The sequence below is a fragment of the Streptomyces sp. NPDC087428 genome (assembly GCF_044744085.1).
Classification (GTDB): domain Bacteria; phylum Actinomycetota; class Actinomycetes; order Streptomycetales; family Streptomycetaceae; genus Streptomyces.
On record NZ_JBIUXR010000002.1, the window covers coordinates 737,597 to 790,943 of the forward strand.

Consider the following 53,347-nt stretch of genomic DNA (forward strand, 5'->3'; position numbering starts at 1 on the left):
CGGACGCGGGGGTCGCGGAGCTGACGCGGGTGTTCGTGCGTCCCGAGGCGCGCGGCACGGGCGGCGGCGGGCGGCTGCTCGCGGCGGTCGAGGGCCGGGCGCGGGACCTCGGCGTACGGACGCTCCGGCTCGACACCCGTGACGACCTGGTCGAGGCCCGCGGGCTGTACGCGAAACACGGCTACCGGGAGGTCCCGGCGTTCCACCGCCGCAACCAGTACGCCGAGCACTGGTTCGCCAAGGAGCTCCGCACCACCGGGTGACCGGCCCCGCCGGCGGGAGCGTCAGGGGGCGTGGTGGTCCCGCTTCGGCTCCGGGCTGTGCGGCCGTTCCCTGCTCGATCCGCTCGTCTCGGCCGTCAGCTCCGACACCAGGGCGACCAGGTCCGTCGGCCGGTCCGGACCCCACCAGTCGCCCAGCAGCTCCGCCAGGGACTCCTCGCGGGCGTGCGAGAGCTTCACCACCGCCTCCGCGCCGGGTTCGGTGAGCACCAGCTGCACGCCCACCCGGCGGGCCAGCCCGAGTTCCTCCAGCTGCCGGCCCGCCTCGCTGATCACCCGCAGCGGCACCGGGGCGATCTCGGCGAGCCGGGCGGGCTCGACGGTCCCGTGCCGTTTGATGCGCAGCAGCATCCAGCTCGCGGCGGGCAGCAGGTCGAGCCCGGCCTTCTCGGTGATCTTCACGTAGACCTCGCGGCGTCCCTCCCGGGTGGCGAGGACCGAGAGGGCGCGGGCGCATTCGTCGTACGAGGACCGCTCGACCGGGTTCGACGCCAGGGTCTCGCTGGGGTCGGGTGCGGTCACCGAGCCGCGCAGCTTGTCCTCCTTGAGCAGCCAGGCGAAGACGAAGGCGATCAGGACGACGGGGGCCGCGTACAGGAACACATCGGTGATCGACGTCGAGTACGCGCTGAGCACCGGCTGCCGGAGTGCGGGCGGCAGCCCGCTGACGGCGCGCGGGTCGGAGGCCAGTCCGTTCGCGCTGATCCCGGGCGGCAGCGCCCGGCCGGAGAGCGCCGCACCGAGCTTGTCGGTGAGCCGGTTGGTGAAGATGGTGCCGAAGATGGCGACACCGAACGAGGCACCGATGGAACGGAAGAAGGTCGCCCCCGAGGTGGCGACGCCGAGGTCCTGGTAGCTCACGGCGTTCTGCACGATCAGGACGAGGACCTGCATCACCAGACCGAGTCCCGCGCCGAAGACGAAGAAGTAGAGGCTCATCTCCAGGGTGCTGCTGTTCTCGGTGAGCCGGTGCAGGAGCAGCAGGCCGGCCGCCGTGATGCCGGTCCCGAGGATCGGGAAGATCTTCCAGCGGCCCGTACGGCTGACGATCTGGCCGGACCCGGTCGAGGTGATGAGCAGGCCGAACACCATCGGGAGCATGTGGACGCCGGACATCGTCGGCGTGATGCCGTGCACCACCTGGAGGAAGGTCGGCAGATAGGTCATCGCGCCGAACATCGCGAAGCCGATGACGAAGCTGATCACGGCGACGAGGCTGAAGGTCCTGATCCGGAACAGCTTCAGCGGCAGTACGGGTTCGGCGGCGCGCCGCTCCACGTACACGAAGGCGATCAGCAGCAGCACGCTGACGGCGGCGAGGCCGATGATCTGCGTCGAGCCCCAGGCCCAGGTGGTGCCGCCGAGCGAGGCGACCAGGACCAGGCAGGTGGCGACCGAGGCGATGAGGAAGGTGCCCAGGTAGTCGATGGTGTGCTTCGTGCGGCGGACCGGGATGTGCAGCACGGCGGCGATCACGGCGAGGGCGACGACCCCGATGGGGAGGTTGATGTAGAAGACCCAGCGCCAGCTGAGCTGTTCGGTGAAGAAGCCGCCGAGGAGCGGTCCCAGGACGCTCGTCGCGCCGAACACCGCTCCGAACAGGCCCTGGTACTTGCCTCGTTCGCGCGGCGGGACGATATCGCCGACGATCGCCATCGACAGCACGATCAGGCCGCCGCCGCCGAGCCCCTGGAGGGCGCGGAAGCCGATCAGCTGCGGCATGTTCTGGGCGATGCCGCAGAGCGCGGAGCCGATCAGGAAGATGACGATGGCGATCTGGAAGAGCCGCTTGCGCCCGTACTGGTCGCCGAGCTTGCCCCAGAGCGGGGTCGCGGCGGTCGATGCCAGCAGATAGGCCGTGACCACCCACGACAGGTGCTCCAGACCGCCGAGGTCGCTGACGATGGTCGGCAGTGCGGTGGAGACGATGGTCTGGTCGAGTGCGGCGAGCAGCATGCCGAGGAGCAGCGCGCCGATCGCCACCAGGACCGACCGCGTGGAGCGGTTTTCGCCGGGGGCCGGGGCCGGAGGGCTCAACTGCTGGGCCATGAAACATCTCCTCGGATCCGCTACTCCCCCATCCTGTCTGTTCTGCACCGTTATGGCCTGCCGAGGGGCCGGATGATTGGGCTTCCCGGCGGCGGGCTGCATAATCGCAGGCAGTTCAAGGGGAGGGGACCCACAATGGCCGGACATATATGCCCGGAGTGCGGTACGGACGGCAGACCCGGTGCCGGTCCGGGCTGCGGCTGCGCGGCTCGGCACGGCGCCGGGCGGCGGGAGCCCGCCGGACACCAGCACGTCACCGAGGGCCAGCGGGCCGCCGAGCAGCAGCGCATCGTCGAGGAGCACCACGCCGGACGGTCGGCCGAGTTCGCGGCCGCGGAGGACTTCGACCCGCTGCGCATCCGGCCGTACGTGACGCTGGGGGGCGAGGAGACGGCGGTCGGCGGGGACGGGCCGGCGGGTGAGGTGACGGACGGCCATGCGGGGGACGCGGCCACCACGATGCAGCTGTTCCTGGACCCGGCGGGGCCGCCGGCCCCGCTGCCGGCCGCCGCCGGTCCGGACGCGCGGGACGACCAGCCGGTCGTCCCGGTCCTGATGACCGGCCCCGACCCCGTGCAGCCGCGTCGCCGCGGGCCCTTCGCCGCGCTGGCCGTGGGGGCGGCCGTGGTCGCGGTGGTGGGCACGGCGGCCTTCGTGGGCGGGCTGTTCAACGGGGACGGCGACGGGGACACCACCCTGGATCCGGTCCTGCCCTCCGCGGTGACCAGCCTCCCCGAGGAGAGCGCCGCGCCCTCGGCCTCCACGACGGCGTCCGCCTCCGTGTCACCGTCCCGGCCGGCCGCGGTGTCACCGTCGGCCTCCGCGACCGCTTCCGCATCCGCATCCGCGACCGCGTCGCCGTCGGCGAGCGCCTCGGCGTCCCGTTCCGCGTCCGGCGGGCCCTCCGGCCCGTCCGCCGCGTCCTCCCCGGCGGCCACGGCGGACGCCGAGGGGCCGCAGAAGCCGGTGGCCCCGGTCGCCCCGCCGCAGGACGGTTCCACGCTGCGGCGCGGCGACCACGGCCCGGAGGTGGCCGAGCTGCAGCGCCGGCTCCAGGAGATCGGGCTGTTCATGAGCCCCGCCGACGCCGACTACACGGACCGCGTCGAGGACGCCGTGCACCGCTACCAGACGTACATGTACATCAAGGGCGACGACGACGGGGTCTACGGACCGCACACCCGGCGGGCACTGGAGGCGATCACGACGGGCCGCGGACGCTACTGACCCGCCGGGCACACCCGCTCCGGCCAGGGATTGGCTTTCCCGGACAGGTTTTTGTATCGTGATGGAACAAAGTGGCCCCCAAACGCACTCCCTGACCGGCGGGCGGGGGCCGCTTGATCTCTTTCCGGGGTCCCACGTGTCCCCGCGCCGTCACCCCGCCCTGGAGCCCGCCCATGCCGGCCACCGTTCTCACCGCCCGCGCCCTCCTGCTCGACATGGACGGGACCCTGGTGAACTCCGACGCCGTCGTGGAGCGCTGCTGGCGGCGCTGGGCGCTGCGGCAGGGCCTGGACCCGGAGGCCGCGCTCAAGGTGGTCCACGGCCGCCAGGGGTACGCCACCATGGCGGTGCTCCTCCCGGACCGTCCGATGGAACAGAACCACGCGGACAACCGGGTGATGCTCGCCGAGGAGACGGCCGACACCGACGGCGTCGTCCCGATCGGCGGCGCCGGCGCCTTCATGGACGCGATCGCCGCGCTCCCGCACGCCCTGGTCACCTCGGCCGACCTGGCCCTGGCCCGCGCCCGGATGACCGCGGCCGGACTGCGGATGCCCGAACTCCGGGTCACCGCGGAGAGCGTGGGCGCCAGCAAGCCGGACCCGGAGGGCTTCCTCAAGGGCGCCGCGGGGCTGGGCTTCGATCCGGCGGACTGCGTCGTCTTCGAGGACTCGGAGGCGGGCATCGCGGCGGGCCGGGCGGCGGGGATGCGCGTCGTGGGCGTGGGCCCGCGCGCCGCGGCACTCTCCCCGGACGCGCACGTCGAGGACCTGACGCGGATCCGGGTGGAGTCGGCGGCCGACGGCTCGGTCCTGCTGCACATCAGCGCCCGATAGCAGAGGCCCCTTCCCCGGTACGGCGGAGCCGGCCCCGCGCCACCAGTTCCAGCACGGTCGCGACGGCCGCCGCCTGTACGGCCATCAGCGCCACCAGCACGAACAGCTGTACGGCGCCCGCCTGTACCGGTGAGGCGCCGCCCAGCAGCATGCCGACGAAAGCGCCGGGCAGCGTGACGAGCCCCACCGTCCGGGTCTGGTCGAGCCCCGGCAGCAGCGCGTCCGACGCCGCGGGCCGGGCGATCTCCAGCCGCGCGTCGCGGTCCGAGAAGCCGAGCGCCATCGCCGCCTCCACCTCCCCGTGCCGGGTCGCGAGTTCGTCGAGCGCCCGCCGTCCGCCGAGCACGGTCGCGGTCAGGGCGCCCCCGATGAGGATGCCGGTCACCGGGATCAGCGCGATGCCCCGGACCGGCACCAGCCCGGTGAGCAGCAGCACCGCGACCACCGGCACGACCCCCGCCCCGATCGGCACGGCCGCCCACCGCCAGGTGCGGTTGTCGGTGACCCGGTGCCCCGCGGTCCACACCGCCACGCCGAACATCAACGCGATGAACGCCAAGGTCGGCGCGGCGGCGTGGACCACCCAGCCGATGAGCGAGGAGACCGCGGCGAGCTGGACCGCCGCCCGCAGCCCCGCCAGGACGATCTGGCGCGACCGGCCGAGCGAAGCGAGAGCGGCGATGCCCGCGGCCGCCGCGAGCAGCAGGGCGAGGACGACCCCGAGTGTGATGGTGACCGGTAGCAGCACCCGGCCACCCTAGGTCTTGTACCGGGTTGTCCCGCGGCCGGTCCGGCGCCGCCGACCGGAGTCCCGGCGCCGGTCGCGACCGGATCCGGCCCCCCTTTCCCCAGCGTGGAACCGCCGCCTCATCAGTTCCGTACGCCCGCGCACACCCATGCGCACGCCCCCGCACACCGACCCTCTTCGTCAGACCCCTTGATGTGACGTGCCCATGTCGCCACTCTGTTACCTGGCGCCCACCCCACGGAAACCTCGCGCCGCCACGATGGCCGGGCCGTTTCGCACGACCCGCCCAAGGTCCCCCCACATCAAGGGAGTTCGCATGTCAGGTGTCTACGCGCGTCGCATCGCCGTCCTCGCCGCATCAGCCGCCCTCGCCGCGACCACCGGGCTGCTCAACGCTCCCGGCGCCCAGGCCGCCATGCCCACCCCGGTGGCCGCGTCCACCGCCCGTACCTATCTGAGCCAGCTGACCGTGCAGGCGGAGGGCTCGTCGAGCGGATACAGCAGGGACAAGTTCCCGCACTGGATCACCCAGTCGGGCGCCTGCAACACCCGCGAGGTGGTGCTGGAGCGGGACGGCACGAACGTCACGCAGGACTCCAGCTGCGCCGCCGTGAGCGGCAGTTGGTACTCGGAGTACGACGGGGCCACCTGGACCGCCGCATCCGATCTGGACATCGACCACATGGTCCCGCTCGCCGAGGCCTGGCGGTCCGGCGCGTCGAGCTGGACCACCGCCCAACGGCAGGCGTACGCCAACGACCTGACGCGGCCCCAGCTCATCGCGGTCACCGACAACGTCAACCAGTCCAAGGGCGACAAGGACCCGGCGAAGTGGCTCCCGTCGCGCACCGCGTACCAGTGCACGTACGCGCGCGCCTGGGTGCACGTGAAGCACTACTACGACCTCACGGTCGACTCGGCCGAGAAGGCCGCACTGCAGACCGTGCTCAACGGCTGCTGAACGATCACTGAACGGCGGCCGTCCCGCTGACCGCCGCCCCGGAACCGCCCCGGAACCGCCCCGCGCTCCCCCGTCGTTCCGTACGGTACGAACCCGCCGTACGAACAACGCGTACGGCACCGTCCGTACGGAACGACGCGAGGAGCACCACATGGCCGGGCTGCGCCTGGGACCACTACTGCGGTACGTCGACTGGGAGACCGCCTCCACCGCGACCGTCTGGGTCGAGGCGGACCGGCCGTGCACGGCCGTGGTCCGCTGCGCGGACGGGGCCTCCGGCTCGTCCCGGACCTTCGCGGTCGCCGGGCACCACTACGCCCTGGTGGTGGTGACCGGTCTGACCCCCGGCTCCACCACGGCGTACGAGGTCCTGCTCGACGAGCGCCGGGTGTGGCCGCCCGAGAACCACCGCTTCCCGGCGAGCACGATCACCACCCCGCCGATATCCGCCGGCGGCGACGAAGGCCGCGAGGAGAGGGAGGAGGGGAACGGCGAGGCCGGCGGGCCGGGGACGGTCCGGATCGCGTTCGGCTCCTGCCGCTGGGCGGCTCCCCCCGCCGGCGGACACGCGTCCCTCCGGTCCGATCCCGTCGGGCCGGACGCCCTGGACACCCTCGCCGCCCGGCTCGCCGCCGACCCCGACGCCGTACGCCCCGACGTCCTGCTCCTCCTGGGCGACCAGGTGTACGCGGACGAGACCTCGCAGGCGACCCGGCGCAGGCTCGCGGCACGGCGCGATCTGGACGAGCCGCCGGGGGCGGAGGTCGCGGACTACGACGAGTACACCTGCCTGTACGACGAGTCGTGGCGCGACCCCGAGGTGCGCTGGCTGCTCTCGACGGTCCCCAGCTGCATGATCTTCGACGATCACGATGTCATCGACGACTGGAACACCAGCGCCGCCTGGCTCACCGAGATCCGCTCCACGCCCTGGTGGCACGAGCGGATCGTCAGCGGACTGATGTCGTACTGGGTCTACCAGCACCTGGGCAATCTCTCCCCCGCCGAACTCGCGGCGGACCCGCTCTACGCGGCCGTGCACGCGACCCCGGACGGCACCGAACAGGTGCGCCGGTTCGCGGCCGGGGCCGACGCGGACCCCACCGGTACCCGCTGGAGCTACCGACGCGTTTTCGGCCGAGTACGGCTGCTCATGGTGGACAGCCGCGCGGCCCGGGTGCTCGACGAACAGCAGCGGGCGATGCTCCACCCGCAGGAGGCGCGCTGGCTGCGCGAGGAGGCACTGTCCGGGCCCGGTTCTTTCGACCATCTCCTGATCGGCACCTCGCTCCCGTGGCTGCTGCCGCCACTGGTACACGACGGGGAGCAGTGGAGCGCCGCGCTGTGCCGGGGCGAGCGAGGCGGGCCGGACGGCCGCTGGGCGCGCGTCGGCGAGTACCTGCGGCAGCGCTCCGACCTGGAGCATTGGGCCGCGTTCCCCGATTCGTTCGGGCAGCTGACGGAGCTGATCCGGGAGGTGGGCAGCGGCCCGGACGCACCGGCGACGGTATGCGTGCTGTCGGGCGATGTGCACCATGCGTACATCGCGGAACCCACCTGGCCGGCCGGGGTCCCCGGCGGTGCGCCGGACGCCCGCGTCCTGCAACTGACCTGCTCTCCCGTGCACAACTCGATCCCCGGCCCGCTCAAGGCCGCCTTCCGTTTCGGCTGGAGCCGGGCCGGACGGCGGCTCGGCCGGCTGCTGGCGCGACACGGGCGCACTGGTACACCCCCGGTCCGGTGGCACAAGACGGACGGGCCGTGGTTCGGCAATCAGCTGATGACACTCACACTGCATGGCCGGAAAGCTGCGCTGTCATTGGTTCAGGCCAAGTCAAGGAGGACAGGGGCCCAGCTCCAGACGGTATTCGATCGCTCGTTGACCAATGACGGGCCGTCTACTTTCAGCCAGTCAACTAAACGTTGAACTTGCAAGTATTGGTGAGGTTTGCCTAACCTGTAGCGCTCAGTCGGTTCACGTCCCCACTAGACCGAAGGAGCCTCCCCCCATGTACACACGCCTGAATCGGGCCCAGCCCTACGCCCTCGCGCTCTTCCGAATCGTCGTAGGCCTGCTCTTCGCCTGCCACGGTGCCGCCTCGATCTTCGGTGTCCTGGGCGGCGCCATGGGCGGCGGATCGATACCCGCCGGCACCTGGCCGGGCTGGTACGCGGCGGTCATCCAGCTCGTCGGCGGCAGCCTCGTGGTACTGGGCCTCGGCACCCGCATCGCCGCCCTGGTCTCGTCCGGCTCCATGGCGTACGCGTACTTCAAGGTCCACCAGCCCGGGGCGCTCTTCCCGCTGCAGAACGGCGGCGAGCCCTCAGCCGTCTACAGCTGGGTGTTCCTGCTGCTCGTCTTCACCGGTCCCGGCGCCCTGGCCCTGGACCGGCTGTTCACGTCCCGCTCCGCCGCACAGCGCGCCGAGGAGCGCGCGCCCGAACCGGCCGCACCGGCTGAACCGGCCGCACCGATAGCCGCCTGACCCGTACGAACCACCGGGTCCGCGCCGACCGGGCCCGCCGCACCGGCTCGGGGGTACGCCGGGAATGCCGCTTCCCCGCGTACCCCCGAGGCACCGCTTCCCCGACCCACCCCCGAGGCACACACGAGTGACGCACAGGGCTCATGTGACACACCCGTGAGGTGCCCAACATCACGCATATATATGGATCTCCAGGTGAACGGCAGGCGTACGCTGTACAGCTGGCCCTGCCGCTCCTGCCGCTCCCCTGCGACGTCGCGGCGTTGTCACTGAAACGGGGAGTAGAAGTGCTTGAGAGTGTGGGTGCGCTGACCGGCAGCCCATGGATCTACGTTGTGGTCGCCCTCTCGGTGCTTCTGGACGTCTTCCTCCCCGTACTGCCCAGCGGTGTCCTCGTGATCACGGCAGCCACGGCCGCCGCCGCGGGCACCACCACGGTGGCCGCCGACGCCGCGGGCGCCGCCCGTCACGTCACCGAGGTCCCCTCGCTCCTGGTCCTGATCCTCTGTGCGGCCAGCGCCTCGGTGCTCGGCGACCTCGTCGCGTACCGGCTGGCCTGGCGCGGTGGCGCACGCCTGGACCGCGCCATCGCCCGCTCCCGCCGCCTCACCTCGGCGCAGGAACGCCTCGGCGCGGCGCTGAGCCGCGGCGGCGGCGCCCTCGTCGTGATCGCCCGCTTCGCCCCGGCCGGACGCTCGGTCGTCTCACTGGGCGCGGGCGCCTCGCACCGCAAGGTGAAGGAATTCCTGCCGTGGTCCGCGGTGGCGGGTGTGGCCTGGGCCGGTTACAGCGTGGGCCTCGGCTACTTCGGCGCCCAGTGGCTCGGCGCGAGCTGGCTGGGCACGGCGGTCTCGGTCCTCGCGCTGTTCGTCGCGGGCGCGTTCGCCGCGCTGCTGATGCGGCGCCCTGCGGCGGCCGCGGCCGCCGCGGCCGCTGCCACCGTCGCCCCGGCCCCGGTCCCTACGGGGTCCTGACACCTCCCCGCACTTCCAGACCGTCCAGCAGCCTGGCGGTCGACGCGGCGATCTCGTCGACGGCACGGTCGAAGACTTCCCTGTTGTGCGCGGCCGGCGCGCGGAAGCCGGACACCTTGCGCACGAACTGCAGGGCGGCGGCGCGGATGTCCTCCTCGGTGGCCTCTTCGGGGAGGACGGGCGGGCGGAGGGTCTTGATACTGCGGCACATGCCTCAAGTGTGGACCGCGCCACTGACAACGTCCCGGGCAGCGGCGCGCGGCAGGTGGGAGATCGGGTCGGGGCACACCAGGAGTCGCCGGCATGCGGGCCGGTCAGGCACTCCGGCCCCGCACGCCGACGTCGTCCCGTGAAGCTTCAGGAGCCGCTGTCAGCCGTTCTCAGCCGCTCTCAGATGAGCGACTTCGAGCGATCCGTGCACAGGGCCCAGATCACGAAGGTGTCGATGGCGAGGGAGACCACGGCCCAGATCGGCTGGTAGGGCAGCCACATGAAGTTCGCGATCATGTTGAGCGCCGCGAGCGCGACCCCGATCCCGCGGGCCCAGCCGAAGCCCCTGAGGATTCCCCAGCCGACCACGACGAGGAGGATGCCGAGAGCCACGTGGATCCAGCCCCAGGCCGTCACGTTGAACTTGAAGACGTAGTCGTTGATCCGGGCGTAGACCGTGTTGGACGCGATTCCGGCGATGCCCTTGATGGCCCCCAGAACGCCGTCGACCATGAGCAGGACCCCGGCGAACATGACCCCGCCGGCCGCCCAGGGGTTGACGCCCCCCGGATCGGCGGTGTGCGAGTGAGACGTACCCGGTGTGGGCGCTGACTGTGCCATGGGAACTCCTCGGCCGGTGGAACTGCACGTCAGACCGACCCTGGTGGGCACTGACGGAGGCGGCCACGTGGGCGCGGCCGAACGGGTGAGGGCGGCCCGGAACCGGGGGCGCCCGGCCCCGGCCCGCCCCGGGAAATCCGCTTGGCAGGGGCCTCTCCGGAGGGAATCCTTTCCGGTCGGAGGTGGTGGCGATGACCGACGTCGTACTGAGGCTCTCGGCCCGCGATCTGGTTCCCGGCGATCTGGAGTCCTGCGGGTGGTCGGGCTCGGCGCTCCACGTGGAGAACATCGCAGGACAGCTGGCACGGGCCCGGCGCGGCGAGGTGGACTACCTGGCGGTGTGTCCGCCGTCGGGCATCCCGGTGGCGATCGGCGGGGTCGACTACGGCGCCCGGAAGGGCGCGGGCAGGCTGTGGCAACTGGCGGTCCATCCCGCGCTCCAGTCCTGCGGGATCGGCACGTTCCTGATCACCGCGGCCGAACGTCGGATCGCCTCCCGCGGCCTGCGGCGGGCCGAACTCGACGTGGAGGACAACAACCCGCGTGCCCGCGCGCTGTACGAGCGCCTGGGGTACGTGGCGTACGGCCGACAGCCCGACTCCTGGGACGAGTTGGCCCCGGACGGCTCGGTTCGCCGTTACGAGACGATGTGTACGCAGATGGCCCGGGACCTCGACGGGACCCCGCCGGCCGGATAGGGACAGCCGGACGAGCCCTGCCGCGCCCCGCCCACCGGCACTTGCTCACCGGCACTCGCTCAGCGGCACCCGGCACCTTTCAGCTTTCGGACACCACGCGTTCGTAGGCCAGGGTGAGCTCGGCGAGGACACCGTCGGCACGCTGCGGACGGCCTTCGAGGTGCAGGGCGCGGAGCTCGTCCATGAACCTCTCCCCCATTTCGGGGCCGCCGCGGGCGAGGAGCTGGGCACGGATCGACAGCTCGGGTGTGGTCGGGAGCCATCGGGAGCCCCAGTCGCCCAGCTGCGTCATGAGCGGGACGAGCTGGATCGATGCCTCGGTGAGCCGGTACTCGATCTTCTGCCGGTGACTCGGGTCGTCGTGCCGGGTGAGCAGACCGGCGCCCACGAGCTTCGACAGCCGGGCGGCCAGGATGTTCGACGCGATGCCCTCGACCGAATGCGCGAGGAGCTCACGGAAGTGCCGGTAGCCACCGAACATGACGTCCCGCAGCACGACCAGGCTCCACCGGTCGCCCAGCAGCTCGACGGTCAGGTTGATCGGGCAGCCGGATTTCCCTTCCGGCACGGGCAGGCGGCCCGTCTGTTCTGGTTGCGGCATACCCCCAGCGTAGTACGCTGCAACCGGTTGCTGATTGCAACCGGATGATGTCGGACGACGCCTGTCGGTGCCCAGAGGGGGATGCATGTCACAGCTGTTGCGGGTGCAGTGCTTCAACGTGTCGCGGGACGGTTTCGGGGCCGGTGAGGGCCAGAGCCTGGAGCGGCCCTTCGGCCACGGGGACCCCACCGCCCTGTTCTCCTGGGCGGGTGCCACCGCCAGCTGGGTGAACCGCACCGAACCCGGCGGCACGCGAGGCCTGGACGACTACCTGACCCGCGACCACACCCGGAACATCGGCGCGGAGATCATGGGCCGCAACAAGTTCGGCCCCCAGCGGGGCCCGTGGGAGGACCACGAGTGGCAGGGCTGGTGGGGAGACAACCCGCCGTTCCACACGCCGGTCTTCGTGCTCACCCATCACGAGCGCCCCTCCTTCACCCTGGCCGACACCACCTTCCACTTCCTCGACGCGAAACCGGCCGAGGCGCTGGCACGCGCGAAGGAGGCCGCCGACGGCCGGGACGTGCGCCTCGGTGGCGGGGTTGCCACCGTCCGCGAGTTCCTCGATGCCGACCTGGTCGACACGCTGCACATCGCCGTGGCGCCCGTCGACCTGGGCCGGGGCGAACGGCTGTGGGAGAGCCACACCGAACTGCTCGACCGCTTCCACGTCGAGTCGGTGCCGAGCCCCAGCGGAATCACCCACCTCCTGTTCTGGAGGCGATGACCACGATCGATCCCGGCGATCCGGTTGACCGGTAGCGGCGGGGGCGGGGGCTGCCTCGACCACCGGGCCGTGAACGGCCCGGTGGCGACAGAACCTCCGACCAACCCCACCCCGCCCCTCCTTGCTCCCCCGGCTCCGCCGAGTCCGTGGCGGGATGCCGACTTCCGCCGGCTGTGGGTGGGGCAGACCGCCTCCCGGTTCGGGGCGCAGGCCGGTCAGGCGGTCCTGCCGCTCGTCGCCGTGGTGTCGCTCGACGCGGGAGCCGGGCAACTCGGCGCCCTGCGCGCGGTGGAGCAGGCGCCGATCCTGCTGCTCTCGCTCTTCGTCGGCGGCAACAGCTCCCTGCGGGCCGTGGGCCTGGCCTCGGCGCTCTATCAGTTCTCCTTCGCCGCTCTGATCGCCGTCTATCTGTTCCACCTCCCCCGCGGACTGCGTCCGCCGGGCACGGCCGACGGCCTGGCGCTCGCGGCGACGGGCCCCGGCGCGGTCGTGGGCTCACTGCCGGCGGTGTGACTGCCGGGGAGATTCGGGTTCGGCCCGGTGCTGGTGGCGTCGGCGGTACTGGCCGACGCTGTGATGCTCTGCGTACCGGCGCTGCGCGGCTCCCCTGCCGTGACACTTCCGGCGCTCATGGGGATCAACTTCCTTTTCGGTACGTTCAGTCAGCTGGTCAACGTCACGACGACGGCCGTACGGCAGGCCGTCACGCCCCTCCGGATCCAGGGCCGGGTCGTGGCGACGATCAACTTCGCCGGCCTGGGCCTGACGCCACTGGGTTCGTTGCTGGGCGGCCTTCTGACCGTTCAGTGGGGGCTGCGTACGAGCCTGCTCCTCACCGCCGCCGCCGTGGCGCTGTCCCCGCTGTTCATGGCCCTGTCCCCGCCGGCCCGCCTGGGCACGTCACTCCCGGACCAGCACCGACCGACAGGCGGACGGAGGGGATTGGACCGGATGGACCGGGCAGCACGTGGCCGACCAGACCAGGCAGAACACACGTGACCGACCCGACCAGGCAGAACAGCAGTACCGAGCCGACCCCTTCCCCCTTCCGATATATGCCGGTGAGTGACTTATCATGCGGGCATGAGTGATCGTGCGATGCAGGAACCGACCCTGCTGCTTTTGACCGCGCTCGCGGACGAGCCCCGCCACGGCTACGCGATCGCCCGTGAGGTCGAGAAGATCTCGGGCGGCCGGGTCACGATGCGGACCGGCACGCTGTACGGAGGCCTGGAGCGCCTCCTGAACGAGGGGCTGATCGAGGTGCACGCGGAGGAGGTCGTGGACAGCCGGCTGCGCCGCACCTACACCCTCACCCCGGCCGGCCGGGAGGGCCTGGCCGCCGAGGTGCGACGGATCGCCGCCACCGCGCGTGAGGCCACCCGGCGCCTGGGCGTCGCGGGGAAGCCGGCCACCGCATGAGCGCCCCGCTGCTGCGCCTGTACCCGGTCGGCTTCCGGCACGCCTTCGGGGACGAAATAGCCGAGGCCTACCGCGAGGCGACCGAAGGGGCAGGCAGGATCGCCCGGTTCCGGGAAGCCTGCGACATCGCGGCGCACGCGCTCCGCCTCCGCCTGGGCCTGGGGTCCACCCAGCGCGGCGGACGCCTCTTCGCGGCCGCGGCCCCCTTCGCGCTGGCGGCCACGGCCACGTACTCCGCCTTCGCGCTCCTCTCGGTGATCGGCGACCGGATCGCCAGCGGCGACCCGGACTTCCTGGTTCCGCTCAGCTACGTCCTGGGCGGCTGCAACCTGCTGGCCCTCATCGGGGCGGTCGTCGCGCTGGGCGGGCGCTTCCTGGCCGGTGCGCGGTGCGCGTTCGCGGGTGTGCTGGCCACGGCCGTGGTCCTGCTCGCGCTTCTTCTGCCGGCCGGTGCGTCCATGCCCCTGGAGTTCACGGCGTACCTGCTGACGCCCGTGGTCGCGGCCGTCGTCCCGCTGATCTGCCCGCCGGACCTGCGCCCGCCCGACCGGATCCGGAGTGCGGCGGGGATCGTGGCGCTCGCGATCTGGGCCCCGCTCTCCCTGGTCGTCCTCGCCATGGCCGATGCGCACGGACTGGGGTCCGTCATCCTGTGGCGCCTCGGCGCCCCGATGGTCGCCGCCCTGGCCCTGACGGGCCGCCGGGCACCGGCCGGCATCCGTACCACCGGCCAGTTCGCCCTGGCCTGCGCGCCCTTCGTCGCCATGGGGTACTGCACCGGGGTGGTAGACCGGGACACGCTGCTTCCGGTCGCCGGCCTGCTCGCCGGCGCGGCCGTGGTCATGCGCCTGTGGCGGATGCGCGACAGGGACTCCGGCACGGCGGGCACGCGTTGAGGCTGCCGGGGCTGGGGCCGGGGCCGGGAGCCGGTCACGTCATCCGGCGCTGACCCGGATCTTGGACTGCCCGTGGCCGAGCTTCTCCCAGTCCTCCATGAACCGCGCGGCAAGTCCGTGCCGGGCGGCGAGGTCGACGAGGGTCTGGGTCCGGTAGTAGAAGTCCTCGCGCAGGACCTGGTGTTCGGCGCCGGTGGTGCGGTCGAAGGTGAAGTCGAAGTGGCCACCGGGGGCCAGCACCCGGCCGACGTGGGCGAGACACTCGTCGATGATCTCGATCGGCGAGTGCGAGAACACGCTGTGGGCGTGGACGACGTCGAAGTGCGCGTCGGGCAGGAAGTCCAGCGTCAGGTCCTTGGTGATGGTCAGATGCGGGACCTTGGCCTGAAGCCCCTGCGCCGTAAGCGTCTGCTTCGCGGCGATCAGGATGTCGGGCGAGATGTCGATGCCGTAGTAGTGCCCGGCTTCGAGGTGGTCGATGAAGCGCCAGCCCGCCCGGAGGTTGCCGCAGCCGATGTCGAGCATCCGGGCCCCGGGGGCGAGTCCGTGCCCCAGGAGGTAGTCGAACTGCATCTGCCCCAGCGCGAGCCAGCGCTCGTGCGTCTGACTGCCCACGGCGGCCTCGGGGTTGCGGCGGGTGTCCGAGGCCATCACGGCCCGGTAGTAGTTCACGTGGTCGGGGTGCTTGAAGGCCAGCCAGCGGTCACGAGCGGCCCGCTTCAGATACGGGGCTATGCGGTCCGGGCGGCTCGCGGCGTATCGGGCCTTGTGGACGAGAGATTCACGGTTGGCGACGAGGTTCTTCTTGCTGGCCATGGCTACTCCATCTCCGTTGCGGGGCTGCGCGCCGCCCCCGGGTGAGTCGCAGCTTCGACCGACCCCGGGGGTCGGAGCTTCACGGGGGCAACTATAGGTCGGTCACCGACATATACAAACCAGCGGGGTATGCAGGGATTCACGCAGCCGGGCACCGGACACACGCGCCCCCTCACCGGCGGCTCACGCCCGCTCGATCCGGTACACATCGCGTACGCACGCATTGGCCAGGGTGGCGGCGAGGATCACTCCCGCGCACACCAACAGAATGTGCCGGCTGGTCCAGTGCTTCGAGGCCACCGCCACCAGCAGGTACGCGATCGGGACGGCGAGGCGTTCACCCACGGCGTTGAACGCGCCGAGGCGCCCCAACTCCTCGTCACGTAACTGCTGTTGCATGACCGTGGACCAGGAGACGATCGCGACGTCCAGCCCGATACCGGCGAGAACGGCGGCCATGAGCACGCAGGCGAGGGGCAGTTCCAGCCCCAGCGCGGCCAGGGGAAGCATGATCCCCGCGCTGGTCACCACGCAGACCAGCATCAGCCGTCGCGGCTTCCAGGCCAGGCAGAGGAACGTACCCGCGAGCAGTCCGGCGGCGAAGGCGCCCTGCACCAGCCCCCACGAACGGGCACCCGCGTAGCTGTCGGCCGCCACGAGGGGCCCGAGCAACTGGTACCCGGCCAGCCAGGCCGCCACGACCGCGGTTCCGGCCACGGTGTAGGTCCACAACCAGCTCCGCGAACGGAACCCGGCCCAGCCCGCACGGAGATCGCCCACGACCCCGCGCCCGGTGGGGACGGAGCCGACGAGCCGGAGCCCGAGCAGGAGAAGGGCGGCGGCCACGAACGTACCCGCGTCCCACCCGAGCGCCCAGGCGGGACCCGCGAACGCCACGACGAATCCGCCGGCGACCGGCCCGATGACCTTGACGGCGTTCCCGGGAACCCGGACCAGCGCGTTGGCCTGTTGCAGTTGCTCCTTCGCCACGAGCCGAGTCGCGATCCCCTGGGCGGCGGGCGCGACGAAGGCGGCCGACACCCCGGAGAAGCAGGCGCAGACGCTGATCGCGAGTGTCGTCGCCGCACCTGTCGCCACCAGAATGCCGACTGCGGCCTGCGCCAGCCCGGCACCGAGATTCCCGAGGAAGAGGATCCGGCTGCGGGACATCCGGTCCGCCAGCACGCCGCCCAGAAGAAGGAGGACCAGGGTCGGCACGGTGTTCGCGGCGAGCACGATCCCGAGCGACCGCGCGCCCCCGCCCTGGTCGATCACGGCGAACGCGAGCGCCACGGGCGCCATCGCCGAACCCGTCGCGGATACGAGGTGGGCGAGCAGGAACCGGCGAAAGGCCGGTAACCGCAGCGGGGACACGGCACGCGCCCCCTGCTCATGCTCCTGTCGGGCGGTGGTGGTCATGGCCCTCCTGCCGGGTGGCACCGCAACCCGGCGCCGGGAGAACGACGGAGCGGCGTATCGACAGAATGGCCCAGCGAAAGCCACGGAGGAGGTGAAAGGCGTGGAGAACGCGGAATACGCAGAAGACGCGCGAGGTGCGGGAGGTTGGATCGTCGACCGCCAGGCCCGCAACACCGACTGGTGGCGCGCGCACCGCGGCACGTCGGCAGCCGGGATGGCCACGGAGGGCCGGATCACCGAGCGAATCGCCTGGTCACACCGCGAACACGCCTTCACGACCGCCACCGCGCCGCGAACACGCCTTCACGAGCGCCCACCGCGCCGCGTTCACGTCAGCACCGCGCTGAGACGTCCGCCCCCGGGCGAAGCAGGCTCTGCTCCGCCCAGCGGACCGCCGGGCCCCGGGGCCCTCTCACGCGCAGCTTCCCCGGGCCATCCGGCTTGCCGGCCCGTCGAGAGCCGTCAGGCGCTCTCGACGAAGCGCACGCACCAGGCGTAACCGCTCAGGTTGTCGTGCGAGACCCGCTGCACCTCTCTGACCTGGCAGCCGTCGTGCGCGTACTTATGGGCGAACCGGTCGAGGCGCTGTGCGTCGGTGAGATCTTCCATGGACAGCGGTGCTCCGACAACAAGGTCTTCGTGAAGGACTGAGTCCGGCGTGGCACCGTCCACGCAGGCCGAGCAATGGTGCGTTCTAGGTAGGGCCATACGCCCAGTGTGCCCCTACCTGGGCTGTTCCGACTCCCACAGCCAGATCGGCCGCTCGACTGAGCGCCCCGGACCGGCCCGGCGGACCGGCCCGGCGGACCATTCAGCGGGGGTCCTGGCCCGGCTCCGTCAGCGCCTTGAGCCGCGCCAGGTCGGCGGCAACCATGTCGGCGTCGCGCCGGAGGTCGGAGTCGCTCATTCCTGGCCGTCGACGAAGGGTGAACACCGGGCCGGAAACGTCGATCACCCGACCCGCGGCTGACTTCGGCATCCCGAACAGCGGAGCAGTTGCCGCATCGTCAAGTTGGTCCGCCCGTACCTGGCACCAGTAACACTCGGTCCTTCAGCGACAGCTTCCACGGCCGTCCCGCCCCGGGGAGTTGGCACCCTCACGACGTAGCGCGGTCACCAACTTGGCGAAGACGCGCGGGCTCAGCCCGGTGAACGGGCTGTCCAGGTCGGCTCGGACGCCGTGATCACACCTGACATGATCAAGTTCATCGCGGAGCAAGATCACTTACGGGACAGCCTTTGACGGCCGCCCGTTCCGACACGCGCCTCGCGGTTCGGGAACGCCGACCGGGCAGGCGAGGTGAGCGCGGATGTCCCTGACCCCCGGCGGAGGCGGTGGGGTTCCCCAGGGCCGGCGAAGGTCCACGGCGAGCGGGCGAGCGGGCGAGCGAGCGGGCGAGCGGGAGCTGGGTGTGAGCGACGATCAGGATCCAGGTCCAGCGGTCCGCCACCTCGGGAGCACGAAGTTGCCCTCACGGCCTTCGTCGTGACCACGTGAACCTTGGTCGGAGCACGTGATCAGACGAAGGCCGCCCCCACGTACGGCGAATCCCCAGGTGAGCAACCCCGTACGAGACACCGTTCGAGGCCGGAAGAACCGGTCGGCCTACAGGTACTCGAGCAGCCAGCCGACGGGGGCGTTGTCGACCATGTCACCGGCGCTCTTCTTCACCCGCCCGATGCTGACCTTCTGGATTCCCGCGGGGAGCTTCTCCGCGAGCCGGCCGTCGCCCGCGATGATGTCCCAGTTCTTGACGACGGACCAGGTCGTGCCGTTATGCAGGGCCACCCGCAGGCGCACGTCGGCCCAGTCGGAACCGAAACTGAGGTAACCGTCGCCCCAGACGGTGCTGTTGCCCTGGTTGGGGTTCGGCACCGCCAGCACGATGGCGTGCTTGTAGTGAATGAGTCCGCCCGACTCGTTGATCGCGAAGCCGTGCGGAACCTCACCGGTCTGGAAGTGGGACTGGGTAGCCACTGGCACTCCTTGTCTGTCCGGCGAACGGGCCCGATACAGATGGCCCACAACAGTCGGACCGTCAGATGCTGCGCTTGCGATCAGCGCACCCTCACTATGCGAGCGGCGCCACCACTATGGAAGTCTTTATGGCATTCAAGGCAAATACATGACTTATAACCGATGAGCGATTTTATGTACGAATTAGTCACTCTGGAGCAGTACCTCGCGATCGCCCCTTCCTGGGTTATTGAGGACGGGGGCCCGCCTCACGGCGGCGGTATCACCGCAAGGCGGTTCGAGTTCGCCAGGCCCACGACATGCAACCGCCCCGGTACGAGCACTGAGCGGCTCATGCCGGGGCGATGACGTGCGATTGTCACCCAGAACGAACCCACGCGAGGCACGGAGATCATCGCCCCCCCTTGCCAGCCCGGAAGGGGCGCGCCATCCGCCGGCGCCACAGAGGTCGCCTGGTATGTGGCTCGGGGCCTCCCCGACCCATCAACGACCGCCAGCCCCGCCGGGGCGAACTTTCCGCCGCTGACGACGATCACGGGCCGGCCGTAGCGGTACTCGATCGCCAATGCCCCGATGTCCTCGGGCTTGACGTCTTCGGCCGGGATGAGCTGGGGCGCTTCAGAGGTCGGAGCCGCGTCGGCCAGGGATTGGTGCAGCCATGCCGGCACCTGGGCCGGGGCCGTTCTTTGTCTTCGGCCGTCTCGGCTCATACACCCTCAATCTCCCTCGCGTGGTGCGTCGCTAGCTCGCAGGCCGGGGACGAGGTCACGTGAGGCCGCGGTGAACGCTGTGCTATCCAAGGGCAGTGACGACTACCAAGATCGCCAGTAGGCCCTTCGACGCGGTGCTGTGCGACCTCGACAACGTGATCCGCTTCTACGACACGACGCAACTGTCAATCCTGGAGCGTGGTGCGGGGCTGGCAGAGGGCACAACCGAGAGGGTGGCGTTTGCGCCGGAGACAGACCTGCCGCTGCTCCTCGGGACGATCACCAAGCAGCAGTGGGTGGAGTCCATAGTGATCGGCCTCACAGGTCAGGTGCCGGAGGCCCAAGCGCACGAGCTGGGTGCCGCACTGGCCAAGGCGCCGTTCTGGGCCGACGAAGTGGTGGTGGCCATGCTCCGTCAGGTGCGGGCACACGTGCCTCTGGTTCTGGTGACCAATGCGACCGTGGAGCTGGAGGACGACCTGGCCTCGCTGGGTCTGTCGGATTTCGCCGACCACGTCGTCAGCAGCGCACGGGTGGGGGTGGCCAAGCCGGACCGGAAGATCTACGAGATCGCGGCCGGGCAAGCGGGTGTCGACATGAGCCGGTGCCTATTCGTGGATGACCGGCTTGAGAACGTCGAGGCTGCGGTCGGGCTCGGGATGACCGGCGTGCACTACCGCGGACCGGCCGACCTCCGTGGGCCGTTGGGCTTCATGCTGGAGAGCTGAAACCGCCGTGAGCACTCGCTGGGCCGTACCAGGTGAGGCAACACGGCGAGAACGCCGCTACGCCCTTCCGGATCACCGTGTTGGGACCCGACAAGACCGAGTGATCCGGGGGTACCTGGCTCCAGGAGAAATCACCGGGCACCCCGCTTCTTCTAGCCTCGGCCACTGTCCTGTCTTCTAGCCTCGGCCACTGTCCTGCTCGCAGAGGACGGCCGGTCGTCCGGTGGCTTTCCCCACGTCGTCGAGGTTGCTACTGGTCTCTGGACTCGCTGTGCGTCGACGCGAGCTCGACGCCGCGAATTCTGCGGAGCCAGCCGACGAACAGCCGGAGCGCGATCCCGCACCCGGCACACCACCCCCAGCCCTCGGTGACGAGTGCGTGCACACCGTCCTCGTGCTGGATGTACAAGATCTGCGCACCCACGGCCAGCGCGATGAACCCGTGCGTACGCGACTCCACCGACAGCAGCCAGTCCACCGGCGTCCACAGTGGAGCAGCGAGATCACTGATCCGCATCCGGAGCGCCGCCCAGAGGAAGCCGAGGGCATAGCGCATCCTGCGGCGTGAAGAGAGGACGACGCCGTTCCCGGGGTCGCCGCCAAGGATTGCGGCCCACTCCTCCCGGAGGTGTGCCCTACGGTCTCCGGCGACATAGGAAGCGAAGCCCACAGTCCGAAGGCCGGCCCTGCTGTCCGGGGCATCCGTGGCAGCAGGGGCGGTCTCAGGCTCCCCCTCCACCGCCTGCGGGCCCTCGCGCAGAGCGGCGAACAGGAGACCGACCGCGGCGACCAGGAGCGCTACCGCCGATACCCCGCCGAACACCCAGCCCCCGGCGAGCACGGTCCGGGCGATCGCAGGCTCTGGGTCGAGCGTCTTCAGGATGTAGCCGACGAGCAGCAAGGCGATGGCCAGCGCGCCGGACAACACCGGTGCCAGCACGGCGACAACAGTCACCACGCCGGCGCCGACGACCTCGGCCGGGCGCTCGTCGGTACTCACGACGCGCCCCCTTCGGCTGCTGTGCGCAGCCCGAAGAGTCGAGGCTGCCGCTCCCTGGCCTGCTGGGCCGCACGCTGACCGGTGGCGGTGAGTTCGTAGTAGTACCGCTTCGGCCGCCCCGGGTGCTCAGCCGTCCCCTCATACCGGGTGGCCCATCCCGCGCCGACCAGACGCTCAAGGATGGGATACACGGTCCCGGACCCGAGGACGGCCTCCTCACAGATCTTCAGCCCCCACGCCGGATCATCGGCAGTGGACGCCAGCAGCACCTTGATCACCTCAAGTGTGGTGCGGGTAAGACGAATTGATGCCATGTCACGAGCGAAGCACCACACCCAGCATGTGTCGAGTACGACATTCGATCGCTCGGGCCCCGTGTGGCTGCGGCAGAATTGGAGTGCGTGCCGGCAGCACGTTGGCCAGACTCGCAGGCATGACTGAGAAGATCACCCGCATCAACCCCGAGCAGTTGCACCCAACGCCTGGCTACCACCACGTCACCGTGGTGGAGTCCGGCCGCACCGCCTACCTCGCAGGACAGTGTCCGCTTGATGGAAACGGCGACCTCGTCGGTTCCGGCTCTCTTGAGAAACAGGTCGACCAGGTCGCGGCGAACGCGTTCGCCGCACTCGCGGCCGTGAGCGCTCAGCCGCGGCACGTGGTCCGGTCAGTGATCTACGTGCGGAGCGACGACAGGGACGATCTGGGAGCCGTGTGGCAGCAGCTCACCGAGTCGTCCATCGGCCAGGCGTTCACAACCGCCAGCACACTCCTGGGCGTTGCTCAATTGGGCTTTACCGGACAACTCGTCGAGGTGGATCTCACCGTGGCGCTGCCCGACTGAGGCGGCTCGCCGCCCGCCCCCGAACAGGGTCTCGAACCCGGGGCCATGCCGGGTATGCGCAGGACGCCGAGGCGGCCTCCGTCCGGTCACACGGTGCACATGACCACGACGAATGCGCCGCGGAAGGGATGAGTCGGCTGCCTGACGCTGCCCGGAGGGGTGCGCTCGCCGAAGCGTCACAACTGTTCGGGGAAGCGTCACGGCTGTTCGGGGAAGCGTCACGGCTGTTCGGGGAAGCGTCACAACTGTTCGGGTGCACCTTCCCGAACGGGCTCCGCGGACTCCGGGTGGCCCGGCCCGCCGACAGCGGCCGCGCCACGCAGCGCCGCCTCGACCCGACGGTTGCCGGTCATGCTCGCCGTGACGGCGGTCATGGTGAGGAGGAGGCCGGCGGCGGCGTAGAGCGGGGTGCGTATGTCGTACGTGGTGGCCAGCCAGCCGCCGAGGAAGGCGCCGAACGGGGCGGCGCACATGGCGAGCATGCGGGAGGTGGAGGCGACCCGGCCCATCAGGTGGGCCGGGACGATCGCCTGCCGGAGGGAGGGCCCGAGCACCATCGTCGCGCCCATGCCCGCACCGCAGACGGCGAGCGCGAGCCCGGCCACGTACGGATTCGGGGCGGCGGCAAGCCCCAGGACGGCAAGCCCCTCGACCGCGGCCGTACAGGTCAGCGCCGTGCCGGTGCCGAGCCGTCGGCCGAGGAAGGAGGCGATGCCCGCGCCGAGCAGGCCGCCGGTGGCCTCCGCCGTGAGGAGCAGGCCGAAGCCGAAGGTGTCGATGCCGAGACGGTCGTGCGCGAAGAGGGCGAGTACGGTCTCCACGGCGAGGAAGGCCACGTTCCCGACCGCCGGACGGAGCGCGAGCCCGAGCAGCAACCGGTCCCGGAAGACGTACGAGGCCCCGTCCCGCGCCTGTCCAAGCAGCGACTCGCGCGCCTCCGGTCCGGGCCGGGGCGCGGCGGGCAGCGACCGTACGAGCACGGCGGAGAGCGCGAACGACACCGCGTCCGCGAGCAGCGGAACCGCCCGCCCGAGCGCGAGCAGCGCACTGCCCGCAGGCGGCCCCGCGAAGCCGGACGCGGCGGTCTGGGCGCCGCGCAGACGGGAGTTGGCGCGCGCCAGGAGTGCGGGGTCGCGGCCGAGCAGATGCGGCAGATAGGCCGTGGCGGCCGTGTCGAAGAAGAGTCCGCCGAGGCCGAGCAGGAAGGCGACGGCCGCGAGCAGCGGAATGCTCAGCACATCGAGCGCGGCGGCCGCCGCCGGTATCGCGAGCAGCGCCGCACGTGCCGCGTCCGCGACCCACATCGTGCGCCGGCGGTCCCAACGGTCCACCAGCGCACCCCCGAGCACCCCGAAGAGCAGCCACGGCAGCGTCCCGGCGGCCGTGACGACGGCGAGCGCCATCGGATCCCGGGTCAACGTCAACGCCAGCAGCGGCAGCGCGGCGTGCGTCACCCCGTCGCCGAGCGAGGACACCGTCTGCGCGGTCCACAGCCGCCCGAACCCGGTCGGCAACTTCCTTATATCTGCCGTCACTTGGCGTCCCCCTCGACGCGCTCGCCCGGCGCCGGCCGGAACAGCGCGAAGGCGAGCGACACGTCCGGCAGCGACGGATCGGACACGTCCCGGTACTCGTCCGCCAGTGCCTCCATCCGCTCCCCCAGCTCCGTGAACTGCTCCTCGGTGAGCCGCAGATGCGCCATCCTCACGTACCGCTCGCCATCCACCGGCGCCGCCTCCAGGTCCGCCACCGCATGCCGCATCAGCACATCCGGCCCGCCCGCCCCCGGATCCGGCAGCACGATCGCCCGCGCGGCCATCGCGTAGTACCGCTCGGTGACGCCTCGCACCTTCCGCGTCCGCACCACCTTCACCAGGCCGGCCCGCTCAAGCAGCCGCACGTGATAGCTGGAACTCCCCTTCGCGAGGCCCACCCGCCCGGCGATCTGCGTGATCGTCGCCGGCTCGAAGCGGAGCACGGCCATGATCCGGTGACGCGTGAGATTGGAGACGGCGCGTAGCTGCTCGTCAGTGGTGACATGAATCGTCTCGGGAAGATCATCGGCAGACATGCACTCAATGGTCAACGATCGTTGACCATTGAGCAAGCAGGTTTCGCACGACCGTCCGAAATCCGCTGCCCGGTGCGGGTCGCCATCGCTCCCGCATGGCCGCCCAGAGCTGCTGAACGACACCCGTCCACCTCACCCGGAACCGCCAACGCAGCGCAGTACGGGCGACGTTGATGGCAACTCACGCTTCTACGGGCGGGAATGCGAGAGCCCCCGAGGACAGCGAGGGCCCGTGGCGGCCGACCCATCGCGGCTTACGGCGCGATCGCCCACATGCGGGCGGCGGCGCACCGGGCGCACCACTCGCTCTCCGCACCGAGGCCACTGCTCCGACGGGGCCGTCGCGGTGAGCACCGAACTCGTCGTGAAAACGGGTTGCCCCCTGCAGAAGCGGCTGTTGTTCGCCTTGGACGGGCGGATGCGCTTCCTCATCCGCTGCCCCCGAGCCTTGCGCCCAACTGTCCTGGCTTCGTCCGGGGTCAGACGTTGAAGTCGGCCTCGTGCGCAACCAGGGTGCGTTCGCCGGTGAGACTGGCACCGTGGGCCTGTTGCTGCATCACCATGATGCGCGCCTTCGGCACGAGGCGGTCGGAGTCGTCGAGCACGGTCTTGCGCCGGTCGACGAAAGGCTGTCCGCCGCCGAGGTCGGTGGGCTCACACCTGCTGTTTCCTACTGCGGGCGCGGGGCGGGATCGAACCGCCGGCATCTGCCCTGTAAGTCTGACAACGACATCTGGGCCATCACCACAGCTCAGTCTGTCTGTCCGTCTGTGGGCTGCGATGGCCGCACCGGCTGCGGACTCCGTGACGTTCCCCAAACGACAGCGGCTGACCGCTTGAACCCCCGGCCCGGGCATCTGAGCGAGCACACTCGAAGGAACACCCGATTTGTAAGTTCGACCGGCGACGGTCAAGCAGCCTGGCGCGCACCGCCGCGGCTGCCGTCCAGGGCCCTCCAGAGCTGCCGTTGTGCGCCGTCGTTGATGTCGGCAGTAGATGTCAGCTCACGGCTTCGGCATCTGCTCGTCGGCTGCCCTCCGCGGTCGTGTCAGAGCTGCCGCAGCACGCCTGTCATCTGCATGCTTCTGCTCTATTGAGGCTCGCAGCTCCCCAGGGGTCGGCCATGGCGCCCGCCGGTGGATCATGCGGTGACAGTTGGCGCAGATGAGGGCGAGATCGCTGAGCTTGGTCCGCCCCTCCCCCGCTACGTGGAGCGGTAGGACGTGATGACACTCGATGTACCCGGCACCACGGCCCCCGTAGACCTTTTCGAAGTCGAAGCCACACGACTCACAAGCGAGCCGTCCGCCGCGCTGAAGAACGGAAGCGATCTTCTTCTTGCGCAGAGCCTTGTTCCGCTCACGGCTCCGGTGCCGGCTGAGCAGCAACCTGCCTTCCGGGGCACTGTAGTCGTCTTCCTCCTCGGCCTCGGGTGGCAGGTCCTGGAACTCTCCTGCGCCGAGTCCTTGCCGGATGCGCCGGGCCACCTCTGCCATCTCAGCCGGTCGGGCGAGGAAGTCGTTCATGACTTCGACATCCAGGGCGTTACCGTTAGTGGGCTTCCCTGTGTAGTCGGGGTGTCGGGACGTAATGTCAACCGTTTTGCGTGCTACCCCGTTGGGGTTCCGGAACAACTCGTTACGTAGTTCTTCAGGGTGGATCGGCATGGTCTGAAGCAATGCAGACAGTTCGACCACACGCAGGTCGTTGAACTCCAGTCGCTTCCAACCGTTGGCCATGGCCAGGTCGCAGGCAAGGATGATCTCGTCGCGCGTCCAATCGGGGCTCCGAGACGAACGGATTGTGAAGCCCAGTTGGGCTAGCCACCTGGCGGCATGGGACCGTCCGCCGATCAGCTCGTCCGGCTTCAGTGCACGGCCGTGATCGAACTTGTGAGCTACGCCGGCGATGGCTTTCGAGTCGTAGGTTCGCTCCTCATGCAGGAGGAGATACCCGGTTGCCGGCTTGTACCCGTACTTGGACAGAAACCCGTCTTGCCCCAGCTCGTCGTACTCTGTCAGAGCCTTGAAGACACCGTCTCGGCTGATCGCACCTTTGCGCATGACGGAAGCCTACGGGCGGCCACTGAGAGCAGGTCAGTTGCGCACCGCAACCCACCACTCGCCCCTCTCTCCCATCCCGTCCGCCTTCGACCCACACATCGCGGAGCGGGCATGGTTCATGGCGTCAAGGTGGAACGCGCCACTATCTCTTCCACCTCTGGCGCGAGAGCGATGGCCCCAGCGGTCCGGCTCCCGTCACGAAGCATGAAGACGGTCCCAGCCTTGATGGTCGACAACAGGAGACCGGCGGGGGCGCCAGTCCGCGGGATGCTCAAGTTCTCGAATCGCGAGGCGTTCAGCTTGAGGACCACCTCGCACTTGCGAACTTCGTAGCCGGGCCACCTGCAGCGGGTGGGACTACCGCCTCCCGGTCCGGTCCGGGCCGGCCGTCAGCCAGCCAGCCTGAAGCATGGTCGCGCAATCGCACCAAGACTCGCGGTCGTAAGGAGCAGCGAGCCAGCGCCCGACTGCACCCGTTAATGTCAGATGGAAATACAAAAGGCCCCCAACCAAGATCGATTGGGGGCCTTTGCACTGGTGGGCGCGGGCAGTTTCGAACTGCCGACATCTGCTTTGTAAGACGAGAGGGATTCCTCTGGCTCACTCCGGGAGACTCCAGGGGGGCCGATTCACCTGGCATTTCCTCAGCCACGCTCCGGTCCGCACCGGAGATTCTGGCCCTATCTGGGACCTCCGCTCACGCACCGCTCACGCAATCCGTCTCCCCCGTAAGGGGGGTGACCTGCGCAGACTCCAGTATCTCGTACCAGGTCGCGCACGACAATGGGCACATGAAGAAGCCCAGACCGCGCGTGGTCGGGGCTCTTGCCTGCCCGCACCCCGGCCGCCGCCGGCCACGGGTACGGGCAGGAGCTCAGCGGGTAGGGCGGTGCGGGTATGACTGTGGGTGCGCCCGGGACCTGGTGCACGGCGCCTTGTGGATGTAGATCGTGGTCCCGGGGCCGGTGGCCGCGTGGATGTCGATGGGCTCGGCCTCGTCCGGGCGCATCGGCCGGTCGCAGCGATCGCAGATCACTGCGTCTCCGAGCGGGGGCTCATCGGCGGGCCGCCCGCCAGGCGCGGCCGAGGTGGGCGGCGGCGGCGCAAGGTGCCCCCGCGAGGCAGGTGGTGCACACCAGGGTGTGGCCGAGCCATGTCCGGTACGCCGTGTCGGCCTGGTCGGTCTTCGAGAGAGTGATCACGACCGGCCGCCCTGCTGCTGGCAGTTGCGGCACGAGCGAGGGAACCACATGGCCGCGGACCCGTGAGCGTCGATGCGGCGCGGGCCGAGGTCGACAGCTGTGCGGGCGTTCAGAGTTGCCGAGCAGTGGACACATGCCGCGCCGCGCTGCTGCCGGTCGGACAGCGACGCGACAGGCGGTACCTTGCGGGGGGCTGTGGTCGTCACGCGGTCACCCCCGCCCAGACCATGCTCAGCACCGGGCCAGCGAGCAGAGCGATAAGGCGGTCGCGCAGCGCCTCGGCTTCGGTCCGGGAAAGCACGAGCGGTACCTCGGCCTGCAACTCGTCGAGGTCGTACAGGGCGACAGGTACCCGTACCTCACCGGTCGTGGAGTCGCCGATCGGTAAGGCGGCCTGCTGTGGTGACGCGTGCCAGGTCATGACGGACACGAGAGCCCCCTGCGGTAGCGGTTGACGGACCGTCACCGTAGGGGGATGCGTGAGGCAGAAGGGGGACAGTCTGTCCCCCTGTCCCACACCGCCCCTGTTACCCGACGGTAGCTACGCCGACTGCTTTCGCGAGCAGCGACGTCTCCGCGCGCATCGACCGCGGGCTGTTGCGCCAGAGATCAGCCGCCACCACTCGGGCCGACGGGGTGAACGCCACTGTCTCCGCGCCGATCTCGTGCGCCTTCTGCATGACGTGCAGCGCCGCCGTGCGGTCGCCGCGGTGCAAATGCCCCCGCGCCACCTCGACCCACAGCCGGGCCCGGCGCTCAACGGAGGGCATCACGTCCGGGTCGAGGTCGTCCGCGGTACCGAGTGCCTTCTGCGACTTTTTCAGGTCGGTCAACACGCTGACGGCGTGGAAGTCCACGTTGGCTCGGCCGAACACGGTCGACGGGTGGACGTACGCGGCGGGCAGGGACTTGGCCACCTGGTCGCCCTTCCCCCAGTACCGCCACGCATCACCCTCAGATCCCTCGCGCGCCGCCGTAACCGCGGCGTGCAGCTGGAGCGCGCCGTAGATCCCGCGCCAGTCGTCCGGCGCCCCGTCGAGGTGCGGGCGGATCAGGTCGGCGGCCTCCTGGACCACGCGCAACGCCTCTTCGGGGTACGACGTCTCACGAAGGATGTTGCCCATGTTCCAGGCGCTGGCCGCTATGGCGGCCGGCTGGTCCGCATCCTGCGCGGCTGACAGAGCCCTGTCGGCCACCACCCACGCGAGCTCGGCCGGTGCCACGTAGGCAGTCGCCTGCCCGGTGAGGCGGTAAATATCGGAGAGGGCGACGAGCGCCGCGCGTCGCTGCTCGCCGTCGAGGGACCGGGCAGCGTGCTCGCCATCCCGGATGAGTGAGGGCAGCAGCGCGCCAACCTCGGTCCTGTTGCGGTTGGAGGTGTGCCACAGGCGCCACGTCTGGTCAGCGCGCCCCTGGAGGACCGTCGGGTCTACTGCCCAGGCCGCCGGGCTGGCAAGGGTGCGGGTCATTACTGCGGACCAGATCGCGGGCATACCGGGGTGGGAAAGGCGGCCGAGGGGGACGGGCTGCGCGGTGCCGCCAGCGTCGGTGCCAGTGATGACGGACAGGTCTGAGATCTGGAGAGCGGCAGCGAGCTGGAGCAGCAGGGTATGGGAGCGCAGTTCGCGTTCGCCAGATTCGATCTTCTTGAGCCAGTCCGGGCCGCGGCCGCACAGCCCGGCGAGGACTGGCCGGGACATGCCGCGGGACTCACGCAGTACGCGGATCCGCTCGCCGGTCGTGAGCTCATCGGGGTTGTCCATTGGTGCCCCTTCTGCCGATGCCGTGTCGCCAGGGTACGGCCGGGCGACGGCTGTTGGGGAGGCCGCAGAGGGCTGAACGCGCGAAGGCGCCCCCTGCCCCGGCCGAAGCCGGGCAGGGGGCGCGTGCGGGTTCAGCGGATGAGGGCGAGGACCCCGGTAGCAGTGCCAGCCACACCAGCCAGCACACCGATCGTCGGCAACGGCCACCGCCCCCGCTCCAGAGACCGCAGCCGGGTCTCGTGATCCGCGACGTCCGTGCCAAGCTCGGTCAGCCCCTGGCCGATCCCGTCGAGTTTCGTCTCCACCCGGACCATGCCATCGCTCAGGGATCTCAGCTCCTGGTACATCTGCCCCGGAGGGATGTACACCCCCGGGTCCTGCGGCGTCACGGCTACCCCACCCGGCCGGACGCCGGGTCCGCCGTCGCGGACAGAGTGGACGCCGTACCCCTTCGGCCGAGGTGGCCAGCGATCCAGCCCTTCGCCGCGGCAAGGACGAGCGCGGCCGGCGCCGCCCACCACACCGGGAGGTCCGCCACCTCCACCGCGACCAGAGCGACCGCGGCCTGCGCGCCCGTCCACCCCGCGCGCTCGCCAAGGTCCAACAGCAGCTGTGCGTTCATCGGTCAGGCCTCCGGGATGGTGTCGAGTGCAGCGCGGACAAAGCAGTCCTTCGCCTCCAGCAGCTTCCGCAGGCCGGCCGTCAGCTCGGGCCCGTCCGGTAGCGCGTCAGCCAGCTGCTGCGCGAGGTCCCCGCACGGCTTGCTCACGGTCTTGAGGTGCGGGGGCAGGTGACCGTACTCGAAGTAGCGGAGGAGGTGCGTGGTGCCGGGGTGGCGTTCGGTCATGGGTCAGCCCACCTTCTTCGCGAGCGCGGTGACGGCCGCGGTGAGGGCGGCCACGTCGGACCGCAGCGCGGTCACCTCCGCCGCCGTGGCGGTGACCGCGTTCTCGATCGTGTCGACTACCTTCTTGGTGTTCCGCAGGTAGGCGTAGGCGTCCGACGTCTCGCCCTGCGCCACGTTCTTGTACGACCAGAGATCCTTCGGGGTAGGCATGTCGTCCTCCTGGTTGGTGGTGGCCCCGGTCGCGCGGGCGACGATGCCGGGGAAGATCACGTCGTGGAACTGGCGGACCCGCGCAGGGCCGGGGCAGCTGTGCGCGTCCGGATTCCAGGCGGTGTGCAGGCGGTGGTAGCCAAACCCCGGGTCGCTGGCGGTGCGGCAGATCCGGAGCGGGATCCCGTGCTTCTCGTGGAGCCACACGCCGAGCCGGATGATGGACTCGACCTGGGCGTCCGTCCACGGATCCGACGCCTGCAAGTTCGAGGCGGACTCCAGCGACACAGCGCCCGTACCGTCCGCCCTGCGGTTTGCCGCGCCGGTCGCATCGGCGCGAGTCTCGGTCCCGATGTACTGGGCGAGGCTGCCGTCGTACCCGAGGCCGAAGTGGCTTTCCAGATTCGTGCTGTCGCGCCAGTACTCGTAGGTCCGCTCGGGCGTCCACGGCGCGACGATGCTGTGCAGGATGAACTGCGTGGGCTTGATGGCAGGCTGAGCGTCGGACTCCGGCTGGAGCTCCATCTTCTTGGCACCTGAGTACCAGACCATGCGCTTCTCCAGACATGACGAAGCCCCGGCCGGATCGGCGCGGGGACGGGTGAAGGGGTTGAGGTGCTACGCGACCCGGACGAGCTGGCCGACCTGGCACTGAGCCGAGTTGGCGGCGGTGGCGGCGCTCCACTGCGCGGTGACGACCAGGGCCTGACTGGACGTGCTGTCCCGGGTGACAGGGGCGTCGGTGAGCTCGTGCTGAACCGCGCCGGTGGTCGACGCGAGGTGGTGCGTGAGCGTCGCGCCTCCGGCCCAGGTTCCGGACGCCCCGAGGGTGACGGGCAGCAGCGAGCCGTCAACCCGCCACCCCCGCCCGGCGATCCCGGCCGAAGTCGGCACCGCGGTGAATGCCGCGATGATGGCGCCGGCCACACCGCCGAGCCGGATCCGAATCGTGAGCGTCGGCGTGCCGGTGGTCGAGGCGACGCCCTGCGCGGTGTACCGGTACGCGCAGCGGTCGGCCGCGTCTCCGGCTGGAATCGACCAGGACGCGATCACCGTCTCGGCCGTGGTGTTCGCCGCGGTCGCGACACTCTGCGCGGTGGGTGCGTCCCCGGTGTTGTCCGAGCGCACGGTGCCGGTGACGGTCGAGCTCACGCTGATGTTGGCCGTTGAGCAGTTCCGGGTACGCACGCCACGGATGACCGGGCGGGCGGTGTTGGCGCTGATCTGCACCCCAGCCCCGGTGAGGTCGTGCAGGTCGCAGTCCGTGATCGTCACGTCCGCGCCGTCCCAGACGCTGACACCGTTCGTTGTCGTCGCGGTGATCATGCAGTCCGAGATCGTGACGTCCGTAGCGGTCGCGGACGGGGTGGCACGGGAGTCAAGGCCGATCCCCGCCCCGGCCGCGCCGTTGATGGTGCAGCCCTGCACACGTCCGCGCCGGGTGCCGAACTGACTGATCGCTGTGGCCCCGCAGTTGAGCGCGACGACCTGCTGCACGCTGTAGTCCTCGACGTACAGCAGCCGGACCGCCGTGCCCGCGATGTCCTTGCACACGATGTTGTCGATCGCGAGCGTCCCGACGTAGCCGGTTTCCTCGCCTTCGGCCCGGATGGCGGCGTCGAAAGTGCCGCCGCCGATCATCGTGACGTTGCTGATGCTGTAGCCCGTGACCGGCTGGGACCCGGCGATCGTCGGCGTGGTTCCGCCGGCCGGGGTGCGCTGCGAGGCGGTGGCCGAGGTGAGCGGCCGGATACGGATCCCGCCCGCGCAGTCCCGCATCTGCACGTTGGAGATGACGATGCCGGACCAGACGTAGGCGCCGATCGCGTACTGCAGGCAGCCCTCGAACCTGCAGCCGATGATGCGGATGTCGCGGTGCTGCTTGTCGGGCGAGGCCGAATGGGAGCCGATCCCGCGCGGCCACGATGTCGTCCCGGCGGTGCCGGACGGGCCGACGGTGCAGCCGGAGATCAGGATGTCCGTGCACGGGGTGTCGTCGTACGGTCCGAACGGGCCGAACTCGTCGTGGCTCTTTGCGAGGTCGATCTGAATGGCCTCGCTGAAATCGCGGTTCCCCGGGTTGATGTAGCCCCGGAACACGGAGTCGAGCACGCGGCCGTTCTTGATCGCGTTGAACTCGACCCCGTGGTAGCCGGGCAGGTCGAGCACGGTGATCCCACGAACGGTGATCCCGTCGGCGTGCCCGAACGACATGCACATCGAGGACGCCGTGACGATGGTGCCCTGCATGTCCCACGTGCCGCCCTCGACTGTGATCCCGCCGTGCCCGGTGTAGATCCCGAAGTCCTGGCCGGCGTCGCCGTTGACGAGCATCGTTGTCGCAGCCGCGCGCACCAGACGGGCCCCGGGCAGGGAACGGAGCGTGGTGTTGCGGTAGATGCGCAGCGGGAGCGAGGCGAGGCGGTATGTCCCGGCAGGGATGAGGACGGTTCCGCCGCCGAGGTCTCGCGCCTTGTCCAGTGCCCCCTGGACCGCCGGGGCGTCGTCTGCGATGCCGTCGCCCTGCGCGCCGAGGTCGCGCACGTTGTAGATCTTCGCGCCCCAGAGCGCGGCGCCGCCGGGCTGCCCGTTCACGGTGAGGACGCCCTCGATGTCGAGGTCCCCGGTGATTGTGCCGCCGGAGCGGTCGAGTTTGTCGGCGAGGCCGGCCAGCGCGGCCGCGCCGACTTCCCGGCCCTGCTCGAACCAGCGCACCGGACCAGCAGCGTCGTTGTATTCGTACTCGATCCCAACGACGCCGTCGACCTTGAACGTCCGGATCGCGCCCGGGGAGTCCTGCCCTGCTGCGTTGCTGCGCAGGGCGCCGATCGGCGTGATGCCGTCGACCTCGAACAGGGCGGTGACTGGCTGGCCAGTGCCTGCGACACGGACGTTGACCGGGTAGTCGGGAACCACGTTGCCGGCGGTGTCGACCAGGACGGCCGCGCCGTTTCCGCCGTAGGTGTAGAGCGCCATCTCAGTCCATCCAGTAGTCGCCGGAGATGTCCACCCACGGGGTGCCGTCGGTGGCCTGGTACCACCACAGGACGTCGCCCGCGACGCCGTAGGCGGACGACGTGTTCAGCCCGATGATTTCGATCCGCCCTGCTGCGTCTGTGGTGGCGCCGCCGAGCGAGCAGCTGCCCGCGTAGGTACGCAGCCCGGACGGGACGCAGTCCGAGGGCACCGCGCCGAGGTTCAGCGCGAACGGGTCGTTGAGGTTCGTGCCGTCGCTCTTGGCCACGCGGCCCTTCAGGGACACCCGTGTGCCCTGGCGTCGGCGGACACCCAGTGCGACGTCCCCCTCGACCATGCCGGTGCGCAGGGTGAGTGGGCGCCATGCCGGGATCGGTTCGTAGACAGCAGCCCACGTCGATGTCGTCGCGGAGGTCTTGATCCAGAGTGAGCCGTCCTCGGCGGTCACGGCGGTGTGCAGCGGTGCGGTTCCGTACAGGCTGTCGCGCTCGGCTTTGTCGGCGACGTGCTGCATCAGGTGCGGGTCGATGGCGAGGGCGAGTGCAGCGAGCGCGCCGGGGCCGGCGGGGGCGTCGCCGCCGCCGGGGATCGGGAGTGCCGCCAGTCCTACGGTGGCCATGTGGTGACCCCCTTCTACGCGGAGAATTTGATGGTGATCGTGCCGCCGGTGACGCCCATGTAGTCGTCCCGGCCGGTGGTGTAGATGGCCAGGCCCCGGGCGCTTCCGGAGGCCAGCGCGGACCGCCAGGAAGCGGGGAGTACCGCGGTGCCCTTCGCGCCTACCGAGAGGCGCAGGAGCTCCTCGGGGCCGGCGCCGAGGCTGAGCTGTCCGGAGGGCGGGGAGGTGTAGCCGTGCAGGTACAGATGCAGCGGCCGTTTCCCGTTGACACCAGATCCCGTCTTGCGGGTGAAGGCGACGGTCATCGAGGAGACGGTCTTGCCCGCGCACGCGGTCTGGATCTTCATGCCGTAGAACCAGGCGCCCCTGCGCGCGCCGGATCCGGTCCAGTCGCCCTGCATGGGGGATGAGGCGTACTCGTCGGGCCGTCCGCTCCGCCAGCTGCCGGAGTCCGTGGCGGTGATCGTGGCGTTCTTCGGCGGCCGCGTCGCCGGTGGTGTCGGTGACGGGGTGCCCGGAGCGGCGATCTGGGCGTACAGCTGCCCGGTGCCGTTGCTGTCCGCACGGGTCCACAGAGCTGAGACCTGCTGCCACTCTGAGCCCCCCGGCGCTGCTGTACCCCATGTGAACGCGGACACAGGGATCATGTCGCTGGCGACGTCGGCGGCGATCTCCCGGATCTCCGCTTCGGTCTCGTCGCCCGGGTCGTCGCCGAGCCGCCACAGCACGACGGGGCGGGGCCCGGTACGCACCGCCACCCAGTCGCCGGCCTGCCGGCGGCGGTAGGAATCGGAGCACTGCACTTCCAGCTGCAGGACCCCGTCCAACATGAGGTTGACGCGGCCGGACTCGGTGACGTCGTCGACCTGGGCGGAGACGATCGCCCCGCCCAGGTCGGTTGCGGCGGCCGGTGCGCCGAGCTGGCGGGCGAGGTCGCGGGCCGCTGCGCTCATTGCAGCCTCCTCGATGTCGTGCGTGTGGTGCAGGCCTGCGTGATGCCGCCGAGCGAGTAGGGGCAGGAATCGATGATGTGGCGCTGCCACTCACCGGGCCGCACCTCGGCCTCGATGACGTCCCCGGCCTCGAGCCCGGGATGCCCCACCGCGGTGAAGGACAGCGAGGACTGCACGCCGAGCGAGGCGGCGAGCAGGGACTGCCCGACGTCGTACGCCTGCCCGGCCCCGGTGATCAGCGCCGAGGTGTGGCGCTGGGCCCGGACGCGGACGTGGGCCAGGCCCAGGCGCTGCGGGGCGCCCGGGTCCTCGACCGGGTCGGGCCCGGCGTAGGTGATGCTGCGCGGGTCGCTGTCCCACGCGAAGATCGGGCCGACGACGGGGGCGCCGTCGCCGCCGTCGCCCACGACCGTCCACAGATTCACCAGGCCCTCGGCGGTCTGCTCCTCGGCCGGCTCGACCAGGGCGGTGCCATAGGGGACGCGCCACACCGCCTCGTCGTCCAGGGTCGGTGTCGGACCCAGGGTGAGAACGCCGCGAGCATCCACCCACACCGATCCGGCGAGCGCGGCCGCAATGTCGGCCAGGGCAGCCCACCGGTCTTCGTCCACGGTCGTGCGCGGGATGCGGGTGTCCGGCGTGATGCCGGGCCGCCACGAGATCGGAATGCCGGGCAGTGCCTCGCCGGCCAGCTGCTCGACCAGGACGCGGGCGGTGTCCGGCCCGATGGTCCGGGCGACGGGCAGGCGCGCGGTTCGGATCGCGTCCTCGAGGCCGAGGAGCTCCAGGTCTGCGCCAAGCCGGGTCCGTGAGATCCGGTCCACCACGTAGGTGCCCGCAGGCACCCACACCACCTCGGAGCGCGGAGGCTGCAGGCCCTGCCACAGCCTCACCCGGGTCACGGCCGTGTTCACCCCGGAGCGGCCCAGGGGCACACCGAGCAGGTCGACGGTGCCGGAGTAGCGGCACTCGGCGCCGGCATCCGGCCGGACCTCCCCGCCGCCGACCTTGGGCACGGGCATCCAGGTGCGGCCACCGTCGTTGGACCATTCCGCCCGCACGGGGCGAGCGGCCGGGCCCGTGAGCGCGGCGAGCGCGCCGGCAGGAATCGGGAGCATCAGGTGACTCCGTTGGTGGAGAGTGATGCCCACGACGCGTAGGAGGCTGCGACTGCGTCCCACGTGGGGACGGTTGCGGCGAGGGTGTCCCAGGACCAGTTCGGCAGGCGCATCGGCTGGTCCGCAGTGGCAGGTCTGGCCAGCGGCTCGACGGTGAAGGTGAAGCCGTAGCCCCCGCTGCTGCCCAGCCTGCCGGTGGGCGTCGGGCCGGTAATGTCCCCAGGCACGAAGTACGCGTCCGGGGTGAGGTAGCCGGGCCGGACCTGGGCCAGGAGGATGCCGGAGCGCAGGAGCTCGCGCACCCGCTCGACCGCCTCGGGAGGCACGTCGATGGAGACCTGGGCGGTCTCCGCGCCGTGCACGTCGTAGGCCAGCGCCCGGTACACGGCGCCCTGGACGTCGGCGCTGCTCTGCCGTCCGGCCGACGCCTTCTCGCCCCAGGACGTGACCATGACGCGGGTGGACAGCCCCGGTACGTCCAGCGACTTGATCCACAGGTCTTTGCGCTGCCCGGGCGCGGGGGCGGGCACGGTGACGGCGAGCATGGTCTGCGGGCCGGTCGTGCCGTCCTCGTAGATCGGGGTGCCCGTGTAGACGACAGCCACCCCGAGCGGCGCCTCATGGTCATAGGCAGTTCCCACGCCGCCGATCGCCCATGCCGGATCGGCGGACCGGACCGGTACCGGGGCGGCGCCCGGGTCGGTCCGCATGATCCGCACCTTGCGGATCGCACCCGGGTTGAGGGCGGTGGTAACCCGGCGGGACGTCGAGGCGTTCGACGCCCCGTCCCACACACATCCGGGCTGCGAACCGTCCACGTAGGGGTGAGCGGTGGGGCCGACCTCGGCCATGGCCGCGTCAGCCCACCACGTAACGGGCCCGGTGCCGGCTGTGGCGACCGCCGCGACCCGGTCGCAGGTCTGCCCGGCGGCCACGGTGTACGAGCCGGAGACATGGGCCCACGCTCCGGGAGCTGCGCTCGCCAGGACAGGCAGGGCAAACAGGTTCGTAGTCTGCGACCGCCACCACAGTTCCAGCGCCACCACGCCCGTCGCCGGAATTTTCACCCACACCGAAAATTGCACCGCGCTCCCGGCAGCCACCGGTTCGATGTTCCAGTTCGTGCCGCCCTGCGCTGCTGCCACGGTGATGGCGTGCTGCACGCTGTACTGGCCTATGCGGGCCTCGGCGCTGACTCTGGTCCGGGTGCTGTTGGTGCCGTACCCAGACGTCTCGGTCGTGAGCGCCGCCTCGAAAGACGGGTTCAGTACCAGATTCCGGGCGGTGTCGGCTGGGGTGGCGTAGTCGACTGTCAACGTCACCCCCGCCCACAGGTCGTCCACGATGGCGGCCAGCCACCCGTCCGGTGACACCACCCGTTCCGGTGGCGTCACCTGCGGCGCGTTCGGGTCCACGATCATCGGCACGGGCGCTCTCCTCTCAGTTCCTGCCCGCGCGCAGCGTGCGCCGGACGGTGGACAGACCGTTTTCTACGCGGCGGTCGACGACTGCCTCGAACTCGCTCTCGCCGATCCGCAACACGACGGTGTCGCCCTTCAGCAGGGCACCGTCCTGCTGCGCAGTCGCGCGCCCGGAAGTGACCGGGACGACCGCGGCCCGAGGCACAGCAGCAGCGGCCATGCGTTCGGCCTGTGACTCGACGCCAGGCACCATGCTGGCCATGCCCGCGACGACGCCGGCCCCGACGTCGGCACCGGCCTGAGCACCCTTCCTGCTCGGCGAATGGGCGTCGATGCCCTTCTTGCCGCGGACCGCCTTGATCGCGCCGTTGCCCAGCTTGATCATGGCGTTCTGGATGTCCTTCTCCTGGCCCAGGAGCCCTGCCAGGAAGCCCTTCGACGCGTCCTTGCCCGCGTCGAACATCAGGTCCGCCAACCCGTTGCCGTAGGCCTTCGACAGCGAACCCCCCGACTTCACCAGGGCATTGATCGACTTAAAGTCGGCGGCGTTGGACCCGGCGACAAGTCCGGCCAGCGGACTGTCCGGGCCCATCTCGGCGAGCTGGTCAATCAAGTCCTTGGACCCGCCGCGCTTTTGCACCTTGGTGAGCTGGGCCTGGAAGCCCTTCGCGGTGTCCTGTCGGCCCTTCAGTCCGGAGATCAGATCCCCGACCGACGCGACATCCCCGACGTTGGACAACCCGAGATAGTCGGCCATCGAACCGGTCTTGTCGGCGGCGTAGCTCTTGGCCTCCTTGATCTTCGCGGTGACGGCGTCGCGTCGCTTCGCCATCGTCTGCAGCTTGGTTGACGCTGCTGTGGTGGCCTTCGCCAGCGTCTTGCCGGCCTTGCCCGCCGCAGTGAGATCGGTCGTCAGCTTCTTCGCCGCACTGGCGATCTGCGCCGCCGTACCGGTCAGCGAGGACTTGAAGGTGTCCAGATCCGTGGCGATCTTGCTGGGCCTCTTCACCGTGGCCTTGGTCTTGGTGCCCTTCGCGAACCCGCGCAGGGGGCCGAGGCCGGCCGCCATGCGCATGGACCTCTGATGGTCGTAGACCTCGGTGTCCCCGCCGCCGAACCTGAGTAGCTCGGGTCCGCGCTCGCCGACCCAGGCGAGCTCACCGCGGCGCGGCCGGCCGCCGTCGGCGAAACCACGCAGGCCGTACCGGTCGGTGAACAGCGGGTCCATGTACGAGCGCGCCCGAGCGCCGACAACGACACCGTCGCCGCCACGGCTCTCCACATTGACACCGTTGATAGTGCCCGCGGTGTGGCCTACGCCGCTGTTGGTGATGCCGATCATGTACGGGCTCTTGGCGCCACGGACCCAGCCGGACGGGGCCTGGTCACCGGAGAACGCCCCGGTCGCCCAGCGACGATGCGGCTTCTCCCCACGGATCACGGACTCGATCGCGGACACGAACCCGCTGCAGTCCCAGCTGGGATCGCCGTTACCGCCCCACTGGTACGCCTTGCCTGCCTGGGTGCGTGCCCAGGTCAGGGCGGATTTGAAGCCCTTCCCGCCCACGCCGGCCTTCTCCAGCGCGCTGTCGGCCGCGCCGGAGTAGCCGATGATCTCCTTGATCATCCGCTTGGGGATGCCGGTGATCATGTCGCGGTACATGGACGCGGACCCGCTGATCTTGTTGATCAGCGGTTTCACAACCGCGTTCAGTCCGGCCTCGGCCGAGGCTTTCATACCGTCTTTGAGCCAGCCCACGCCGGACTTCGCGAGGTCGACACCCTTCGACGCGGTGTTCTTGACCCAGCCGAAGATGCCGCCCTTGGCGAATCCCTCGCCCTGGAACTGGCGCAGGCTCCGGCCCTGCATGGCGGCCTTGTTGACCGCCAGGAGCCGGGAGCGCTCGTAGGGGTCGCGCATCGCTTCGGACACCGCGACACCCTCACCGCGGCGCATCGGGACCAGCTGGTCGTCACCGTCGCGGTACGAGGACTGCCCCGGCAGAACACCACCGCGGGCGAAGCCGCTGAACTTCGGCAGCTTCGGTGCGCCGAAAGCGCCGGCCACTGTGTTCCAGACGCCTCGGATGCCCTTGTTGTAGATCGTGTCGATCACGAACGAGATGGGCTTCTTGGCCTTGTCGGCGATCGACTTGAACGCCTTCCCGACGGCGTCCGCGCCTGCCTTGAACGCCTCGCCCAGGGTCTTCGCCAGGGCCCGCGCCCGGTCAATCGGGGGCTTGAGCCCCTTCTCCCACAGCCATTTGGCCTTGTCGCCGATCGACTGCAGGGCGGGCCGCGCGTAGGTGGCCCACAGCATCACGACTGCGGCACCGAGCAGACGGAAACCGATCTTCGCCAGCTCGAACGCGGGCTTGATCTTCTGCTGCCACAGCCACACCGCCTTGGCGCCGATCCACCCGAACACGGGGCTGAACACCTTGGACCACAGCCACATGCCGACCACGCCGACAGCTCGGATCTGGCTCATGATGGCGGCGCCCATGGGCTTGAAGCCCGCGTTCCACAGCCACATGGCCTTGGCGCCGATCCACCCGAACACGGGGCTTAGCACGGTGCCCCACAGCCATGTCGCCGTAGCGGCGAAGAGCTTGAAAATGATGATCATCGGCATCAGCGCGATGACGACCACAGCAGTGAACAGGACCTTCGCCGCTGTGCCGATCCACCCGAACACCGGGGACAGCACGGTGCCCCACAGCCAGGACGCGGCCGTTCCCACGGCGCGCAGCCCGGTCATGAAACCGTCGATGCCCGGCTCGAGGTACGACCAGAGCACGGCCCAGCCGGTCTGGATCGCAGACCAGACGCCCTGGACGATGGTCCGGAACGTCTCGCTCTTCTTGTATGCGACGACGAGTGCGACGCCCAGCGCAACGACACCGGCGATCACGAGGAAGATCGGATTGGACAGCCACACGACCCGCAGCGCCATTTGTGCAGCCTTGAAGGCGTTCGTAACAACCGTCGCCGTACCGGTCACCGTGGCCCACGTCGCCGTTGCGGCCGTGTTCACCGCCGCGGCGGCCGCGCCTGCATACAGCAGCACAGCCAGCGTGCCCAGGCCCGCGCCCAGCGGCGTGAACCACACGCCGTACTCCTTGACCCACCGGCCGCCGGTCATGAACGCGGCACCCAGATTCTTCACCGCCGGCACGACGCGGGTATCGACGAACCCACCGAACTTCACCAGCTTGGGTAGGACGTCGGCGTTCAGGACGCCGCCGAACTTCATCAGGCGAGGCAGGACGTACTTGGCGGTGGTGTCCCCGATCGCCATCAGCGCCTTGCGCTTGAAGGACTCGAACTTCGCGCCGGCGTTGTTGCGCAGGTCGTCTCCGGCCTGCTTCGCCGCGCCGCCGACCTTGCCCAGGTCGGCCACGGCCTTGGACGGGTCCAGCTTGAACAGGGCCTGACCCATGTCCTCGGCCTTGGTGCCGAACAGGGCCACCGCGGCCGCGTTGCGGTCGACGGGGTCCTTCATGCTGCGGAGCTTGTCGAGGATGCTCTGCAGGCCGTTGGCGGCGCCCTTGCCACCCTTGGCGAACATCGCCGTCGCCTTCTCGGCGTTCATCCCGAGGAGCTTGAACCCGGCCGCCGACGCGGTGCTGCCGTCCGTCGTGCGGATCTGGAATTCCTTGAGCGCGTCGGCGACGACGTCGGTGTCCCGGGCGCCCGCCTTCATGCCCTGGGAGAACAGGCCGGTGGCCGTCTTCATGTCGATGCCGAGCGACCTGAAGATGGTGGAGTACTCGTTGAACGTGTCGGCGAGGTCGTCGGCGCGCGGGCCCATGATCTGGAAGCCGCGGTACATGACGTCCAGGGCCTCGGTGCCGTTCTTCGCCAGCCCGTTCTTCACGGCCTGCCCGGCAGCGTTCGCGGCCTGGCCCAGGTCCACTTCGAACAGAGTTGAGAGGTCCTGCACCTTGGTACCGAGCTGGGCGAGCTGCCTGGTCGTCGCCTTCGGCGGGGCGAGGCCGGCGGACATGGTTGCCCGGATCGAGGCCGCTGCCTCGTCCACGGACTCGGTGACGGTGTCCCCGTACAACTTCCCTGCGGCCTCACCCGCCCGCTTCGCATCCTTCGCGGTCAGGCCGAGCTGGGCCTTGAGCTTCCCGCCGGCCTTGGTCTTCTCCATCGACTGCTCGAGGCCCTTGACGAGCACGGCTCCGGCGGCCGCCCCGACCGCCGCGGCACCGACCAGCACCTTGGCCTTCATGCTGGACATGAGACCTTCGCCGCCCTGGGCGCCCGCGCGGGCGGACGCCTGGGCAACGGGCTCGCCGATCTCGCGGTCCAACTGCCGACCGAAGTTGGACATGTTCGGCAAGACGTCGACCCACACGGCACCCGCACGGGGCATGAGATCACCCCTTCTTGGTGCGCTACGCCTGGTCGGCGTACTGCGGTGTCATCTGCGCGACGATCCGCCGGTAGCCCTCGCGGGCCTCGCGGGCGGCCTTGGCCTCGGCCTTGGCCCGTTGCTTCGGCGACGGGTCCCCAGGGCGCCAGACGGGCTCTGGGTAGGGCTCGGCGGCCGTCTTCTCGGACCGGTTGGCGTTCCGGAAGTCGGTGGCCATGCGGGCCTGCTGGTCGGCGAGGTTGGCCAGCAGGTAATCGGTGCTGGTCCACGGGGAGCGGGACGCGGCGCGTGCCAGAGCTCCGTCCGGCGGCAGGTGCTCGACCATCACGCGCAGCTTCCGCAGCGTGATCTCCCTACGCCAGAACTCCCTGATGGGGTCGCGTGGGGCGTAGTGGTGCAGCAGGTCAGCCTCGACGGCCTCGGGGTAGTGCCCGAGGACGTCTAGGACCGTGTAGGGCGGCGCTTGATCTGGCCCTGCATGTCCTGCTGCACGGCCAGGAACAGCAACCCGATGTCACCGTCCGCGTGCCCGGCCGCCGCGTACAGGTCGTACTGCTCGCTGCCCAGGATGGCGAGAGCCTTGTCCTTCGAGGACTCCGCGCCGTCGACCGCTTCGGTCCAGTCATCGTCCGCGAACAGCGGGTGGGGGAAGGTGAGGACGTCGCCCTTGTCAGTCTCGAACTCGACCTGGTCGCCGCCCACCGCCTCGGTGTACTGGGCCTTGACCTCGGACAGCTTGTAGCGCTTGCGGTTGGGCTTGCTCATGGTCTTCTCTCGCTTCTGGGTGGGCTGCGGGTGAGCGGGTGAGGGGTGCGGGGCGGCAGGGCTCACCCGTGCCTGCCTCCCCGCACCCGGCTTGCGGGCGGCAGTCACGAACCGCCGCCGGAACCGCCGGACTGCGCGGCGAACGCTCGCCAGCCGGGGCCGTCGATCCAGGTCTTGACGTCAGTGCCGACCGCCTCGTCCACGTAGGCCTGGTAGGTGACGCCTCGGGCGATCTCGGCGGTGCGGGTCCACTGCTCGTCCTCACGGCCCGAGCGCAGCGCGCTGGGGAAGTGACGCACGATGTACAGGGGTTCGCCGGTGAGCTTGTTGAGGTCCTCGGCGACGAACAGGAGACGCCGGTAGAGCGTCGGCGGAACGAGCGGCCGGGACCAGGTCCACGCCGCCGTGCCGATGTCCGGCAGTGCGTCGACACCGGACAGCGGCAGGTTCTCGTAGAGGGCGAGCGCCGCGTTGTTCGTCTCCTGCGGGACCCACTGGGCGGTCTGGATGTCCGTCTCGACGTCGGACCGGGTCGGGCTCGCCGACTGCCCGGACTCGACGTCCGAATTCGACAGGTCGCCGGAGAACGTCACGCCGTCGGTGGTGGTGAAGCCAACCGGGTGGTATCCGGCGGGCAGGGTTTGCAGGATGCCCGCCGGATCGAGCGGGGTCTCAACGGCGGGGGCGTCGGCATCCGCCGCGAAGATCGCGTACCTGAGCGCCTTGCGGATGAGTGAGGTCTTGAGCGCTGCGAGAGCAGTGAAATCGGCGGCCGGCATACCGGGCCCCTTTCATGACGATGGCCCCGGGCGGACGCCGCGGGGCCGGAGTGTTGGGCTAGGTCAGGTGGCCGCGCGCTCGCGGGTGGCCACCTCGTAGGAGGCGACCGCGCGCCGCACTCCGGGATTGCCGTAGGGGACCTCGGCCGGGCGGGCCGCAGTGGTCACGTCGTCGATGACCACGCGCTGCCCGGAATCGTGTGTGGCGGCCAGGGCGTGCACGGCGGTACGGGCCTGCTCGGCGAGCTCCCACATAGCCGCCCTGGTCGCGGCGAACGTCTGCACGTCCACGGTGGCGGTGTCAGTGACGCGGTCGTCGCCGCCGCCCATGACCCGCACCCACACCAGCGGGAGCCGGGTCTCCAGTTTGTCGGGCAGCTCATCCGTGACCCGCGCCCCGGGCAGGCGCGCGCGGACACCGCTGATCACGGCCAGCTCGATGTCCGCCCACATCACGTGACCCCGTCAATGCGGGTGTGTGCGGCGCGGCCCAGCACCCGGCGGCGCGGGGTGCTCGAGGTGCCGTGCTCGTGGTCGGTGGCGTCCTCCCGGTCGGCGACCACCGCGGCCGTCGGCCGGCCCCGGGGCCGGATCTCCTGCACTACCTCGATCGAGGCGGCGAACTCCTCGCCGATCTCGGACCGTGCGATGGACCGGGCCAGCGACGCGATGCGGTCCGCCTCCTGTTTGAGCTCGGCGCGCACCGGCTCGGAACGCATGATCTCGGGGAGGGACCGCGGGTCGAACTCGAAGCGAATGCCGCTCATCCGGTCACCACCTTCAGGGATGCCTCAATGTGGTCGAGCAGGCCACCGAACGATCCGAATACGCCGGGCTCGCCGTCGACTTCGTACAGCACGCCGCCGTGCCTGACCTTGGACATGTTCGTGAGGCCCATGTCCGGGGGTCCGGCCAGGCGCCACCGGGTGACGACCTGGACCCGGTCATCCGTCGCCTCGGTCGAGGAGACGGGTTGCATGTTGCAGTGGTCGACGTCGCGCTCCTGGTCCTCGTAGACGTCCTGCCCGCGCTCGTCCTCACCGACCAGCACGCGAGTGATGACGGTGACGGTGTCCCGCCGCAGCGGGTTGTCGATCGTCATCAGGCGTCGTCCCCCCGGTTCAGGCGGTTCGCCTCGACCGCAGCCTGCCACTGCGAGGTGATCCCCACCGCCGCCGTCGCCGCGAAGCTGACGGATTCGGTGCCGGTGGTGATCTGCTGGATCGCCGGGTCCAGGCGGTAGATCGCCCGAGCCTGGTCGATGACCGCCTCGGCGACTTCCTCCGGGACGGTGGCGTGGCCGTGGTCGTAGGTGACCGTGATCTCTGCCCAGTCCGGCCAGCACCCGCTCGGGTGCAGCAGCACGCCCGAGCGGCGCTTTGCCCGTACGCCGTTGAGCAGCTGCTCGTCGACCAGGACGTCACCGAGCCGGACGACCGGGGCGGCCGGCAGATGCAGGAGTGCCCGCCCTGTTCCGTCCAGGTGCACCGTGTCGTCGGTGACCAGGGAGACCGGGTGCCGGACCGCGCCGCGGAACCGCCGGGTGGCGGCCCGCAGCGCGGCCAGCAGCCGCAGGTCATCGGGCGGGAGTTTCAGGAACGTGGCGAGCTCGGCGGGGTCAGCCAGGTACGGCTCGGCCGCCGCCATCTCAGGTCCCCGTGATGATGCCGCGGGTGCGGAGCACGGCGAGCAGGGCGTTGAAGTCGGTGACGGCTCCGGCCGCGTCGGTGGCGGTGGAGTTGTTCACCGCCGTCGCTGTGCCGGTGAGCAGCCCGGTGTGCGTGTGGTTGCCCGCGGCCGCCGAAGTGGCCGCGGTGCCCAGGGTCCGGATCGAGGCTGTACCGGCCGCCGCGTCGGCGGTCAGTCCGGTGTGGGTGTGGTCACCGGCAGCGGCGGTGGTGGCCGCGGTGCCGATCGCGCGCACCGTGGCAGTCGCGGCCGCACCGGCGGTGAGCCGAGGGTCGTTGCCCGCGACCGCGGTCGACGCTGTCGCGCCGATGGCGGGCGGGAACGTGGCCGGCTTCCCCGTGATGTCGGCCCACGCTGTCGACCCGCCACCACCACCACCACCGGCACCGAGGCCGACCGTGCGCAGCGGAGCGACCCGGATCATCGTGCCGGGCACCGACCCGGCAGGGGCGACTCCCACGTCCAGGGCCATGGCCACGGCGTACCGGTCGCCCTCGGCGACCGGCACGGCGCGGCCAGCAGCACCGGCCGCGACGAAGTCGCCGGGGGCTACGGCGGCTCCGGCCTCGACCTGCCAGACCGCGCGGCCGCCGATGACAAACCGAAACTCAGTCTCGTCGGCCATGTCGGTGGCGTCGGTGACACCGACCGGGATCTCTCCGGCGATGGCCAGGCGCATGACCGCCTGGCCGCCGACCGCGGTGTCCGCCGTGAGGAACCGGCGCTTCGGCGCGGCTCCGTCCAGCGTCACCATGAATGCGTCGCTCATGCGCCAGCCTCCAGGATCGTCTTGCGGTTCTTCCCGGCGGCCTCGGCGGCCAGGACCCGCTGCGTCTCGTCCTCGTCGGCGTCGGCGAGGTGTGCCAGCACGGCAGGCACGTCGTGCGCGGCCGGATCGAACACGGCCACCGGGGCGGCCGGTTCGGCCTGCGCCATGCTGAGCGGCCCGTCGGCGGCCGGACGGGCGTGCGCCCGCGGGGCGTCCTCCGGCCGGTACCGGATCCCGTCGACCGCGATCATCTTGTGGGCGGGCATCAGCTACCAGCCCCCGCCGGCTTCACGACGATCATCCGGTTCGGCTTCCAGATGACCTGTGCGGCGCGCAGCTCGGCGCGCACGTACACGAGGTTCCGCTGCGCGTAGTCCCGGTGTTGATTGAACGCCATCACGGACAGGCCCTCGCGGTCGAGGAGCGCGATCTGCCGCCAGTCGCCGAGGATGACGGTTCCCGGGGCGAGGCGCTGCGAGAGGGCGCGGGTGCGGCCCCAGCTGGTGGACGGGCCCTGGCCGAAAGGGCCCTGACCCATGAACCGGTCCGTAGTGTCCTGCAGCAGGTCCCACGCCTCGTCGTCCTCAGGCGACATCAGCGCGGCGGTGACGTTCCCGCCCGGCAACGTGGTGATCTTCGTGATCGCCCGGCGGATCGCCTTGACCTGGGACATGGCGTCCGAGCCCGGGGTGTACTCCAGCTCCTGCACACCGGTGGTGTGGAGCAGGCCGCGCGGCTCACCACCCGTGCCCGTGCCGTTCAGCAGCTTGTCCTCGATGACCGAGTCCAGGCTGTATTCCAGCTCGCCGTCCATGTAGGTGGCGAGCGCCGGGGCGTCGGACAGCAGGGAGTTCGTGACGTCGTAGCCGTCGGCGTAGGTGTAGACCTTCGCGTCGGCCAGCGAGGTCTGCATGGTGCTGGTGGGCTTCACGTTCGCGTCGCCCGGCAGGATCTCGTCCGCGACCACAGAGGCGTTGCGGGTAACTCCGGTGACCTGCAAGTACTCGAAGTTCCCGGCGGTCTCACCGCGGCTGATGAGGTCGAGGATCGTCAGGTTGTCGCGGTCGACCTGGTCGACCATCGGCATCCGGATCGGAGCCACGTGGCCGAGGGCGACCTGCAGCGGGGAGGCGGTGGCCTTGCGGGAGGCCAGCCACTCCTTCATCGTCCCGATGCGCACGCGGCCGATGTCGACCGGGGAGCCCCGCCCGACCCCGGACGGGTTGGACTTGCGGAACTCCTCGTACAGCCCGGACTTGGTGAACCGGCCGCCGAACGTGGCGACGTCGGCCGCCTCGTCGCGGTCCTTCACCCCGCTCAGCTTCGGCGCGGGCCGGTCGGCGGCCTTGCCGGCCATCTCGGCGGCCGCGGCCTGGGCGTCATCGGCGGCCTTGACCTTCACGGCCAGGTCGCCGGTCTCGGCCTTGAGCTCGTTGATCCGGGCCACCTCGTCCTCGGTGAACTCCCGGCCCTCCTCGGCGGCCGCCTTCGCGACGATGTCCGCCGCTTCCTTCAGCAGCGCCTGCAGCTTCTCGCGCAGCGTCATCCTGTACTCCTCATGGTCATCAGATTCTGAGCGGTGACCCATGCGGATACCTGGGCGGGCGTGAGCGCGGGCGACTTCGCGGCGGCCTCATCGGCGGCGGCGGTCTCCTCGGGCGACTGCTGGCCGGTCTCCTGCTCGGGTGTGGCCCCGGCCGCGGGCGCGGGCGGGGAAGTCTTCTGCCGGGTCTTCTCCGGTGTGGCCGAAGCGAGCACGTCACCGATCGAGTCGTAGGCCGCGGTGAGCGCGTCGTAGTTCGACTGGCTGAGCACCCGGCCGGCCTTCGCGCCGCGGACTAGATCGGCAGCCTTCGCGGCGAGCAGCTCGGTCTGCTGGTTCGCACCGACCAGGCACGGGCCTACCTCGTACAGCGCGGCGAACCGCTTGATCTCGTAGTACTCGCCCCACGGGAATCGGGCGGTGTCGTCGGTCTCGACCCAGCCGCCCTCGGCCACCTCGTAGGCGAACGAGAACTGCTTGATGCGGCGGCCCTTCAGCAGGCCGTGCACGTGCTTCGCGGTCGGGTTGGTGTCCATGTCCTCGATCTGCGCGAGGACCTCCAGGCCGTCCGGCGTTTCCTTCGCCTCCAGGACGCTCCCGATGTGGGAGAACGGGTCGGCCCACCGGTGGGACCACACGACCGGGATCGGATCGCCGGACGCTTTCCACTCGGCGAGGACCTGAGCGAAAGCGCCCGGGGTGATCACGTCGCCCATGGAGTCCTCGTTGCCGAACACCGAGACGATCGCCCGGAACTGGCCCGCGGCGAGCCCGTCGGCAGGCCCGGCGGCCTTGATCCGGGCGGTGCATTCCTTGGTGCGGGGCACGGTCAGCCCTCCTCGCGCTCGGGCCAGTGCCAGGTGCCGCCGGTGTGATCGGCCTCGTCCTGCAGGCACAGCCGGTTGAAGAACAGGCCCCCGGGGTTGAGGACCGCCAGGTCTGCGAAGACCTGCCCCGGTTCGGGGACGTCGTCAGGGGTCGGGTCTGTCGCCGTGACGATGGCGGCCCGGCACTGCGAGGTGTACTCGCCGCCGGGGGTGCCGTAGCTGACGTAGTGGACGATGCGGCCGACGCTGGGCTTGGTCATGGTCAGGGCCCCTCTCGGGTGTAGTCGAGTCGGCAGTTGCAGTTCGCGGTCTCGGCCGCGTCCCCGTTCGCGTCCCCGGGCCAGCGCAGCCCGTTGCCGAACGTGGTCCCGAGCGGGACGGAGTCGCCGTTGAGGCGCACGTGCGAGGCGCGCGGGTTCGTCCCGCCGAGGACCCAGACCTTGTGGGACAGGCCCGATGCGCCGGCCGCGTCGTGCGAGCCGAACGACCTGGCCTCGGTCGCCGACGTCACCGCCCGCACTGCAGCAGCCGTCACCCAGTGCCCCAGCCCGGTACGGAGGTTGTCCCGCCAGTCGCCCTCATCGGCAACGGCCGACGTCGCCGCGGTGTACGCCGCGCCCTCGTACTCGGCGGCGTGCGAGGCGGCGGCCTTCGCCAGCCACGCCTCCATCACCACCGGGTCCCAGCCGTCCGCCTCGGGGTTCCAGACGCCGAGGACGTCCCAGGCGCCGATCTGCGCGAGACGGAACCCGTACCCCTGCATCAGCGCAGCGAGCTGCGCCTGCCGCTCCGGCGATGACGCGGCCCACAGGCCGTAGAAGTCCGGCGGGCCGTCCGCCTTCGCGTCGGCAGCGGACAGCAGCGCGTCCGCCTGGCGCTGCGCCCACCCGGTGAGCGCAGCGGTGTACGCGTCCCGCTCGGCCGCGAACGTCCCCAGATCCTCCGGCCGCTCCTGCGCCTTCACGCGGGGCGGCCCTGACCTTTTGGGAGCGACGGCGGCGGAGCCGTGTCCGTCGGCGACGCAAGGCCGCCCACCACCACGTTCAGCGGCGTGATCAGCTCGTCGGTGCCCTTGAGGTACGGCAGGTTCATCGTCGCCCGCGCTTCGGCTCGAACCATGTATGGGCCGCCGACCGCGGTCTGCAGCAGCATGGCCTGCTCGGTGAAGCTGCCGCGCAGCTTCGCCTCGACGTTCGCCTCGATGTAGAGGTTCGAGCCGGGCCCGGCGATCAGCGGGACGAGCATGGTGTTCAGGACGTCCTGCAGCATCGTGATGTCCGGGCCGATGCTGTGCGTGTAGAGCATCTGCCGGAACGCGTCCAGGTTGGAAAACGTGCCCTCGCGCGCGCCGACCAGCTCGGGCGGAATGTGGTACGAGCTGGCCACCTCAGCGTCGGTGAGCTTGCGGCCCTCGATGTCCTGCGTGTCCACCGGCTTGAAGGCTTCGACGGTCACCAGCTTCATGCCGTCTTCCAGAATCGGCGTTCCGCCGGCGGCCGAACCGCGGCCCATGAATGTGTTGAACGCCGCCTGGAATCTCGCCTTTGCCGTCGCTGACCAGCTCGGTGCGTCGGCTGGGCGCTCGATCACGGCCGGCACCCGGGCGCCGTTCTTCCACACCGAGCGGCGGTACTCCACAGCCTCGTTCTGTTCAGCCAGGATCTGACACAGGGTCTCCATCGGCGACGTGCCATCGGCGCCGACTGTCGCGTACCCGTGATCGAACAGGTACGGGGCGGGCAGCGGGACCACCTGCGCGGGCCCGCGTGAGGAGATCAGATACAGGGCGTCGGGCTGGTCGTCGTCGTCCGCCAGGACGTGCATTCGCCGGGCTGGCTTCCGGCGCAACTCCCACCCCGACGGTGTATCGGCGTTGGGCAGGACCTGCATGCACCACCGGTCGTGGATGAGCCAGTCCACGATGACCGAGTGCCACAGCCGCGACGGCGGGACCGCCGGGGCCGGGTTCGCCAGCAGCAGGGCCAGCGGGTGATCGGTGACCCTGCGCCGGTCCGTGTCCGAGACCCGCTCATAGACGTTCCAGGGGATCGTCGACAGGGCCCTGGCGATGTAGTCGACGACCTTGCGCACCGACGGCTGGGTCTGCCACACGTTCATCGCCGCTGCGGTGCCCGCGTAGTTGGACAGCGGAACGCCGGGGTCCACCACCCGGATGCCATGATCGGTGACGTACCGGCCGAGCTCGGCCAGGTCGTCGAACTGCTCGCTCTTGATGGGGACCAGGGCGCCGGACTGGTCGATGACCTGACCGGAGGCCCCCTTACTGCGACGCCACCAGGGCATACGCCGCCTCCTCTCAGATCACTTCGAACTCGGAGTCCTCATACGCGCTGACGCGTTTCGGCGGCCGAGCCAGGACCTCGGACATGGCGTCGCACAGGGCACTGACGCCGTCGATCTTGTCTCCGGCATTCGCCTTGTCCGGCTTCACGTTCCCGGCCGGGTCCATGGCGACCGCGAGGTTGTCGACCATCCACGCCATGACCGGGTTCCCGCCGTGCCGCAGCATCGGCCGCGCACCCGCCGCCGCACCCTGCAAGAGCAGCCGCTGTACCGCCTTCAGCGCGGGCGACATGCTCTTGTACCCCTGGCCCACACCGACCATCGGCGCCCGCTCGCCTTCCAAATCATTGGTCAGCGGAGTGGATGACCAGCGGTCAAAGCCCAGCGACCTCACATCGAAATGGCCGAGGTCCTTGCGGATCTGAGTGCCGATCACGGTGTAGTCGGTGACGTTGCCCGGCGTCGTCTTCAGCCAGCCCTCACGAACCCACACCGAGGCGTTCCCCGCCGTCCGACGGTCCAGCGCCTCGATGTTGTCCTCGGGTGTCCAGAAGCGGAGCACCATGTCCAGGCTGTCGTCCCGGTCGTCCGGGAGCAGCCAGCAGAGCGCGTTCAGGTCGGATACGGCGCCGAGGTCGAGGCCGCCGTAGGCCTCGCGCCCCTTCAGCTTCTCCTCGTCGACCAGCGCCCCGTTCGCAGTCCACGACTCCAGGGTCAGGAATTTGGTGACCTGCTTGGTGCGGATGCCGAGGTGCAGGCGCAGGAACTGGGCGAGCTCGGCCGGCGACTGCTTGGCCTTGTCGGAGGCGACCGCCAGGGCCGCCCGCGTCGGCGACACCCCGTAGCCGGGGTTCGCCTTCTTCCACGTCGACTCGGCGTGCGGATCGTCGCCCTTCTCCGCAGCGAACACGACACCGTAGACCGCCGGGGCCTCGTAGGCACCGCGCGCCAGCTGCTCAATGCGGTCCCGCTTCCGGGAGTACACCGACTCCCGCTTACCCGCGTCCGCAGTCGTGATGATGAAGATCAGCGGCTGCCGCCGAGAGCCGGTGCCGGTCTCGATCGTCTCGACCAGCTCGGGCGTCTTGTGCTCGTGCAGCTCGTCGACGATGCCGCCGTGCAGGTTCAACCCGTGCTGCGCGCCCGCGAGCGATGACACCGGCTTGAAGTAGGAGTCCGACTTGGGGTGCAGGATCACACCGGCCAGCGGCTGCATGACCCGCTTGAGCGCCGGCGACTTCTCCACGATCGCCTTGACCGGGCCGAACAACAGCCGCGCTTGTTCCTTCGTCGTGGCCGCGGTGATGACCTGCGCGCCGGGCTCGCCGTCCGCCGCCATCAAGTACAGGGCGATCCCGCCGGCCAAGGTGGTCTTGCCGTTCTTCCGCGGCACGTCGACATAGACCTCGCGGATGATCCGCACGTGCATCGCCGCGTCGTCGTCCCACCGGACCCAGCCGAAGATCGGGGCGAGGATGTACGCGACCTGCCACGGGTCCGGGCGCAGCGGTTGACCGGCCAGCTCCCCCTGCGTGTGCCGTAGCTGCTGGAACGCGTTCAGCACCTTGTCGACCCGAGCCGGGTCGAACTGGGCGCCGGGGACGTCCCGCGGCTCGGGGGTCTTGATCAGGGGCGGGCAGTCGGGCAGCGGGATCCCGCGCTCGACCAGATACCAGGCCACCTCGGGTGACAGCTTGAGCCGCTCCAGCAGCTCGGTGTCCAGGTATGCGGCGCGAGGGTTCTTACCCGAACGGGTTGTCGGGGTCCGGCTCATTCTCCGACCCCCTCGCCAGGGCCTGTTCCGTGCTGGGAGTCAGGCCGAAGTGCGCGGCCCACGCGCGCAGCTCGCGCCCGGCCGCTCGCGCAATGCCGACCGCCGGGTGCGCGAGGGTGCCCTGCTTCGCCTCGATCGTCAGCCCGTCCCGCTGCACCGTCTCGGTCGCCTCGCGGAACATCGCCCAGGCCTCGCAGTACGCGGCCAGCGCCGCCCGGTCCTCGGGCTTGAGCAGCTCCAGCCGGGACAGCCCCGGCAGCACGCGGTCCCACTCGGCCGCGGCCTCTTCGCTCAGCCACTCGGGAGCCGCGGGCGGGATCCGCTTGAAGGCCGGCCCCGGGTTCACCGTGCGGCCGGCGGCGTCCTTGCCGTCCGAACGGCCCTTCAGGAGGCGCAGTTTCGCGGGCTCGGCGGTCCTCGCCATGACAGACCCCCTATGCGGCTATCTGTTCACGCGTGTCCCGAGCTGACGGCGCCGGGGCCCCAGACGATCAACCTCAAGATCTGGACTCCCCTACCCCCGGGGGAGCTAGCTCGAAGCCGTCCGGGGCACCGCTGAGCAGGTGATCGCTGGCCTTGCGCAGCATGCCTCCGAGAGCCTTGTGGAGGTCGTCCAGGGCGACTGCGCCGTCCCTGACGGGCACGGTCAGCGTGCCGATAGCGGTCTCGATGACCTCTCCACCTGGGATGAGGGTCGCCAGGCGGACCGTGGTGGTCATCTGGGCGTTCATTTTGGCCTCCTGGACGCTCGTTTTTGGGCTCAGCGGGCCCGCTTTCGGGCCTGATTTGCTCTCAGGGCCTCTGATTTGCTCTTGAGGGTGTCGCAGGGCTCGCAGAGGAGTCCGAGATTGTCCATGTCGGTCGCTGATCCGCCCTCGAAGATGGGCGTGATGTGGTCGAGCACGTGGTCGAGCGCCTCGGGATCGTCGCGCTTGATCTCGGCCTGGTCGATGCCGCATCGGTAGCAGCAGCCGTTGTCACGTCGTGTGACCTTGGCTTTGAGTGATCGCCATGAACCTGAGCTGATGCCGTATC

At 70.3% G+C, this 53,347-nt stretch carries 59 protein-coding genes and 3 pseudogenes (1 of these 62 only partly in view); 14 read left to right on the top strand and 48 right to left on the bottom strand.

Translation table 11 applies throughout. From position 1 onward, the window contains the following. Positions 1 to 263 carry the 3' portion of a GNAT family N-acetyltransferase gene (locus tag ACIO3R_RS06985; protein WP_385028241.1) on the top strand. 229 nt of this gene lie to the left of the window's left edge, so only the last 263 of its 492 coding nucleotides appear in the window; its start codon lies beyond the left edge, outside the window; it ends in the stop codon at positions 261 to 263. A 21-nt stretch (positions 264 to 284) separates the two neighbouring features. On the opposite strand, the gene ACIO3R_RS06990 is transcribed toward ACIO3R_RS06985, so the two are convergent. After that, the gene (locus ACIO3R_RS06990; RefSeq protein ID WP_385028238.1) at positions 285 to 2,330 is read right to left on the bottom strand and encodes a DHA2 family efflux MFS transporter permease subunit; all 2,046 of its coding nucleotides are present in this window, start codon (positions 2,328 to 2,330) and stop codon (positions 285 to 287) included. Between the two features lie 135 nt (positions 2,331 to 2,465). On the opposite strand from ACIO3R_RS06990, the gene ACIO3R_RS06995 reads away from it, so the two are divergent. Both ACIO3R_RS06995 and ACIO3R_RS07000 read left to right on the top strand, forming a co-directional pair. Further along, positions 2,466 to 3,557 (top strand): peptidoglycan-binding domain-containing protein, encoded by a 1,092-nt coding sequence (locus tag ACIO3R_RS06995; protein WP_402104039.1) that lies wholly within the window; start codon positions 2,466 to 2,468, stop codon positions 3,555 to 3,557. Between the two features lie 173 nt (positions 3,558 to 3,730). Next, positions 3,731 to 4,393, top strand: coding sequence for an HAD-IA family hydrolase (locus tag ACIO3R_RS07000; RefSeq protein ID WP_385028232.1), 663 nt, complete (start codon positions 3,731 to 3,733; stop codon positions 4,391 to 4,393). Here the strand turns inward: ACIO3R_RS07000 and ACIO3R_RS07005 are convergent. After that, positions 4,380 to 5,141, bottom strand: a complete 762-nt coding sequence (locus ACIO3R_RS07005; protein ID WP_385028229.1) for an ABC transporter permease — start codon at positions 5,139 to 5,141, stop codon at positions 4,380 to 4,382. The two genes, ACIO3R_RS07000 and ACIO3R_RS07005, sit on opposite strands and share 14 nt — an antisense overlap. A gap of 316 nt (positions 5,142 to 5,457) precedes the next feature. Between ACIO3R_RS07005 and ACIO3R_RS07010 the strand changes: the two genes are divergently transcribed. The 4 genes from ACIO3R_RS07010 (at position 5,458) to ACIO3R_RS07025 (ending at position 9,562) form a co-directional block, all read left to right on the top strand. Continuing rightward, positions 5,458 to 6,102 carry an HNH endonuclease family protein gene (locus ACIO3R_RS07010; RefSeq protein ID WP_385028226.1) on the top strand — a complete coding sequence of 215 codons (645 nt, stop codon included), beginning with the start codon at positions 5,458 to 5,460 and terminating at the stop codon, positions 6,100 to 6,102. 151 nt (positions 6,103 to 6,253) lie between these two features. Then, positions 6,254 to 8,029 carry an alkaline phosphatase D family protein gene (locus tag ACIO3R_RS07015; protein ID WP_402104044.1) on the top strand — a complete coding sequence of 592 codons (1,776 nt, stop codon included), beginning with the start codon at positions 6,254 to 6,256 and terminating at the stop codon, positions 8,027 to 8,029. An 82-nt stretch (positions 8,030 to 8,111) separates the two neighbouring features. Then, positions 8,112 to 8,588, top strand: coding sequence for a DoxX family protein (locus ACIO3R_RS07020; RefSeq protein ID WP_402104048.1), 477 nt, complete (start codon positions 8,112 to 8,114; stop codon positions 8,586 to 8,588). Between the two features lie 287 nt (positions 8,589 to 8,875). After that, on the top strand, positions 8,876 to 9,562 hold the full coding sequence (locus ACIO3R_RS07025; RefSeq protein WP_402104051.1) for a DedA family protein: 687 nt from the start codon (positions 8,876 to 8,878) through the stop codon (positions 9,560 to 9,562). Here ACIO3R_RS07025 and ACIO3R_RS07030 read toward each other — a convergent pair. Then, positions 9,549 to 9,773 (bottom strand): DUF2277 domain-containing protein, encoded by a 225-nt coding sequence (locus ACIO3R_RS07030; protein WP_123470583.1) that lies wholly within the window; start codon positions 9,771 to 9,773, stop codon positions 9,549 to 9,551. The two genes, ACIO3R_RS07025 and ACIO3R_RS07030, sit on opposite strands and share 14 nt — an antisense overlap. 179 nt (positions 9,774 to 9,952) lie before the next feature. After that, on the bottom strand, positions 9,953 to 10,393 hold the full coding sequence (locus ACIO3R_RS07035) for a hypothetical protein (RefSeq protein WP_385028215.1): 441 nt from the start codon (positions 10,391 to 10,393) through the stop codon (positions 9,953 to 9,955). A 191-nt stretch (positions 10,394 to 10,584) separates the two neighbouring features. Here ACIO3R_RS07035 and ACIO3R_RS07040 point away from each other — a divergent pair, with 191 nt between their 5' ends. After that, positions 10,585 to 11,091, top strand: a complete 507-nt coding sequence (locus tag ACIO3R_RS07040) for a GNAT family N-acetyltransferase (RefSeq protein WP_402104054.1) — start codon at positions 10,585 to 10,587, stop codon at positions 11,089 to 11,091. A 79-nt stretch (positions 11,092 to 11,170) separates the two neighbouring features. Here the strand turns inward: ACIO3R_RS07040 and ACIO3R_RS07045 are convergent, their stop codons facing one another. Next, the gene (locus ACIO3R_RS07045; protein WP_402104057.1) at positions 11,171 to 11,692 is read right to left on the bottom strand and encodes a winged helix-turn-helix transcriptional regulator; all 522 of its coding nucleotides are present in this window, start codon (positions 11,690 to 11,692) and stop codon (positions 11,171 to 11,173) included. Positions 11,693 to 11,777: 85 nt separating this feature from the next. On the opposite strand from ACIO3R_RS07045, the gene ACIO3R_RS07050 reads away from it, so the two are divergent. The 4 genes and pseudogenes from ACIO3R_RS07050 to ACIO3R_RS07065 all read left to right on the top strand — a co-directional run bounded on the left by ACIO3R_RS07050 (position 11,778) and on the right by ACIO3R_RS07065 (position 14,740). Beyond that, positions 11,778 to 12,422 (top strand): dihydrofolate reductase family protein, encoded by a 645-nt coding sequence (locus ACIO3R_RS07050; protein ID WP_385028207.1) that lies wholly within the window; start codon positions 11,778 to 11,780, stop codon positions 12,420 to 12,422. 81 nt (positions 12,423 to 12,503) lie between these two features. Further along, a pseudogene (locus ACIO3R_RS07055) lies at positions 12,504 to 13,421 on the top strand (hypothetical protein). Positions 13,422 to 13,505: 84 nt separating this feature from the next. Further along, positions 13,506 to 13,844 carry a PadR family transcriptional regulator gene (locus ACIO3R_RS07060; RefSeq protein ID WP_363027159.1) on the top strand — a complete coding sequence of 113 codons (339 nt, stop codon included), beginning with the start codon at positions 13,506 to 13,508 and terminating at the stop codon, positions 13,842 to 13,844. After that, the gene (locus tag ACIO3R_RS07065; RefSeq protein ID WP_402104061.1) at positions 13,841 to 14,740 is read left to right on the top strand and encodes a hypothetical protein; all 900 of its coding nucleotides are present in this window, start codon (positions 13,841 to 13,843) and stop codon (positions 14,738 to 14,740) included. Before ACIO3R_RS07060 ends, ACIO3R_RS07065 begins: the two co-directional genes overlap by 4 nt. Before the next feature lie 39 nt (positions 14,741 to 14,779). On the opposite strand, the gene ACIO3R_RS07070 is transcribed toward ACIO3R_RS07065, so the two are convergent. The 6 genes and pseudogenes from ACIO3R_RS07070 to ACIO3R_RS07095 all read right to left on the bottom strand — a co-directional run bounded on the left by ACIO3R_RS07070 (position 14,780) and on the right by ACIO3R_RS07095 (position 18,953). Then, the gene (locus tag ACIO3R_RS07070; RefSeq protein WP_385028198.1) at positions 14,780 to 15,556 is read right to left on the bottom strand and encodes a class I SAM-dependent methyltransferase; all 777 of its coding nucleotides are present in this window, start codon (positions 15,554 to 15,556) and stop codon (positions 14,780 to 14,782) included. Between the two features lie 183 nt (positions 15,557 to 15,739). Next, the gene (locus ACIO3R_RS07075) at positions 15,740 to 16,975 is read right to left on the bottom strand and encodes an MFS transporter (protein ID WP_402104065.1); all 1,236 of its coding nucleotides are present in this window, start codon (positions 16,973 to 16,975) and stop codon (positions 15,740 to 15,742) included. Positions 16,976 to 17,437: 462 nt separating this feature from the next. Continuing rightward, on the bottom strand, positions 17,438 to 17,584 hold the full coding sequence (locus ACIO3R_RS07080; protein ID WP_363027168.1) for a hypothetical protein: 147 nt from the start codon (positions 17,582 to 17,584) through the stop codon (positions 17,438 to 17,440). A 304-nt stretch (positions 17,585 to 17,888) separates the two neighbouring features. Continuing rightward, positions 17,889 to 18,172 (bottom strand): annotated as a pseudogene (locus ACIO3R_RS07085) (transposase family protein); the annotation flags it as partial. 46 nt (positions 18,173 to 18,218) lie between these two features. Next, positions 18,219 to 18,444, bottom strand: a pseudogene (locus ACIO3R_RS07090) (transposase); the annotation flags it as partial. Positions 18,445 to 18,581: 137 nt separating this feature from the next. Continuing rightward, positions 18,582 to 18,953 carry a hypothetical protein gene (locus ACIO3R_RS07095; RefSeq protein ID WP_385028192.1) on the bottom strand — a complete coding sequence of 124 codons (372 nt, stop codon included), beginning with the start codon at positions 18,951 to 18,953 and terminating at the stop codon, positions 18,582 to 18,584. 805 nt (positions 18,954 to 19,758) lie between these two features. Here ACIO3R_RS07095 and ACIO3R_RS07100 point away from each other — a divergent pair. Next, positions 19,759 to 20,391 (top strand): HAD family hydrolase, encoded by a 633-nt coding sequence (locus ACIO3R_RS07100; protein WP_402104070.1) that lies wholly within the window; start codon positions 19,759 to 19,761, stop codon positions 20,389 to 20,391. A gap of 250 nt (positions 20,392 to 20,641) precedes the next feature. Here ACIO3R_RS07100 and ACIO3R_RS07105 read toward each other — a convergent pair whose 3' ends face one another. Both ACIO3R_RS07105 and ACIO3R_RS07110 read right to left on the bottom strand, forming a co-directional pair. Continuing rightward, positions 20,642 to 21,391, bottom strand: a complete 750-nt coding sequence (locus tag ACIO3R_RS07105) for a hypothetical protein (RefSeq protein WP_402104073.1) — start codon at positions 21,389 to 21,391, stop codon at positions 20,642 to 20,644. After that, entirely contained in the window at positions 21,388 to 21,705 is a 318-nt protein-coding gene (locus ACIO3R_RS07110; RefSeq protein ID WP_402104076.1) for a PadR family transcriptional regulator, read from the bottom strand. Before ACIO3R_RS07110 ends, ACIO3R_RS07105 begins: the two co-directional genes overlap by 4 nt. Before the next feature lie 119 nt (positions 21,706 to 21,824). Here ACIO3R_RS07110 and ACIO3R_RS07115 point away from each other — a divergent pair, with 119 nt between their 5' ends. Beyond that, positions 21,825 to 22,235 carry a RidA family protein gene (locus ACIO3R_RS07115; RefSeq protein WP_385028181.1) on the top strand — a complete coding sequence of 137 codons (411 nt, stop codon included), beginning with the start codon at positions 21,825 to 21,827 and terminating at the stop codon, positions 22,233 to 22,235. Positions 22,236 to 22,474: 239 nt separating this feature from the next. Here the strand turns inward: ACIO3R_RS07115 and ACIO3R_RS07120 are convergent, their stop codons facing one another. The 35 genes from ACIO3R_RS07120 to ACIO3R_RS07290 all read right to left on the bottom strand — a co-directional run bounded on the left by ACIO3R_RS07120 (position 22,475) and on the right by ACIO3R_RS07290 (position 53,249). After that, on the bottom strand, positions 22,475 to 23,770 hold the full coding sequence (locus tag ACIO3R_RS07120; RefSeq protein WP_402104080.1) for an MFS transporter: 1,296 nt from the start codon (positions 23,768 to 23,770) through the stop codon (positions 22,475 to 22,477). Further along, positions 23,767 to 24,306 (bottom strand): ArsR/SmtB family transcription factor, encoded by a 540-nt coding sequence (locus ACIO3R_RS07125; RefSeq protein WP_402104084.1) that lies wholly within the window; start codon positions 24,304 to 24,306, stop codon positions 23,767 to 23,769. The genes ACIO3R_RS07120 and ACIO3R_RS07125 overlap by 4 nt, the downstream gene beginning before the upstream one ends. Positions 24,307 to 24,785: 479 nt before the next feature. Further along, on the bottom strand, positions 24,786 to 25,013 hold the full coding sequence (locus ACIO3R_RS07130; protein ID WP_385028172.1) for a hypothetical protein: 228 nt from the start codon (positions 25,011 to 25,013) through the stop codon (positions 24,786 to 24,788). 297 nt (positions 25,014 to 25,310) lie between these two features. Next, a complete protein-coding gene (locus ACIO3R_RS07135) occupies positions 25,311 to 26,369 on the bottom strand; it encodes an HNH endonuclease (protein ID WP_385028169.1) in 1,059 nt (352 codons plus the stop codon). Positions 26,370 to 27,424: 1,055 nt separating this feature from the next. Then, a complete protein-coding gene (locus ACIO3R_RS07140; RefSeq protein WP_402104088.1) occupies positions 27,425 to 27,571 on the bottom strand; it encodes a hypothetical protein in 147 nt (48 codons plus the stop codon). A gap of 202 nt (positions 27,572 to 27,773) precedes the next feature. Beyond that, positions 27,774 to 28,001, bottom strand: coding sequence for a hypothetical protein (locus tag ACIO3R_RS07145; protein WP_402104091.1), 228 nt, complete (start codon positions 27,999 to 28,001; stop codon positions 27,774 to 27,776). A 97-nt stretch (positions 28,002 to 28,098) separates the two neighbouring features. Then, on the bottom strand, positions 28,099 to 29,334 hold the full coding sequence (locus ACIO3R_RS07150) for a multiprotein-bridging factor 1 family protein (protein WP_402104094.1): 1,236 nt from the start codon (positions 29,332 to 29,334) through the stop codon (positions 28,099 to 28,101). A gap of 131 nt (positions 29,335 to 29,465) precedes the next feature. Further along, positions 29,466 to 29,702, bottom strand: a complete 237-nt coding sequence (locus ACIO3R_RS07155; protein ID WP_402104095.1) for a hypothetical protein — start codon at positions 29,700 to 29,702, stop codon at positions 29,466 to 29,468. Between the two features lie 23 nt (positions 29,703 to 29,725). After that, positions 29,726 to 29,956, bottom strand: coding sequence for a hypothetical protein (locus ACIO3R_RS07160; RefSeq protein WP_402104098.1), 231 nt, complete (start codon positions 29,954 to 29,956; stop codon positions 29,726 to 29,728). A gap of 3 nt (positions 29,957 to 29,959) precedes the next feature. After that, positions 29,960 to 30,181 carry a hypothetical protein gene (locus ACIO3R_RS07165; protein WP_402104101.1) on the bottom strand — a complete coding sequence of 74 codons (222 nt, stop codon included), beginning with the start codon at positions 30,179 to 30,181 and terminating at the stop codon, positions 29,960 to 29,962. Between the two features lie 3 nt (positions 30,182 to 30,184). Beyond that, positions 30,185 to 30,943 carry an N-acetylmuramoyl-L-alanine amidase gene (locus tag ACIO3R_RS07170; RefSeq protein WP_402104103.1) on the bottom strand — a complete coding sequence of 253 codons (759 nt, stop codon included), beginning with the start codon at positions 30,941 to 30,943 and terminating at the stop codon, positions 30,185 to 30,187. A gap of 66 nt (positions 30,944 to 31,009) precedes the next feature. Beyond that, positions 31,010 to 33,367: a right-handed parallel beta-helix repeat-containing protein gene (locus tag ACIO3R_RS07175; RefSeq protein ID WP_402104106.1), complete on the bottom strand. Its 2,358-nt coding sequence runs from the start codon at positions 33,365 to 33,367 to the stop codon at positions 31,010 to 31,012. Position 33,368: 1 nt separating this feature from the next. Next, positions 33,369 to 33,986, bottom strand: a complete 618-nt coding sequence (locus tag ACIO3R_RS07180) for a hypothetical protein (protein ID WP_402104109.1) — start codon at positions 33,984 to 33,986, stop codon at positions 33,369 to 33,371. A 14-nt stretch (positions 33,987 to 34,000) separates the two neighbouring features. Next, positions 34,001 to 34,939, bottom strand: coding sequence for a hypothetical protein (locus ACIO3R_RS07185; RefSeq protein WP_402104112.1), 939 nt, complete (start codon positions 34,937 to 34,939; stop codon positions 34,001 to 34,003). Next, positions 34,936 to 36,057 carry a phage tail protein gene (locus ACIO3R_RS07190; protein WP_402104115.1) on the bottom strand — a complete coding sequence of 374 codons (1,122 nt, stop codon included), beginning with the start codon at positions 36,055 to 36,057 and terminating at the stop codon, positions 34,936 to 34,938. The genes ACIO3R_RS07185 and ACIO3R_RS07190 overlap by 4 nt, the downstream gene beginning before the upstream one ends. Then, on the bottom strand, positions 36,057 to 37,484 hold the full coding sequence (locus ACIO3R_RS07195; RefSeq protein WP_402104118.1) for a hypothetical protein: 1,428 nt from the start codon (positions 37,482 to 37,484) through the stop codon (positions 36,057 to 36,059). The genes ACIO3R_RS07190 and ACIO3R_RS07195 overlap by 1 nt, the downstream gene beginning before the upstream one ends. Positions 37,485 to 37,497: 13 nt before the next feature. After that, entirely contained in the window at positions 37,498 to 41,862 is a 4,365-nt protein-coding gene (locus ACIO3R_RS07200) for a phage tail tape measure protein (RefSeq protein ID WP_402104121.1), read from the bottom strand. Between the two features lie 22 nt (positions 41,863 to 41,884). Next, positions 41,885 to 42,187, bottom strand: a complete 303-nt coding sequence (locus tag ACIO3R_RS07205; RefSeq protein WP_402104123.1) for a hypothetical protein — start codon at positions 42,185 to 42,187, stop codon at positions 41,885 to 41,887. A 116-nt stretch (positions 42,188 to 42,303) separates the two neighbouring features. After that, positions 42,304 to 42,627: a hypothetical protein gene (locus tag ACIO3R_RS07210; RefSeq protein WP_402104126.1), complete on the bottom strand. Its 324-nt coding sequence runs from the start codon at positions 42,625 to 42,627 to the stop codon at positions 42,304 to 42,306. Between the two features lie 104 nt (positions 42,628 to 42,731). After that, positions 42,732 to 43,406 (bottom strand): phage tail protein, encoded by a 675-nt coding sequence (locus ACIO3R_RS07215; protein ID WP_402104129.1) that lies wholly within the window; start codon positions 43,404 to 43,406, stop codon positions 42,732 to 42,734. Between the two features lie 63 nt (positions 43,407 to 43,469). Then, positions 43,470 to 43,859: a hypothetical protein gene (locus ACIO3R_RS07220; protein ID WP_402104131.1), complete on the bottom strand. Its 390-nt coding sequence runs from the start codon at positions 43,857 to 43,859 to the stop codon at positions 43,470 to 43,472. Further along, positions 43,859 to 44,173 carry a hypothetical protein gene (locus tag ACIO3R_RS07225; protein ID WP_402104134.1) on the bottom strand — a complete coding sequence of 105 codons (315 nt, stop codon included), beginning with the start codon at positions 44,171 to 44,173 and terminating at the stop codon, positions 43,859 to 43,861. The genes ACIO3R_RS07220 and ACIO3R_RS07225 overlap by 1 nt, the downstream gene beginning before the upstream one ends. Then, positions 44,170 to 44,508, bottom strand: a complete 339-nt coding sequence (locus tag ACIO3R_RS07230; protein WP_402104136.1) for a hypothetical protein — start codon at positions 44,506 to 44,508, stop codon at positions 44,170 to 44,172. Before ACIO3R_RS07230 ends, ACIO3R_RS07225 begins: the two co-directional genes overlap by 4 nt. Beyond that, positions 44,508 to 45,053 (bottom strand): mobile element protein, encoded by a 546-nt coding sequence (locus tag ACIO3R_RS07235; RefSeq protein WP_402104139.1) that lies wholly within the window; start codon positions 45,051 to 45,053, stop codon positions 44,508 to 44,510. The genes ACIO3R_RS07230 and ACIO3R_RS07235 overlap by 1 nt, the downstream gene beginning before the upstream one ends. A 1-nt stretch (position 45,054) precedes the next feature. Further along, positions 45,055 to 45,864 (bottom strand): hypothetical protein, encoded by an 810-nt coding sequence (locus ACIO3R_RS07240; RefSeq protein WP_402104141.1) that lies wholly within the window; start codon positions 45,862 to 45,864, stop codon positions 45,055 to 45,057. Further along, complete coding sequence (locus ACIO3R_RS07245) at positions 45,861 to 46,130, bottom strand: hypothetical protein (RefSeq protein WP_402104144.1); 270 nt, start codon at positions 46,128 to 46,130, stop codon at positions 45,861 to 45,863. Before ACIO3R_RS07245 ends, ACIO3R_RS07240 begins: the two co-directional genes overlap by 4 nt. Next, positions 46,130 to 47,410, bottom strand: a complete 1,281-nt coding sequence (locus ACIO3R_RS07250; RefSeq protein WP_402104146.1) for a phage major capsid protein — start codon at positions 47,408 to 47,410, stop codon at positions 46,130 to 46,132. The genes ACIO3R_RS07245 and ACIO3R_RS07250 overlap by 1 nt, the downstream gene beginning before the upstream one ends. After that, positions 47,407 to 48,234: an HK97 family phage prohead protease gene (locus ACIO3R_RS07255; RefSeq protein ID WP_402104148.1), complete on the bottom strand. Its 828-nt coding sequence runs from the start codon at positions 48,232 to 48,234 to the stop codon at positions 47,407 to 47,409. Before ACIO3R_RS07255 ends, ACIO3R_RS07250 begins: the two co-directional genes overlap by 4 nt. A gap of 2 nt (positions 48,235 to 48,236) precedes the next feature. Then, positions 48,237 to 48,494 (bottom strand): hypothetical protein, encoded by a 258-nt coding sequence (locus ACIO3R_RS07260; RefSeq protein ID WP_402104151.1) that lies wholly within the window; start codon positions 48,492 to 48,494, stop codon positions 48,237 to 48,239. 2 nt (positions 48,495 to 48,496) lie between these two features. Beyond that, positions 48,497 to 49,198: a hypothetical protein gene (locus ACIO3R_RS07265; protein ID WP_402104153.1), complete on the bottom strand. Its 702-nt coding sequence runs from the start codon at positions 49,196 to 49,198 to the stop codon at positions 48,497 to 48,499. After that, positions 49,195 to 50,538 carry a phage portal protein gene (locus ACIO3R_RS07270; RefSeq protein ID WP_402104156.1) on the bottom strand — a complete coding sequence of 448 codons (1,344 nt, stop codon included), beginning with the start codon at positions 50,536 to 50,538 and terminating at the stop codon, positions 49,195 to 49,197. The genes ACIO3R_RS07265 and ACIO3R_RS07270 overlap by 4 nt, the downstream gene beginning before the upstream one ends. Positions 50,539 to 50,551: 13 nt before the next feature. Beyond that, on the bottom strand, positions 50,552 to 52,312 hold the full coding sequence (locus tag ACIO3R_RS07275; protein ID WP_402104158.1) for a terminase large subunit: 1,761 nt from the start codon (positions 52,310 to 52,312) through the stop codon (positions 50,552 to 50,554). Continuing rightward, positions 52,281 to 52,736, bottom strand: coding sequence for a phage terminase small subunit P27 family (locus tag ACIO3R_RS07280; RefSeq protein ID WP_402104160.1), 456 nt, complete (start codon positions 52,734 to 52,736; stop codon positions 52,281 to 52,283). The genes ACIO3R_RS07275 and ACIO3R_RS07280 overlap by 32 nt, the downstream gene beginning before the upstream one ends. A gap of 73 nt (positions 52,737 to 52,809) precedes the next feature. Continuing rightward, complete coding sequence (locus tag ACIO3R_RS07285) at positions 52,810 to 53,043, bottom strand: hypothetical protein (RefSeq protein ID WP_402104162.1); 234 nt, start codon at positions 53,041 to 53,043, stop codon at positions 52,810 to 52,812. A gap of 29 nt (positions 53,044 to 53,072) precedes the next feature. Next, positions 53,073 to 53,249 (bottom strand): HNH endonuclease signature motif containing protein, encoded by a 177-nt coding sequence (locus tag ACIO3R_RS07290; protein ID WP_402104238.1) that lies wholly within the window; start codon positions 53,247 to 53,249, stop codon positions 53,073 to 53,075. Between the last annotated feature and the right edge of the window lie 98 nt (positions 53,250 to 53,347).

Bases quoted from the DNA above. Each gene is read 5' to 3' on its own strand.
- ACIO3R_RS06990 (WP_385028238.1), bottom strand. From the start codon at position 2,330: ATGGCCCAGCAGTTGAGCCCTCCGGCCCCGGCCCCCGGCGAAAACCGC.
- ACIO3R_RS06995 (WP_402104039.1), top strand. From the start codon at position 2,466: ATGGCCGGACATATATGCCCGGAGTGCGGTACGGACGGCAGACCCGGT.
- ACIO3R_RS07000 (WP_385028232.1), top strand. From the start codon at position 3,731: ATGCCGGCCACCGTTCTCACCGCCCGCGCCCTCCTGCTCGACATGGAC.
- ACIO3R_RS07010 (WP_385028226.1), top strand. From the start codon at position 5,458: ATGTCAGGTGTCTACGCGCGTCGCATCGCCGTCCTCGCCGCATCAGCC.
- ACIO3R_RS07015 (WP_402104044.1), top strand. From the start codon at position 6,254: ATGGCCGGGCTGCGCCTGGGACCACTACTGCGGTACGTCGACTGGGAG.
- ACIO3R_RS07020 (WP_402104048.1), top strand. From the start codon at position 8,112: ATGTACACACGCCTGAATCGGGCCCAGCCCTACGCCCTCGCGCTCTTC.
- ACIO3R_RS07030 (WP_123470583.1), bottom strand. From the start codon at position 9,773: ATGTGCCGCAGTATCAAGACCCTCCGCCCGCCCGTCCTCCCCGAAGAG.
- ACIO3R_RS07035 (WP_385028215.1), bottom strand. From the start codon at position 10,393: ATGGCACAGTCAGCGCCCACACCGGGTACGTCTCACTCGCACACCGCC.
- ACIO3R_RS07040 (WP_402104054.1), top strand. From the start codon at position 10,585: ATGACCGACGTCGTACTGAGGCTCTCGGCCCGCGATCTGGTTCCCGGC.
- ACIO3R_RS07045 (WP_402104057.1), bottom strand. From the start codon at position 11,692: ATGCCGCAACCAGAACAGACGGGCCGCCTGCCCGTGCCGGAAGGGAAA.
- ACIO3R_RS07050 (WP_385028207.1), top strand. From the start codon at position 11,778: ATGTCACAGCTGTTGCGGGTGCAGTGCTTCAACGTGTCGCGGGACGGT.
- ACIO3R_RS07060 (WP_363027159.1), top strand. From the start codon at position 13,506: ATGAGTGATCGTGCGATGCAGGAACCGACCCTGCTGCTTTTGACCGCG.
- ACIO3R_RS07065 (WP_402104061.1), top strand. From the start codon at position 13,841: ATGAGCGCCCCGCTGCTGCGCCTGTACCCGGTCGGCTTCCGGCACGCC.
- ACIO3R_RS07070 (WP_385028198.1), bottom strand. From the start codon at position 15,556: ATGGCCAGCAAGAAGAACCTCGTCGCCAACCGTGAATCTCTCGTCCAC.
- ACIO3R_RS07075 (WP_402104065.1), bottom strand. From the start codon at position 16,975: ATGACCACCACCGCCCGACAGGAGCATGAGCAGGGGGCGCGTGCCGTG.
- ACIO3R_RS07080 (WP_363027168.1), bottom strand. From the start codon at position 17,584: ATGGAAGATCTCACCGACGCACAGCGCCTCGACCGGTTCGCCCATAAG.
- ACIO3R_RS07110 (WP_402104076.1), bottom strand. From the start codon at position 21,705: ATGGCATCAATTCGTCTTACCCGCACCACACTTGAGGTGATCAAGGTG.
- ACIO3R_RS07115 (WP_385028181.1), top strand. From the start codon at position 21,825: ATGACTGAGAAGATCACCCGCATCAACCCCGAGCAGTTGCACCCAACG.
- ACIO3R_RS07125 (WP_402104084.1), bottom strand. From the start codon at position 24,306: ATGTCTGCCGATGATCTTCCCGAGACGATTCATGTCACCACTGACGAG.
- ACIO3R_RS07130 (WP_385028172.1), bottom strand. From the start codon at position 25,013: ATGCCGGCGGTTCGATCCCGCCCCGCGCCCGCAGTAGGAAACAGCAGG.
- ACIO3R_RS07135 (WP_385028169.1), bottom strand. From the start codon at position 26,369: ATGCGCAAAGGTGCGATCAGCCGAGACGGTGTCTTCAAGGCTCTGACA.
- ACIO3R_RS07150 (WP_402104094.1), bottom strand. From the start codon at position 29,334: ATGGACAACCCCGATGAGCTCACGACCGGCGAGCGGATCCGCGTACTG.
- ACIO3R_RS07160 (WP_402104098.1), bottom strand. From the start codon at position 29,956: ATGAACGCACAGCTGCTGTTGGACCTTGGCGAGCGCGCGGGGTGGACG.
- ACIO3R_RS07165 (WP_402104101.1), bottom strand. From the start codon at position 30,181: ATGACCGAACGCCACCCCGGCACCACGCACCTCCTCCGCTACTTCGAG.
- ACIO3R_RS07170 (WP_402104103.1), bottom strand. From the start codon at position 30,943: ATGGTCTGGTACTCAGGTGCCAAGAAGATGGAGCTCCAGCCGGAGTCC.
- ACIO3R_RS07175 (WP_402104106.1), bottom strand. From the start codon at position 33,367: ATGGCGCTCTACACCTACGGCGGAAACGGCGCGGCCGTCCTGGTCGAC.
- ACIO3R_RS07180 (WP_402104109.1), bottom strand. From the start codon at position 33,986: ATGGCCACCGTAGGACTGGCGGCACTCCCGATCCCCGGCGGCGGCGAC.
- ACIO3R_RS07185 (WP_402104112.1), bottom strand. From the start codon at position 34,939: ATGAGCGCAGCGGCCCGCGACCTCGCCCGCCAGCTCGGCGCACCGGCC.
- ACIO3R_RS07190 (WP_402104115.1), bottom strand. From the start codon at position 36,057: ATGCTCCCGATTCCTGCCGGCGCGCTCGCCGCGCTCACGGGCCCGGCC.
- ACIO3R_RS07200 (WP_402104121.1), bottom strand. From the start codon at position 41,862: ATGCCCCGTGCGGGTGCCGTGTGGGTCGACGTCTTGCCGAACATGTCC.
- ACIO3R_RS07205 (WP_402104123.1), bottom strand. From the start codon at position 42,187: ATGGTCGAGCACCTGCCGCCGGACGGAGCTCTGGCACGCGCCGCGTCC.
- ACIO3R_RS07210 (WP_402104126.1), bottom strand. From the start codon at position 42,627: ATGAGCAAGCCCAACCGCAAGCGCTACAAGCTGTCCGAGGTCAAGGCC.
- ACIO3R_RS07215 (WP_402104129.1), bottom strand. From the start codon at position 43,406: ATGCCGGCCGCCGATTTCACTGCTCTCGCAGCGCTCAAGACCTCACTC.
- ACIO3R_RS07220 (WP_402104131.1), bottom strand. From the start codon at position 43,859: ATGTGGGCGGACATCGAGCTGGCCGTGATCAGCGGTGTCCGCGCGCGC.
- ACIO3R_RS07225 (WP_402104134.1), bottom strand. From the start codon at position 44,173: ATGAGCGGCATTCGCTTCGAGTTCGACCCGCGGTCCCTCCCCGAGATC.
- ACIO3R_RS07230 (WP_402104136.1), bottom strand. From the start codon at position 44,508: ATGACGATCGACAACCCGCTGCGGCGGGACACCGTCACCGTCATCACT.
- ACIO3R_RS07235 (WP_402104139.1), bottom strand. From the start codon at position 45,053: ATGGCGGCGGCCGAGCCGTACCTGGCTGACCCCGCCGAGCTCGCCACG.
- ACIO3R_RS07240 (WP_402104141.1), bottom strand. From the start codon at position 45,864: ATGAGCGACGCATTCATGGTGACGCTGGACGGAGCCGCGCCGAAGCGC.
- ACIO3R_RS07245 (WP_402104144.1), bottom strand. From the start codon at position 46,130: ATGCCCGCCCACAAGATGATCGCGGTCGACGGGATCCGGTACCGGCCG.
- ACIO3R_RS07250 (WP_402104146.1), bottom strand. From the start codon at position 47,410: ATGACGCTGCGCGAGAAGCTGCAGGCGCTGCTGAAGGAAGCGGCGGAC.
- ACIO3R_RS07260 (WP_402104151.1), bottom strand. From the start codon at position 48,494: ATGACCAAGCCCAGCGTCGGCCGCATCGTCCACTACGTCAGCTACGGC.
- ACIO3R_RS07270 (WP_402104156.1), bottom strand. From the start codon at position 50,538: ATGCCCTGGTGGCGTCGCAGTAAGGGGGCCTCCGGTCAGGTCATCGAC.
- ACIO3R_RS07275 (WP_402104158.1), bottom strand. From the start codon at position 52,312: ATGAGCCGGACCCCGACAACCCGTTCGGGTAAGAACCCTCGCGCCGCA.
- ACIO3R_RS07280 (WP_402104160.1), bottom strand. From the start codon at position 52,736: ATGGCGAGGACCGCCGAGCCCGCGAAACTGCGCCTCCTGAAGGGCCGT.
- ACIO3R_RS07285 (WP_402104162.1), bottom strand. From the start codon at position 53,043: ATGAACGCCCAGATGACCACCACGGTCCGCCTGGCGACCCTCATCCCA.